Annotated in this window: 49 protein-coding genes and 1 pseudogene (1 of these 50 only partly in view); 32 read left to right on the top strand and 18 right to left on the bottom strand. The window is 45.4% G+C overall.

The genetic code is table 11. The features are described from left to right. The 8 genes from thsB to ACYOR7_RS13480 all read left to right on the top strand — a co-directional run. Positions 1 to 687, top strand: the 3' portion of a protein-coding gene (gene thsB / locus ACYOR7_RS13445; RefSeq protein ID WP_479914236.1) for a thermosome subunit beta. The gene continues 975 nt to the left of window position 1, outside the view; 687 of the gene's 1,662 nt are visible here — the last part of the coding sequence; the start codon falls outside the window, past its left edge; the stop codon is at positions 685 to 687. Positions 688 to 753: 66 nt separating this feature from the next. After that, positions 754 to 1,440, top strand: a complete 687-nt coding sequence (locus ACYOR7_RS13450; protein ID WP_479914237.1) for an ArsR/SmtB family transcription factor — start codon at positions 754 to 756, stop codon at positions 1,438 to 1,440. 88 nt (positions 1,441 to 1,528) lie between these two features. Further along, positions 1,529 to 2,080: an archaeal heat shock protein Hsp20 gene (hsp20, locus tag ACYOR7_RS13455; protein WP_479914238.1), complete on the top strand. Its 552-nt coding sequence runs from the start codon at positions 1,529 to 1,531 to the stop codon at positions 2,078 to 2,080. A gap of 82 nt (positions 2,081 to 2,162) precedes the next feature. Next, the gene (locus ACYOR7_RS13460) at positions 2,163 to 4,328 is read left to right on the top strand and encodes a CDC48 family AAA ATPase (protein ID WP_479914239.1); all 2,166 of its coding nucleotides are present in this window, start codon (positions 2,163 to 2,165) and stop codon (positions 4,326 to 4,328) included. A 905-nt stretch (positions 4,329 to 5,233) separates the two neighbouring features. Continuing rightward, positions 5,234 to 7,051, top strand: coding sequence for a sensor histidine kinase (locus tag ACYOR7_RS13465; protein WP_479914240.1), 1,818 nt, complete (start codon positions 5,234 to 5,236; stop codon positions 7,049 to 7,051). 130 nt (positions 7,052 to 7,181) lie between these two features. Further along, a complete protein-coding gene (locus ACYOR7_RS13470) occupies positions 7,182 to 8,783 on the top strand; it encodes an MFS transporter (RefSeq protein ID WP_479914241.1) in 1,602 nt (533 codons plus the stop codon). A 4-nt stretch (positions 8,784 to 8,787) separates the two neighbouring features. Next, entirely contained in the window at positions 8,788 to 9,033 is a 246-nt protein-coding gene (locus ACYOR7_RS13475) for a hypothetical protein (protein ID WP_479914242.1), read from the top strand. Between the two features lie 9 nt (positions 9,034 to 9,042). After that, positions 9,043 to 10,020 carry a hypothetical protein gene (locus ACYOR7_RS13480; RefSeq protein ID WP_479914243.1) on the top strand — a complete coding sequence of 326 codons (978 nt, stop codon included), beginning with the start codon at positions 9,043 to 9,045 and terminating at the stop codon, positions 10,018 to 10,020. A 108-nt stretch (positions 10,021 to 10,128) separates the two neighbouring features. Here ACYOR7_RS13480 and ACYOR7_RS13485 read toward each other — a convergent pair whose 3' ends face one another. Further along, positions 10,129 to 10,803, bottom strand: a complete 675-nt coding sequence (locus ACYOR7_RS13485) for a hypothetical protein (protein WP_479914244.1) — start codon at positions 10,801 to 10,803, stop codon at positions 10,129 to 10,131. Positions 10,804 to 11,121: 318 nt separating this feature from the next. Between ACYOR7_RS13485 and ACYOR7_RS13490 the strand changes: the two genes are divergently transcribed. Then, positions 11,122 to 11,370, top strand: a complete 249-nt coding sequence (locus ACYOR7_RS13490; RefSeq protein WP_479914245.1) for a hypothetical protein — start codon at positions 11,122 to 11,124, stop codon at positions 11,368 to 11,370. 219 nt (positions 11,371 to 11,589) lie between these two features. Here ACYOR7_RS13490 and sso10a read toward each other — a convergent pair whose 3' ends face one another. Then, entirely contained in the window at positions 11,590 to 11,880 is a 291-nt protein-coding gene (gene sso10a / locus ACYOR7_RS13495) for an Sso10a family chromatin protein (RefSeq protein ID WP_479914246.1), read from the bottom strand. An 800-nt stretch (positions 11,881 to 12,680) separates the two neighbouring features. Between sso10a and ACYOR7_RS13500 the strand changes: the two genes are divergently transcribed. The 4 genes and pseudogenes from ACYOR7_RS13500 to ACYOR7_RS13515 form a co-directional block, all read left to right on the top strand. Further along, the gene (locus tag ACYOR7_RS13500; RefSeq protein WP_479914247.1) at positions 12,681 to 13,163 is read left to right on the top strand and encodes a hypothetical protein; all 483 of its coding nucleotides are present in this window, start codon (positions 12,681 to 12,683) and stop codon (positions 13,161 to 13,163) included. A 226-nt stretch (positions 13,164 to 13,389) separates the two neighbouring features. Next, positions 13,390 to 14,085, top strand: coding sequence for a hypothetical protein (locus ACYOR7_RS13505; protein WP_479914248.1), 696 nt, complete (start codon positions 13,390 to 13,392; stop codon positions 14,083 to 14,085). 79 nt (positions 14,086 to 14,164) lie between these two features. Beyond that, complete coding sequence (locus tag ACYOR7_RS13510; RefSeq protein ID WP_479914249.1) at positions 14,165 to 14,332, top strand: hypothetical protein; 168 nt, start codon at positions 14,165 to 14,167, stop codon at positions 14,330 to 14,332. A gap of 189 nt (positions 14,333 to 14,521) precedes the next feature. After that, positions 14,522 to 14,593: pseudogene (locus tag ACYOR7_RS13515) on the top strand (cupredoxin domain-containing protein); the annotation flags it as partial. A gap of 254 nt (positions 14,594 to 14,847) precedes the next feature. Here ACYOR7_RS13515 and ACYOR7_RS13520 read toward each other — a convergent pair. Further along, positions 14,848 to 16,380, bottom strand: a complete 1,533-nt coding sequence (locus tag ACYOR7_RS13520) for a hypothetical protein (protein ID WP_479914250.1) — start codon at positions 16,378 to 16,380, stop codon at positions 14,848 to 14,850. Between the two features lie 708 nt (positions 16,381 to 17,088). Here ACYOR7_RS13520 and ACYOR7_RS13525 point away from each other — a divergent pair. Beyond that, on the top strand, positions 17,089 to 17,805 hold the full coding sequence (locus ACYOR7_RS13525) for a hypothetical protein (protein ID WP_479914251.1): 717 nt from the start codon (positions 17,089 to 17,091) through the stop codon (positions 17,803 to 17,805). Positions 17,806 to 17,948: 143 nt separating this feature from the next. Here ACYOR7_RS13525 and ACYOR7_RS13530 read toward each other — a convergent pair whose 3' ends face one another. Together ACYOR7_RS13530 and ACYOR7_RS13535 are read right to left on the bottom strand one after the other, a co-directional pair. Further along, positions 17,949 to 18,515 carry a hypothetical protein gene (locus ACYOR7_RS13530; RefSeq protein WP_479914252.1) on the bottom strand — a complete coding sequence of 189 codons (567 nt, stop codon included), beginning with the start codon at positions 18,513 to 18,515 and terminating at the stop codon, positions 17,949 to 17,951. Positions 18,516 to 19,148: 633 nt separating this feature from the next. After that, positions 19,149 to 19,811 (bottom strand): VRR-NUC domain-containing protein, encoded by a 663-nt coding sequence (locus tag ACYOR7_RS13535; RefSeq protein WP_479914253.1) that lies wholly within the window; start codon positions 19,809 to 19,811, stop codon positions 19,149 to 19,151. A 222-nt stretch (positions 19,812 to 20,033) separates the two neighbouring features. On the opposite strand from ACYOR7_RS13535, the gene ACYOR7_RS13540 reads away from it, so the two are divergent. Continuing rightward, positions 20,034 to 20,861, top strand: a complete 828-nt coding sequence (locus ACYOR7_RS13540; RefSeq protein WP_479914254.1) for a metal-dependent hydrolase — start codon at positions 20,034 to 20,036, stop codon at positions 20,859 to 20,861. A gap of 422 nt (positions 20,862 to 21,283) precedes the next feature. Here the strand turns inward: ACYOR7_RS13540 and ACYOR7_RS13545 are convergent, their stop codons facing one another. Then, positions 21,284 to 21,637 (bottom strand): phosphomannose isomerase type II C-terminal cupin domain, encoded by a 354-nt coding sequence (locus ACYOR7_RS13545; protein WP_479914255.1) that lies wholly within the window; start codon positions 21,635 to 21,637, stop codon positions 21,284 to 21,286. Positions 21,638 to 22,013: 376 nt separating this feature from the next. Between ACYOR7_RS13545 and ACYOR7_RS13550 the strand changes: the two genes are divergently transcribed. The 5 genes from ACYOR7_RS13550 to ACYOR7_RS13570 all read left to right on the top strand — a co-directional run bounded on the left by ACYOR7_RS13550 (position 22,014) and on the right by ACYOR7_RS13570 (position 28,054). Next, positions 22,014 to 22,751: an Lrp/AsnC family transcriptional regulator gene (locus tag ACYOR7_RS13550; RefSeq protein ID WP_479914256.1), complete on the top strand. Its 738-nt coding sequence runs from the start codon at positions 22,014 to 22,016 to the stop codon at positions 22,749 to 22,751. Positions 22,752 to 23,172: 421 nt separating this feature from the next. After that, positions 23,173 to 23,511 carry a winged helix-turn-helix domain-containing protein gene (locus tag ACYOR7_RS13555; protein ID WP_479914257.1) on the top strand — a complete coding sequence of 113 codons (339 nt, stop codon included), beginning with the start codon at positions 23,173 to 23,175 and terminating at the stop codon, positions 23,509 to 23,511. A gap of 221 nt (positions 23,512 to 23,732) precedes the next feature. Continuing rightward, positions 23,733 to 25,085: a Cdc6/Cdc18 family protein gene (locus ACYOR7_RS13560; protein WP_479914258.1), complete on the top strand. Its 1,353-nt coding sequence runs from the start codon at positions 23,733 to 23,735 to the stop codon at positions 25,083 to 25,085. Positions 25,086 to 25,340: 255 nt separating this feature from the next. After that, positions 25,341 to 25,916, top strand: a complete 576-nt coding sequence (locus ACYOR7_RS13565) for a hypothetical protein (protein ID WP_479914259.1) — start codon at positions 25,341 to 25,343, stop codon at positions 25,914 to 25,916. 257 nt (positions 25,917 to 26,173) lie between these two features. Then, a complete protein-coding gene (locus tag ACYOR7_RS13570) occupies positions 26,174 to 28,054 on the top strand; it encodes a hypothetical protein (protein WP_479914260.1) in 1,881 nt (626 codons plus the stop codon). Here the strand turns inward: ACYOR7_RS13570 and ACYOR7_RS13575 are convergent. Next, positions 28,030 to 29,139, bottom strand: a complete 1,110-nt coding sequence (locus tag ACYOR7_RS13575; protein WP_479914261.1) for a glycosyltransferase family 4 protein — start codon at positions 29,137 to 29,139, stop codon at positions 28,030 to 28,032. The two genes, ACYOR7_RS13570 and ACYOR7_RS13575, sit on opposite strands and share 25 nt — an antisense overlap. A 162-nt stretch (positions 29,140 to 29,301) precedes the next feature. On the opposite strand from ACYOR7_RS13575, the gene ACYOR7_RS13580 reads away from it, so the two are divergent. The 3 genes from ACYOR7_RS13580 (at position 29,302) to ACYOR7_RS13590 (ending at position 33,872) form a co-directional block, all read left to right on the top strand. After that, positions 29,302 to 31,941: a hypothetical protein gene (locus ACYOR7_RS13580; RefSeq protein WP_479914262.1), complete on the top strand. Its 2,640-nt coding sequence runs from the start codon at positions 29,302 to 29,304 to the stop codon at positions 31,939 to 31,941. A gap of 55 nt (positions 31,942 to 31,996) precedes the next feature. Next, positions 31,997 to 32,653 carry a class I SAM-dependent methyltransferase gene (locus tag ACYOR7_RS13585; protein WP_479914263.1) on the top strand — a complete coding sequence of 219 codons (657 nt, stop codon included), beginning with the start codon at positions 31,997 to 31,999 and terminating at the stop codon, positions 32,651 to 32,653. 91 nt (positions 32,654 to 32,744) lie between these two features. After that, positions 32,745 to 33,872, top strand: coding sequence for a glycosyltransferase (locus ACYOR7_RS13590; protein ID WP_479914264.1), 1,128 nt, complete (start codon positions 32,745 to 32,747; stop codon positions 33,870 to 33,872). A 96-nt stretch (positions 33,873 to 33,968) separates the two neighbouring features. Here ACYOR7_RS13590 and ACYOR7_RS13595 read toward each other — a convergent pair whose 3' ends face one another. After that, a complete protein-coding gene (locus ACYOR7_RS13595; RefSeq protein WP_479914265.1) occupies positions 33,969 to 35,381 on the bottom strand; it encodes an MATE family efflux transporter in 1,413 nt (470 codons plus the stop codon). A gap of 10 nt (positions 35,382 to 35,391) precedes the next feature. Then, positions 35,392 to 36,171 carry a glycosyltransferase gene (locus tag ACYOR7_RS13600; protein ID WP_479914266.1) on the bottom strand — a complete coding sequence of 260 codons (780 nt, stop codon included), beginning with the start codon at positions 36,169 to 36,171 and terminating at the stop codon, positions 35,392 to 35,394. 263 nt (positions 36,172 to 36,434) lie between these two features. On the opposite strand from ACYOR7_RS13600, the gene ACYOR7_RS13605 reads away from it, so the two are divergent. From ACYOR7_RS13605 to ACYOR7_RS13630, 6 genes are all read left to right on the top strand, one after another. Continuing rightward, positions 36,435 to 38,009, top strand: a complete 1,575-nt coding sequence (locus tag ACYOR7_RS13605) for a hypothetical protein (RefSeq protein WP_479914267.1) — start codon at positions 36,435 to 36,437, stop codon at positions 38,007 to 38,009. Positions 38,010 to 38,439: 430 nt separating this feature from the next. Further along, positions 38,440 to 38,625 carry a hypothetical protein gene (locus ACYOR7_RS13610; protein ID WP_479914268.1) on the top strand — a complete coding sequence of 62 codons (186 nt, stop codon included), beginning with the start codon at positions 38,440 to 38,442 and terminating at the stop codon, positions 38,623 to 38,625. 119 nt (positions 38,626 to 38,744) lie between these two features. Beyond that, on the top strand, positions 38,745 to 39,620 hold the full coding sequence (locus ACYOR7_RS13615) for a hypothetical protein (protein ID WP_479914269.1): 876 nt from the start codon (positions 38,745 to 38,747) through the stop codon (positions 39,618 to 39,620). Between the two features lie 26 nt (positions 39,621 to 39,646). Continuing rightward, positions 39,647 to 40,405 carry a hypothetical protein gene (locus ACYOR7_RS13620; RefSeq protein WP_479914270.1) on the top strand — a complete coding sequence of 253 codons (759 nt, stop codon included), beginning with the start codon at positions 39,647 to 39,649 and terminating at the stop codon, positions 40,403 to 40,405. A gap of 797 nt (positions 40,406 to 41,202) precedes the next feature. Further along, positions 41,203 to 42,159: a hypothetical protein gene (locus ACYOR7_RS13625; RefSeq protein ID WP_479914271.1), complete on the top strand. Its 957-nt coding sequence runs from the start codon at positions 41,203 to 41,205 to the stop codon at positions 42,157 to 42,159. Positions 42,160 to 42,951: 792 nt separating this feature from the next. After that, positions 42,952 to 45,366, top strand: a complete 2,415-nt coding sequence (locus ACYOR7_RS13630) for a chitobiase/beta-hexosaminidase C-terminal domain-containing protein (RefSeq protein ID WP_479914272.1) — start codon at positions 42,952 to 42,954, stop codon at positions 45,364 to 45,366. Positions 45,367 to 45,695: 329 nt separating this feature from the next. Here the strand turns inward: ACYOR7_RS13630 and ACYOR7_RS13635 are convergent, their stop codons facing one another. Next, the gene (locus ACYOR7_RS13635) at positions 45,696 to 46,121 is read right to left on the bottom strand and encodes a PIN domain-containing protein (RefSeq protein WP_479914273.1); all 426 of its coding nucleotides are present in this window, start codon (positions 46,119 to 46,121) and stop codon (positions 45,696 to 45,698) included. Continuing rightward, positions 46,118 to 46,327 (bottom strand): AbrB/MazE/SpoVT family DNA-binding domain-containing protein, encoded by a 210-nt coding sequence (locus ACYOR7_RS13640; RefSeq protein WP_479914274.1) that lies wholly within the window; start codon positions 46,325 to 46,327, stop codon positions 46,118 to 46,120. Before ACYOR7_RS13640 ends, ACYOR7_RS13635 begins: the two co-directional genes overlap by 4 nt. A 355-nt stretch (positions 46,328 to 46,682) precedes the next feature. Between ACYOR7_RS13640 and ACYOR7_RS13645 the strand changes: the two genes are divergently transcribed. Both ACYOR7_RS13645 and ACYOR7_RS13650 read left to right on the top strand, forming a co-directional pair. Then, positions 46,683 to 47,144: a universal stress protein gene (locus ACYOR7_RS13645; protein WP_479914275.1), complete on the top strand. Its 462-nt coding sequence runs from the start codon at positions 46,683 to 46,685 to the stop codon at positions 47,142 to 47,144. Between the two features lie 180 nt (positions 47,145 to 47,324). Beyond that, the gene (locus ACYOR7_RS13650) at positions 47,325 to 47,582 is read left to right on the top strand and encodes a hypothetical protein (RefSeq protein WP_479914276.1); all 258 of its coding nucleotides are present in this window, start codon (positions 47,325 to 47,327) and stop codon (positions 47,580 to 47,582) included. A 630-nt stretch (positions 47,583 to 48,212) separates the two neighbouring features. On the opposite strand, the gene ACYOR7_RS13655 is transcribed toward ACYOR7_RS13650, so the two are convergent. The 6 genes from ACYOR7_RS13655 to ACYOR7_RS13680 all read right to left on the bottom strand — a co-directional run bounded on the left by ACYOR7_RS13655 (position 48,213) and on the right by ACYOR7_RS13680 (position 56,236). Beyond that, on the bottom strand, positions 48,213 to 49,718 hold the full coding sequence (locus tag ACYOR7_RS13655) for a glycosyltransferase family 2 protein (protein ID WP_479914277.1): 1,506 nt from the start codon (positions 49,716 to 49,718) through the stop codon (positions 48,213 to 48,215). Positions 49,719 to 49,720: 2 nt separating this feature from the next. Continuing rightward, entirely contained in the window at positions 49,721 to 50,461 is a 741-nt protein-coding gene (locus tag ACYOR7_RS13660; protein WP_479914278.1) for a polysaccharide deacetylase family protein, read from the bottom strand. Between the two features lie 58 nt (positions 50,462 to 50,519). Continuing rightward, the gene (locus ACYOR7_RS13665) at positions 50,520 to 51,440 is read right to left on the bottom strand and encodes a nucleotide sugar dehydrogenase (RefSeq protein ID WP_479914279.1); all 921 of its coding nucleotides are present in this window, start codon (positions 51,438 to 51,440) and stop codon (positions 50,520 to 50,522) included. Between the two features lie 380 nt (positions 51,441 to 51,820). Further along, complete coding sequence (locus ACYOR7_RS13670; RefSeq protein WP_479914280.1) at positions 51,821 to 52,897, bottom strand: site-2 protease family protein; 1,077 nt, start codon at positions 52,895 to 52,897, stop codon at positions 51,821 to 51,823. A gap of 692 nt (positions 52,898 to 53,589) precedes the next feature. Further along, on the bottom strand, positions 53,590 to 54,477 hold the full coding sequence (locus ACYOR7_RS13675) for an SIMPL domain-containing protein (RefSeq protein ID WP_479914281.1): 888 nt from the start codon (positions 54,475 to 54,477) through the stop codon (positions 53,590 to 53,592). Between the two features lie 1,486 nt (positions 54,478 to 55,963). Next, positions 55,964 to 56,236, bottom strand: coding sequence for a DUF3892 domain-containing protein (locus ACYOR7_RS13680; protein WP_479914282.1), 273 nt, complete (start codon positions 56,234 to 56,236; stop codon positions 55,964 to 55,966). Between the two features lie 741 nt (positions 56,237 to 56,977). Here ACYOR7_RS13680 and ACYOR7_RS13685 point away from each other — a divergent pair. Further along, positions 56,978 to 57,139: a hypothetical protein gene (locus tag ACYOR7_RS13685; RefSeq protein ID WP_479914283.1), complete on the top strand. Its 162-nt coding sequence runs from the start codon at positions 56,978 to 56,980 to the stop codon at positions 57,137 to 57,139. 253 nt (positions 57,140 to 57,392) lie between these two features. Here the strand turns inward: ACYOR7_RS13685 and ACYOR7_RS13690 are convergent, their stop codons facing one another. Next, positions 57,393 to 57,593 (bottom strand): hypothetical protein, encoded by a 201-nt coding sequence (locus ACYOR7_RS13690; protein WP_479914284.1) that lies wholly within the window; start codon positions 57,591 to 57,593, stop codon positions 57,393 to 57,395. Between the last annotated feature and the right edge of the window lie 78 nt (positions 57,594 to 57,671).

Consider the following 57,671-nt stretch of genomic DNA (forward strand, 5'->3'; position numbering starts at 1 on the left):
CTGTCCAAGGCAACGGGCGCCCGAATTATCAACAATCTCGACGAGCTTGCGGCAAGTGACCTCGGCTTTGCAAAGGTAGTCGAAGAGCGCAAGGTAGAGACTGACAAGTGGGTATTTGTCGAAGAATGCAAGAACCCCAAATCGGTGTCTATCCTAGTCCGGGGCGGCTCACAGAGAGTAGTTGACGAAGCAGAAAGATCGGTCCATGACGCAATAATGGCTGTCAAAGACGTAGTTGAATATCCACATGTACTGGTTGGAGGCGGAGCCCCTGAAGCACTGGCCTCGCTGAAGCTACGAGAATGGGCCGCAACTCTATCTGGAAGGGAGCAATTGGCTGCTGAAAAATTTGCAGATGCCATCGAAACTATACCAATAGTTCTGGCAGAAAATGCCGGAATGGACCCACTCGATACGCAGGTACATCTCCGGTCAAAGAGCAGCACAGGAAAAGCACGCTTTGGAATCGATGTCATAAACGGCAAAGTGGCTGACCTGGCAGCAAAGGAGATCTACGAACCGTTGGCAGTCAAGGAGCAGGTCATAAATGCCGCTACAGAGGCAGCGTGCATGATCTTGCGCATAGATGATGTGATAGCTGCGTCAAAGACAAAAAATGACATGCCCAAGCCCGGAGGCATGGGCGGCGGAATGGGTGGCGGCGGCATGGGCGACATGGACATGTAGGATAATAATGATATGGCTACATGCTGCCCAACTCTTCCTTTTTATTCTGGCAAGGTGACTTGATATTTGGCCGAGCGAGCGCGCATGGACCCTGACATAATATTAGACATTTTGGGAAATGATACTAGGCGAAAGATACTCTCTATACTGTCCCAAGAGCCAATGTATTTCAACCAGCTAGCAAGGGAAATAGATATCGGCCAACAGGCAGTATTGCGGCACCTGCAGGCCCTTGAAGAAAGTGGACTAATTGAAACATATGCTGAAAAGAGCAAGCTTGGTGCACCGGACAGAAAATACTACCGTCTCAATAATTCGTTCATTTTGACCATCTCGCTATCCGAAGATGACTTTACGGTAAAAAAGCAAGAGATTGTAGAGTCACGGCACAAGGAGTCAAAGAAATACTACAAGGCGCTTGATTTAATGCCTAAAGATGCAGCGGACGCACTAGCCTCACTACAGTCAAGTCTGTCCGATATAGAAGCAGAAATGTCCGCTTTGGAATCGCGCCTGAACGACCTACGCGCACTAAAACAGCTCATACTCAATAAACTCCACAAGATTGGGATGGAGGACTTTGAAGAAGACGAGAGAAAGATCCTCTACATGATAGTGAAAGAATCGCCAAGTTCTATTGCAGAACTGTCAGACCTGATAGATGAAAAAGAGTCTGACCTGAGGACCATCATAAGTGGAATGAGAAAAAAGATGAACGACGACAGTGCAAAGGTCTTGCTCGACTTGCAATAGCCCTGTGAAACCGTGCCAGTCTCTCCCTGCCTGTTACTAACAGGATGTGAGTAACAAATAAATCCCTGTGTGTGTATTTGTAATGCAGGTGAAACTTGCACAGATGTGGAGAGATAGAGAATTTGGTTTCGGAAGACAACTGTTTGAAGACATCGACAGAGAGTTCGCCGAAGCTGAAGAAATGCTGAACAGGATGTTCAGAACCGTCAGAGACATGAGACCTGAGGAAATAGCCACGAACTTTCCGTACTACTACGGGTACCAGGTCACTGTAGGCCCTGACGGCAAACCACACATGAGAGAATTTGGCAACATACGGCCCAGCACAAAAGGCTTGGTAGCGCCGAGCGAAATCCGCGAGCCCCTGGTGGATACCACCTTGGATGAAAAAGAAAACACATTGACCATCACGGCAGAGATGCCCGGTGTGACAAAGCAGGACATCAAGGTCAGCGTAGCAGAGGAGGAGGTCACCCTGCACGCAGAAAAAGGCGACAAAAAGTACCACACAGAGATACCTGTTAACGTAGCGCTGGATGACAAGTCTGCAAAAGCGACATACGCAAATGGCATACTGGAGCTGAAGATAAAGCTGAAAGAGGCTCCGAAGCCAAAGGCGACAGACGTGAAGGTGGAGTAATAACGGGCCAAAAAATGCTCCCCTCCCATAATTTATTGTCGTTGTAAAAAAAGAGAGAGAAAAAAAGAGGTGAAAAAATTAGATGGCAAAAAATGGTAGCAAGAACGCTAATAGAATTACGCTAAAAGTGGCTGAGACAAACCCCAAGTTTGTCGGCAGGGGGATGGCTCTAGTTGATCCTAGAATCATGGAGGAGCTCAGCCTGTCCGCGGGAGACGTCTTGGAAATTAGTTTCAAGGGCAAGAAAAGCTACGCGCTTCTCTGGTCGAGTCAGCGGGAAGATTATGACAAGAAGCTTATCAGGATAGACGGGTACACCCGCAATAACATAGGAGTTGGAATCGACGATAGCGTTACTGTCCAAAAAGTTAACGTGAAAAAGGCAGAGCAAGTAATTCTAGCTCCGACAGAAGAACTCAACATCGTAGGCCTTGAGGAACACTTGCCAGAGCTGCTGGAAGGTCGCGTTGTCGGAAAAGGTGACGTGATTCCGCTTAACATAATGGGAAGAAGGATTGGCTTTGCCGTCACAGGTACTTCGCCGTCAGATGTGGCATCGCTAATTGACGCCAACACCGAATTTGTAATTGGCTCTGTACCAAAATCTGCAGGCAAAGGAGTCCCAAGAGTAGCTTACGAGGACATTGGCGGCTTGAAAAACGAAGTGCAAAAAGTCAGGGAGATGATAGAGCTGCCTTTGAGGCATCCCGAAATATTTGAGCGCATTGGAATTGAGGCTCCTAAAGGTGTACTTCTTCACGGTCCGCCGGGGACCGGCAAGACGCTCCTTGCCAAGGCAGTTGCAAATGAAACAAACGCCAACTTTTACTCGATAGGCGGCCCGGAGATAATGAGCAAATTCTACGGGGAGAGCGAAGAAAGGCTAAGAGAAATTTTCAAGGAAGCTGAAGAAAATGCGCCGTCGATAATATTCATCGACGAAATCGACTCGATAGCTCCAAAGAGAGAAGAGGTCAGCGGTGACGTTGAGAAAAGAGTGGTATCGCAACTTTTGACCCTGATGGATGGCATAAAGTCCAGGGGCAAGCTCGTGGTGATTGGAGCAACTAACCGGCCTAATGCCATTGATCCTGCCCTGAGACGCCCCGGCAGGTTTGACAGGGAAATAGAGATAGGGATTCCTGATGAACAGGGCCGGCTTGACATACTCTTGATCCATACGAGGGGCATGCCCCTGACACAAGATGTTGACCTTGCGTCGATAGCCAAGGTCACTCACGGGTTTGTCGGCGCTGACTTGGAGGCGTTGAGCAAAGAAGCCGCCATGCGCTCACTCAGAAGGATACTGCCAGAGATTAACCTAGAACAGTCAAACATACCTGCTGAAATATTGAACAAGATCAAAGTTACAAAACAGGACTTTGACGAGGCACTGAGAGATATTCAGCCTTCTGCGATGCGTGAGGTGCTGGTGCAAAAGCCTAATGTAAAGTGGGAAGACATTGGAGGCCTGCAACAAGTAAAGGAGGAATTGGCAGAAGCGATAGAATGGCCCCTCAAGCACGGCGACTTGTTCGTTCAAGCAGACGTCAGTCCACCCAAAGGCTTGCTGCTCTATGGTCCGCCTGGCACGGGCAAGACAATGATAGCCAAGGCAGTAGCAGCAACATCAGAAGCAAACTTCATCAGCATAAAAGGGCCGGAATTGATAAGCAAGTGGGTCGGCGAGTCGGAAAAAGGTGTAAGGGAAGTCTTTAGAAAGGCCCGTCAGGCAGCCCCATGTGTAGTGTTCTTTGACGAGCTGGATGCAATAGCACCGCACAGGGGCTCTGAAGGCGATGGGCATGTAACAGAGCGGGTGATTAGCCAGATGCTGACGGAGATGGACGGCTTGGAAGACTTGAAAGGAGTGGTGGTGATTGGCGCGACAAATAGGCCGGATATCATTGACGAGGCCCTTCTTCGCCCCGGAAGGTTTGACAGGATACTTGAAGTGCCAGTGCCGGACAAGGAGGCAAGGAAGCAGATACTACAGATCCATACAAGGAAAAAACCACTTGCTTCAGACGTTGACCTAGACAAGGTGGTTGAAATGACGGATGGCATGACTGGTGCGGATATTGCAGCTCTGGTAAACGCAGCGGCCATGACTGCTATCAAGGAGCATGTCACCAAGAAGAAAGATAATGGTGAACTAAAGGTCTCGATGAGACACTTTGAGGCTGCATTGGACAAGATCAAGCCAAAAAGGTCCGGGCAGAAAGACAGAGACTCCAAGGTTTCCTGAAAGCAAGAGAGAGGGGATAGTTGAAACAAAAATGACGACAACTACAACTACGCCGATGCCGATGACGCCCTTCCTCCTCCTTCTTGGTCCTTACGAGTATAGGTTACACTCGCTATCGAGAAAAAAGAAGGAAAATGCCGAGACTCGACTGAAGAGTCATTGTGAAGAAGAGGTGGTCATGCAGAGTATATGAGCTGCAAAGGAATATGCGTCCGATACAAGGCCCCAAAGCCTCCATCGCACGTTGGAGGACGTTACGGTGTTGGACAGAAACGGTGCCAGGTATGCAGCTTGTTCATCGAATGGAACGATTTTCGGTGTCCTTGTTGCCACTACCAGCTAAGAATCAAGCCTCATAATCCTAAATCAAAACAAAGGATCATGAAGTTTCTGGCGAATAAGAGCAAGGCCAATAAAGTGTTAGACTGAGAGAGATAGATATACTGGGCAATGTGCTGGTGAAAACAAAAATAATCGCTGCCGTAAAAGCCCATTCATCACAATGCAACAAGGAAAAAGATAGAGATAACCGCCAAGTCATTTACATATATGTTCAGCCAAGAGTCATGAATCTGCATACATTATTCTCCTCCCTTTCCTCTCCCCTCTATCATGAAATAGATTGGAAGCAGTCTGGTGTTACTGCCATAGAGAGAGACACACGCGCAATCACACTCGTATTCTATTTCTTATTTGGGGCTGAATCACACGGCCTGTGCTATTAGTAATAGTAGAAACAAAGGCAAGCTTGTTCGTATAGGCTTGGTACCACTTTTCCCATGTACCCAAGTTTTATCACCGCATATTATGTAATTCTTTCATAATGCCTTGTTAAAGAAAGCAAGATTATCCCAAGGACAACTTAATTATTACAGCAGCGACGATCGAATTTGCGATAGCTGGCAATGTTGCGAACGAAGAGCCTAGCTCTCATAATTTTGATTGCAGCCGCAGCAATATCGCTCTCAGTCGCATCCTATGAGTATCATAATTCTACCAGCCGCCACATATCCAACCTCGCAATGAGTGATACGCATGATAATGCAGTCATTGAGGCAAATGCCATATCCAAGTCTCTCTCCGCCAAGATAGCAGACATCGCTGGTAACCTGAGGCTGCTTACCAATGCACCTAGCGTGCAAAATCGTGATGTGCATGCTCAAAACCTGTTTGACTCCTCCCAAGCCATTACATCCGAACTAACAGATGGATACTACTGGATCGATAAGGACGGCAAGGTTGTTACATACAGCGAAATAAACATGGGCAAATTCCCTGATTACCGCGGAAATGATCTCAGCTTTAGGGAATATTTCACAATTCCCAAGCAGACGCTAAAGCCTTTCATAAGTACGGTCATCGATTCCCGAGACGGGGTTCCAAGGCTGTATATGTCCAGTCCCATAATCCGCCCCGCCGGTGATTTCGGTGGTGTCGTTGTTGCATCTATCAGTACAAAAAATGCAGGCGATTTTGTGGAAAGGCAGCTGCTTCCGGAGTTCCGGAGCACTGTGGGTTTAATGGACCGTGATGGGGTGATCCTCTACAGCAACAATAAAACGCTATTTGGCACACATTACTATGATAGTGCCTTCCAGTCCACCATTCCCAACTCTGTAAAAGCGCAATTCAATTCTTTTGTGGAGCGGTCTAAAATCAATTCGGCTGAAGTTGAAGATATCTCAAATGGACCAAACGCGGTCACCATCGCGTCAAAGGAGATCCTAATAAACGGCGAGCACTCTTGGACGGCGTACATTATTTATCCCCATATTTTGAGTGCCGAAACTGCATTTTTGCTGAACCAACAAGCTACGTTTAACATCGCAATAATTATTGCAATAGGAATAGCCGCGATCCTCATTGCAGCGATGGTTTTGATGTGGAACAGGCGGCTAGAGATGGTAGTTGAGAAAAAGACTCTGGAGTTAAAGCACGCAGCCGAGTCGCTGGCTCTGGCTAACGAACAGCTGAGAGAGCACGACAAGATGCAGACGGAATTTGTCAACATTGCCGCGCACGAGCTGAGGACGCCCGTACAGCCCATTCTAGGAATGGTTGATATTCTAAAAGGTTACATCAGCGGCCAGACCAAAACGGAGATTACTGACAGACAGCTTGCAATTCTGGATAGAAACGCTAGGCGGCTTCAGAAGCTGTCTACCGAGATTCTGGATGCAACAAGAATTGAAAGCGGCACCCTTAGGCTTGACCTAGAGGTAGTTGACATAAATGAAAAAGTAAAAAACGTGATTGAGGACGCCCCGAGTCTAATTCCAAAGGGCCAAAGCATAGACATACAGTTCAAGCCTGCCACGGACGAATCAGGCAATCCCATTTCCTTGCTCGTCGTGGCCGACAAACTGAGGATATTTGAAGTCATTTCAAATCTTGTCAGAAACGCAATACAGTTTTCATCGAAAATCGGAAAAGAGGGAGGAAGAACCATCACAATTACAACTGGGAAGAAGGCAGACAGCAACCAAGCAATCGTTTCAGTTAGAGACCAAGGAGTAGGAATAAGTCCGGATATGCTCCCTCGGTTATTCACAAGGTTTTCCACAGACAAAGAAAGTGGAGGAACGGGCCTTGGCCTTTTCATTGCCAAAAACATTGTCGAAGCTCATGGTGGCAGGATATGGGCAGAGAACAACAAAGACGGAAAAGGCGCGACTTTTACTTTTACGTTACCACTCGCCGTTACAGCAAAAAGTGATAGTTAGCTAGCTAATCCGGGGTCTGCCTTCTCCTCTTCTCTCCAAAATAACAACAGTTCAGGTTATACGGCCGTTATGCATCCTCTTATTCACTGTCTTACATGCACACAAGAAATAATCCGGCGACACCGAGAAAATGAGTCATCATCGACATTCTCCATCTACTACTAGTCGGCTTCTTCCTTCTAATGATCTCTCGGCATCCATTTCCATTCTTGCCGCAAGAGTCTTCTACGCTGTAAACTGGTTCAACGTGGCGGCGATCTTTCCACTTCTCATACTTGACTTTGAAAAGCATGATATCGGTCTACTAGGCTCCATATCCGCTGCTTTTTTCATAGGCGTGGGATTACTTCAGGTACCTGCCGGCATCCTTGCCGCCAGGTACTCTGCCCGGACTGCGGCAATATTTGGGATGGCGCTTTCGTCAAGTGCCGCCCTTCTCTGTGGCTTTATCACAGATGAATCACAGCTGATTTTGCTGCGCTTCGTCGTCGGAGCAGGCATGGCATTTTTTTTCAGCTCTGGAATAGTGCTTATCGCAAAACATGCAGTGGCAATCGGTAATAGCGGCGTTAGTAGTAGTGGGACACGGGACAATAAGAAAAACAAGTCCTCCGGCTTTGCAATAGGCCTGATGAACGCTGCGCACTCTGGCGGGGGAATCTTGGGCCTTTTTGGGTGGATAGTCATAGCCCAGATGTTCGGGTGGAGAACAAGCCTCGTACTAGGCGGAGCAATCGGCATCGCAACAGCGATGCTTATGGTAATATCTATTCCGCTGTTGTCATCGTCTTCATCTTCATCCTCAAGGCCATCTCGCAGCGGGCCACAAGATACAACAGAAGAAAAAACAAGATCAGCTGATGCAAAAGATAATGCTACTGCTGAGCCCAAGAACGACAGCAACGGCAGCAGTGACGATAACAAGAACAATAACAATAATGATAGTTATTCCGAAAGCCAGCGAGTAGAAGACCCTGATGTTTTTAATTATTCGCCCTCATCATCTGCGGCCGAGGGTCAGCCTGGACACACTGATGGTAGTAGAAGATGGCCTCCTGTCTCTGAAGTCTGGGCAGTGCTGTCAAACCCGCGACTAGTTGCGCTCGGCTTGGTACTTACTGGAGTTCAGGCCTCCTGGGCTCTTTTGCTGACCTTTGCCGTGGTTTACCTCCAAAGCCTCAATGTTCAACTCGAAGGCACAGGCATAATCGCCAGCATGACATTGGTGTCTGCCATTGTATCTGCACCGCTGATCGGTGGGTTTTACGATAGGATGAAAGTTAAGGATTCAAGAAAGATTCTGCTACTCTGCGGTGTCGGCATAAGCGTTGCCCTTGCTGCAATGTCTATTCAAATTCTTCCGGTAATTATCATCGCCATAATTGCTATTGGATTCTTTTCCGGCGGCGCGTTTACCGTTGTCTATGCCAAGGCGCGCGCAATAAGAGTGCCTATTCGCAGCATAGATCATGGTGAAGCTGAGAACAATGACAATGATAATGCTAATGACAATGACGACGACAAGGGCGCTTTCTACAATAGCAGTGCGTTAAACGTGGCCTGGGTAAACGGTCTGTCGCTTATCGGAGTATTATGGATGCCACTTGCGTTCTCTCTTGCAGTCCGGTATGACGGCGGAGTCGGGGGTGGCGGATATCCTAACGCGTGGCTCTTGTCTGCCGTACTGGCTGCGCTGTTTGTGTTCATTCCCCTAAAAAGGGTAGGGAAGTAGAGCGGTGGAGAAAGTAGATGCTGTATATGGTTCGCTGGCTCTGCTTGTTTTTTCAATCTCGTTGCTGCCAGCAGCAGATTATCGTCGGATGAACTTCAAATTATGGACTGAAAGTAAGGCACTGTTAATTTGGCGGGTGGCGACGGACTACTACGATAAAAAAATTCCTGCCACTCCTCCCGCCTATAACTTGACGGTACCCCTACTCCTACTGCGGGAGGAACAAAAAGACGGCACTCTTGATGGTTAGCTGGAATACTTGCCATCAGCCATTATAGCTATAATAGCACTCCAGTCACGACTTTTCGTTTATATATTTGCGGCATTCGAAATACGTCGTTCGTTGTTTGTTACCCAACCGGTTGCAATAGGAGCCGCCCTTGATGTTTTATGCTACCGTTCGATTACTGACGAAATTACGGCCAAGATAATTTCAGATGCCGCCAGAAGGGGACTTCTTGATAAATTCGGAGAGCGCATTACCGAGTCGGTGATTTCCAGCCTATGCAAGAAAAATAATCAGACCGAGCAGCAATTGTTTTGCCAGTGCGGCCTAATTGAAAAGTCTATCGGTGCGATGTTTGGCCAAGCAGCCACCTTTGTCATGGACACTATAAAGGATGAGCTATCGCCTTACTCGACAAGCAAAAAGCCGGACCCCTCTTTGCAAGAGATTGGAGAGATGATCAGAGAGAATGAAGTGATGTCATTTGTCCGCAACATGGCCGGCCACGAGCATGTTGCCTTTCTCTACAGCAAAAAAACGATAAAGGATAACGTACTCTCGCAGTTCTTTTATCAATTGGCTGTGCCTGACAACAATAACAACAGCAGCCGCAAAGCTCTCATCAGCCTTGATAATGATGATGATGCCAGGCCGAAAAGGTTTGGCGACGTGCAAAAGATCTACTATGATGACTTTCTAAAGATAGAGGGGAAATCGGAAGTAATGGATAGGATGTTTGATTGGATTGGTGAAATACACAAGTTAAACCCGTCTGGAAGAGAGACCCGAATAGCAGGTGAGGATGCATCATGGTTTCTGCGAAATGGTTTTGAACAAGAGTTCGTCGATGCCGAGAGGAAAATCGGCAGGCAAGTGCAGGACAAGATAGCGATACTGTGCTCTTATGATGTTGATGGGATAGCTCTTGAAAACCAGCTGAAAAGCGTTATTGAAGCGCACAAATACGTAATAACTGACCAACCAATGGCTGTGTATGTGGCGCCGGAATAATAACAACAACAACTCTATTTTCATGACAAGAATCAAAGACCCTTTTTAGAAAAGCAGCAAGTCAAATCCGGGGCTCCCCTTTGGTAGAAGGGGCAGACGGTAACCACCTCATCTTATTTTCAGAGATTCATTTTGAAAGATCATGTACCTGTTTTCAAAGTCTTCCCCATATAGCTCCAAGTACGCTGTAATATCCGCAGGCTGACAAATTATTGCCAACAAAGTCAACAGTTCTCTTACTTCGCCATCCTCTGTCAGTGGAGTAGATACTATTGCTGAAAGTAAAAGGTTGAATTGGCTTGACAGCCCGAGAATCTCAAAACCGTGGGCAAGATACAACTTTGCATCAAGGTGGTCACCCTCCAGCGCTGCCAGACAAAAGTCGAACAACAGATATTGTGCAGGATAAGTAATCCCAATCTTGCGCAATTCTTCTAGGCGTCCACCAAGCGCTATCTTGGCCTCCTTGATGTCTGCACCCTTGAGGAACTTGATGAGCAACCTTACGATGTCACGGAAGCTAATTGTTGCTCTGTTTTTGTTGTTGTTCTTCTTTTTGTTATGACCATCAGGTGACTCATTGAACAGTCTTTTCAGAGTCTTGTCATCTATTATCTTAGTCTGGCTGCTGCCCCTGCTACTCTTATGCTTGCCGTTACGGATAACTTTCAAAGAAATCCTTGCATCTATGCTTTTCGTGAGCATCCCATTGTCAATCGGAATAATTTCGACCAGCTTCAGAATATCAGTAAGTTCAGATGTATGCTCGATTTTGCTTTTCATAGGTGGCTATACTCACTCAAAAGCAAGAGAAAGATGTCCTATACATGTTTGTTACTATTGAAATGCTGCGGAAACGGTTAGCGCTTTTTAGCGCATTTGAGGTTGACTAGTGCAACATGCTATCAGAACATAAGAGCAAGTATTCGCATTGCGGATGCTATGGGTACTGATAGGTTTGGATTATGCTATAGTATACATCCTACATACCTATAGTAGAAATAGAAAAAAACCCAGAAAAATTAATCTAGAAGAACAAGTATTAACATTAATGTCTTTAACTTGCTGTTCATTGGGCAGGTGCTAGGTGAGTAGTGAACCATGGTTGAAGATACTGAGGAAGAGAAAATTTTCCGCGATAGATACGCAAACGAACTAAAAAAGAAAAAACAAGACGGTTATAAAATTGACGAGTTGGAAGATGAAAGAAGAAATGTAAAGCAACAGGGCATGAAGACGCCTGGCAGAAGAGGAGAGCAGATAAAGCATGAAGAGCTTGATAAGGAGATCGGCAGACGTTATAGACAAAGACAAGAAGAAGGAAGAAGGAAAAAAGAAAAGGACCAATAAAAGCAGAAAAAGCATGCTGTTGGGAAATAGTAAGTTGATGCTACAGTTTCTCAATGGTTGTAAAGCATAAACGAACAAGAAAAAATGGTGCTGCGTGAAGAGATTTATCTTCACAAGATCCGCAATTTCACCTCCTTTGCCGTTCAATATCTCGCCATCATATGGTGTGGAGCTCAGAGTCGTCAGGTCAAAGAAGACAGAGCAGAAGCAGCTCCTCTGCTATCGAAGCCTGCCGACATATCTGGATGCGGCCTTCCCCTCCACGGTGAACATAGCGTGCCAAAACTCTTGGTAGCTTTGAAGGAACAGTTTACCTTTCTGCGTAGTGCGATAAATGCCCTCCTTTGGCAGATGTTCCAATAGCTCGTGCTGAAGGAGCAATTCTAGGTACTTTGTCAGCTGAGCAAAGGACAAATGCGCTCCAAAAATCAAATGTGTCTTTTTCTTTCCATTAAGAGCATGTTTTAGTATTTCTGCGGCTATATCCTCTCTGCTTCTATTCTTAGTCATAGAGCATCCAACACACACACTAGATTCAATCTTCGTTCATCAGGCGCTCAATTCTCTGGCAGAGTTCATCGATTTGGCTATGGGATAAGTTTAGTTTTTTTACTGCGTTGACATTAACACCTAGTCTTTCTAGTCTGTAGTAAATTTGGTCAATTGTTGTCTGCATCATGCGAAAGTGCACATAAGTTGCCAATTATAGCATATAAATGCACAGTTGATAGATTATATGGTCTATCACATCACAAATACGTTAATTGTCTGTCATTTAGTTCACGTTTTTTGGCTGATGCCAGTCCTTTTCTCTCCAAAATGCTAGCTATCTTTTATCCCTACATTTGAGTTCGCAACAGCCGCATCCTGTCCGGAAAAAATGTGAGGAGCTGCCACAAATCAGGGGTGGAAACCGGAAATTGTATGATGGTGGCTTGGTATTTTTCACGCGCTGCGAAATTTTGATGAAGACTAAAAGGACCAGATGTCGATGCTGCGGTCAGAGTCTTGGGCTAAAGATAGGCAGATAGATCAGTTTCAAGGCAACAAAATGAGCTCAGTGCATGCTTAACTGTTTTAACCTATTTCCCGGGAGCTAATACGAAGATAGATCCACACCTACCTTCGTTCAAATGGGTCAGGGATATAGTCTCCATCTTGACTGCTTGGGAATTACCGTCAAGTTCCCTGACCTTTTCATTATCATCCTCAGCTTCCTAAAAAATGACTTTTGCAAACGTAGAGTGAATAAGTATTCCAACATTGCCTTGTTATTAATGACATTAATACTAGATTGACGTAAGTTATGTATGTCTTCATCAAGCGAAGAGAGGGATGTGGGCAAAACCAATTACTCGGACCCTGCAGAAAGGACAGGCGAACGTTTGAGCGCTACCCGGACAAAAGAGCTCTCTGCACAAGCACTGCAGCAAGTCGAAACAGTAAGAGAAGTTGCCTCAACAATCAAAGAGTATGCCATTACGGCCAGAGAGACGTCGAGGGCTCTCAGAGAAAGTGGAGCGATTCCAGAGCTTGTGGTAGCTATTCGCGAGATTGCAGCCGTCGTGCGTGATATTACAGCAGAAGTCAGAGATACCGCAAGTGAACTTAAGGAAAGCGGAGTAACGGACGAGATCGCTGGCACTGTAAGAGAAACGGTTGATACGGCTAAGGATACTGTTCAGATGGCAAAGGATACAGCCGCCTCTGCAAAGGAAAAATTCCGATCAGGAGCACCACCGTCATCTCCTTCTAGCAGAAAACAGGGATCGAATCCAGCTGGAGTAAAATAAGCAAGACAAAAATGAAAGCTTGGTATATGTCTACGAAGAGATAGAAGGCGTAAGCAGATAGGACGAAGCGGGCCTATTTGAGACATTCGAGAAACTGTTTTCGGTTGGGATGCACGTCAGATGTCGTCCGTTATCCATTGAGAGCAACAATGAATTCATTTTTGTCTACTACTATGACGGATCAACTTAACTAGTCATTGCTCTAATAATTGGACGTTAGATGCATATGCCCCGGCTTACCAAAGGACTTGGTGTAGGCCTAGGAGGCGGCATACTAGCTATCATGATTTTGGTGCTCTTCATTTTCTATCCTCATCCAAGCAAGCATTATCATATGCACAATGTAATGGCAGTCATCAAGCCAACTTTTACTATCTCTGCCTACCAGCCTCGAGGGTTTTATGATTACTATCGCAAACAATGCAAAGAAGAATGTCTGACAGTAGCTCTAAATCCTAAGAGTGAGACTAGCATAATGAGCTACGCGGGAAGTAATAACGGCTTGAACGCGATTTTGTCAAATGCGTCGGTAGATGTACTGACAGATGAGCAAGTTAGCAACGACCCTTCGATTCTGGAAGAGTATCAGAGAGTAATCGTTCTACATAACGAATATGTAACTCAAGCCGAATTCGATGCGATAATAAATCATCCAAACGTGTTTTATCTTTATCCTAATTCCCTTTATGCCCTTGTCTCATACAATACTACGAACCAGACAATCACATTGGAAGAGGGTCACGGATATAACGGCGTAAACAATGCCTTTGGATGGGGGCCTTCAATGACCACCAAGAATGAATACAACACGAAGTGTAACAATTGGCAACTCGATGACGTGGAAAACGGTGTCATGCTTAATTGTTATCCGGAGAATCGCATTTTGGAGGACGCGGACATGGTATACGAGACAGGGAGGTAGAGGGCCCTTTGCACCAACTGTCAGCGTCTACGTTCAGAATTAACCTCGGCTTAAAACAAAAAATCAGGTTACCCCTGCCATGGTCAAGAAAAATGCCGTAGTGGCTGCATCGGTTGTAATAGCTGGTGCTATCGGGGCTACGTACGTTCTATCAGGCAACATGAGTATGGGCGTGTTGAGGGATCTGGAAATTCTTCCATGCAACAACAGCCTACAGCTATATCTATCCCAAGCAATTCAACAGTAGTGAGAATAGTCGCTAACGCTGGAAGCAGTTCGTTTGGTCCGAACCCTGTAGAGGTCAAGGTTGGCGAAACTGTGACTTGGATAAATGATGACTCTGGCAGGCATATACCGTAACTTCAAAGGATGGCAGTTTTGATTCCGGAATAAGGGGAAGGGACAGTCATTTAGCTACACCTTTGACAATGCGGGAGAGTATCCGTATTCTTGCAGCCTCCACCCGGGAATGGCGGGAACAGTGGTGGTAGTGGTGACAGAAAGCTAATGCAAAGTGCAACTAAATCCAACCCGCGTGAATTAACAATTCCCAGCATAATTGATGGACTTGCCGCGCTCCTCTTCTTTTCGACTGGGACATGCTGCATTCTCCTAACTCTCCCTAATGTCTCTACACATACCACAAATATCAGCCAGATTATGCGTCTGGAAACTACCTTTATCGGCCACATGTCAAAGCGTATCTTGGTAAAGGAAGCGAGATGACCGGAATATGACCGGTCAAATCCCGCTAGGGACTTGTCATTCTGAATAGGGATCTTTTTGTTGAGCAGAAGCTTGCCTTTCTGATTCTTGACAAGCGTTGCTGCTACCTGTACTGTAGCAAGAACACCCGCTGCTCGTTCCTCTTATTATTGTCGTTTCTTCTACTTCAACAATTTCTCCAGGGCTTGGCTGCAGCCCTGTGCTGTAAGGATTATCGGTTGGCCTGCCAACGTCCATAATAGCGGTTGGCTCGTCATCGAGCTTGACGTGCTGCTGGTCGCCATTTGTGTTAGTGAAAAACTTTATAGTGGATGTGTTTGTGGTGGTGTCTGCATTCGCTGTCATCATCGATGTGGGCTCTTGTTGTTCGACTCTTTCTCCTTTTGCCACTGTGACAGATCCAGCCGCCCTTTCCGTCACCGCCGCTGCTTCTCCGGCCGGAGGTGGTGTGATTGGAAGGAGACTACTCTCTACGGTAGTTTCTTTGTTATCACGCCCTCTTCGATTCTCCGCTGTATCTGTGGATATGTTGACGCCTCTCTTCACCTCAGTGGTCCGGTCGACGAATTCTCCCAAAGCTGCCGAAAGGCTACCCACGACAGAAGCTGGTGGGCAGCCATTCACCGTTGCAGCCTTCTCGAGATTGTCGAGCAACTTGTTTCCTGCCGTGGAATCTATTCCAAGAAACTCCAACCTCCTTACAAAAGCTACCTCCTCTCCTTTGGCGTCCAGAAAGGCTTGGTGCATGCTTTCCAGACGTTTTCTCATTTCAAATCGTTCCATATGTTCTTCCTGTTCCCGCTTCTCGTCTTCCAGCATCTGTTCCCTGCGCTTTAACATCGGGATTGTTGCGCTCAAGTCGAGTCCTGCAGCTTTCATGCTCTCAATAATCTCTGCAATATTGAGAAAGTACTTGTCAGGGTCACCGCCCTTGACGTTCTCCGCGATCCTCGCCCTTGTCGTCGCGTAGGGTTCGAGATTCTCATAGACGACGCCGCTCTTGCGGAGCTCTTCGTCTCTTGCCCGTGCAATCTTTGCTGTATCTTGCTTGATTTTTTCAATTTCCGATCTGCCAGACGTGATCTTATCGGTAAGCGCATGCGCCTCGTCGCGCAAGTCCTCCACCGCAGTCCGAAGATCCTTTGGCGATGCTAGCCCTAAGCTGGCGCAGACATCCTGGAGCTCGTTGATGATGTGAAGAGCCTCCTGCGGGTTGATGAGACCGGAACTGCACATAATCAGCCACTTCTCAAAAAGGGTCGTAGCCTTCTGGAGTCTGGAAGCATCTGGAGGCTCGCCTAGTTCATCGACCTCTACAAATTTGAGGAGTAGGTGGAGAAGCCTTTCCGCCACTGCATGATGCGCGACCGAGAGCTTACTCCTCTTCATGGCCTCGACGAGGAGCCTAATTTTTGTCGATCCTCTGCCGAAGGTCGTGCGGTAGAAGTCGTCCATTATAGTATATACTGTAGACTCTCCTATCTTTTCCTCCGAGGCTATTTGTGGGATCGGTGTGGCAACTAGATACTTCAGTATTACTCGTTCTCTTGTTGCATCTGATAGTGTCATTACGTCGCCAGAAGTCGAACGGCCCGCGTATTTAATCATGACTTTGTTCTATCGATAGAGCGGTGTTGACATCTGATGGTTATATACGGTAAATAATGCCATCTATTTCTACTCCAGATCTAACTCAGAAATACCTCAAATATGCTCTATTTTTCCTCCAGAAATACTCTAGAATTCCTTCAGAAATGCCCTAAACGTTGATATCCATTTTGCTCATCTCATCAGCACAAACGTTTTCAAGTGGACCGTCTGAACCTTTTTCAAAGGATTATTTTGAGGGTTTTAGGTTGCAAAAGCGTTGCAATCATGGAAAAAAAGCCCGTTCGATGTGTCTTTCCAGAGGTTTCTAATGGGTTCAATTACTTCATTCCCTAGCGATTTCCATGGCATTACTCGAGCGCCTTCTATCCAATCCTCGGCAGTTGACGATATACGATATAGCTATTTGCCAGAGATAGACTCAGGATGTTTCATGACGTAGAACTGTGAGTTGTCTTGATGTCTTTCATGCTTGCACCACCGCCCTCAAAACCGTAATGAAATAATGCGTAATGGGCAATTGACACTTTGACAAGTGTATCGACTCGCGTCTGTCGGATCATTCTTCGAAATTGGTGCTTTGCATTACATCTTACTATGTATATAGGATGAATTCCTAATGCATAATCCCTATATAGTTATGAACATCATTCCCATTTTGAGGGATAGTTGCAGCGAACAGCTGATTCTTTCCAAGATGGCAAGAAAGAATACGATCACCTCTTGGCCGAGGCTGTAAAGCTGGGCAGGCAACATGAGACTAAAGCGAAGTACTTTATCCCAAAAATGTACGATGTTCTCGTACGAAAAGAGGGGCTGACGCCTTTTGATGCAGCTGACAGGATATACAGAGACGTACTGGGAATATGGCAAAAAGATACCATACGCAGGCTCTTGCCGCCGGAAGCAAAGGACCAGGCTGCTAGAGAGAGGCAGGCGTTGAGTCGTCTGTATATGTCGGCAGGTGGCGCAGGATTAATCCTGCGGAAAGAGGCAGAGGCCGGCGCTTTGGAAGCGGCGACTGGCCATCAACATCATGAGGTGAACGGGGATAATGACAGCAGGACTGAACAGAAACTGGAACAAGAAAACGCGATGCTGAAGAAAGAATTACAGGAGACAAAGAACGCCAAGAGTTTGCTGCTTGAAAGGATGTTGAGAATGGAAAGGTCTCTAGCAGAGCAGCAAGAGCTGGAAAGAGAGAAACAGCAAAGTCATCAACCAGGAGTTCAGGGCGCAAAAGACGAGGGAGTAGTGACCATTCTGCTTCCGCCGTCTCTGTTCATGAAGACTTATGCGCTTGTGAGAAGTTCAAGCAAGCCGCTCCTTCTGAGGGTCAAGGCTGGAGAGGCGATTGATATCGACAAGACCAGTAAGCCAAGTTAGCATAAGGAAGATATTGTAGCAGAGCAGATGTTGGAAGGTGCCTCGTGCTTTCTTGACATGACCATTGCATATGTATACGATAAGGAAATTTTGAAAAAGTAAGAAAGGAAAAGGCGACGACGGTAGCAGAAGAGAACGATGCCTTAGGAAGACGTCGTCGATGACGAGGCTGCTGGTGCTTCAACCTCTGCTGACTTGGCTTCCGTATCCGCCGGCGCTGTCTTGGCCTTTGCCCGCTTTGTCTTTGCTGTTGCTGCTAACATCTTCTTTTTGAGGTACAATGTTCTCTTGCCCTTCGTTTTTGCTCTAACACCTTGCTGACTTTCAATTATGCTTCTAATCGCCGGAAGCTGGCTTGCAGAGTATGATATGCCCTTTAGGAGGTTTGTAAGAGTTCTGGGAGTCGCTGATATCTCTCTGTTAAGATGTGAAAGGATCTCCTGCCTCTTGGCATCACTCAGGGAAATGACTTTGCCGGATGAGGATGATAACGATGATGACTTGGTTGATGTAGCCTTGGATCTTTTACCTGCAATTCTGCTCTTTTTCTTTCTTGTGGGATTTGCCTTGCTCGTCCTTTTTCTTTCTCCTCCCCTGGCGTCTGTCAGCATTTTCCCAAGCTTGCTGTAAAGCTCCCTTGTCTCCTTCAAGGAGAGGCTTAGCCTCTGGCCATCACGCAGTTCAATAGAAATTGCCTTGCCTATCTTCACTTCTTTGCATTAGACGATTGCCTGTTTATATAAGTTTCACGAGATTCGAACGCAAATAACGCAATAATTCACTGATAATGGATGGCTTTCTGTCTTGTTGGCTTTATTGCGCCCATGAATACTACTTTCCCCTTCTTAGATAGGCGTCTTTTTTGTCTTAGTGTGGAATGATAGGACCAGCAGATAATGCATTTCAGCTGGTATTCTACTTCAGGGATCCTTGATTGCTAAAAGAGGAAAAAGTCCTTTCATCTTGACTGCCGCCTAATGAATGAATATTGAATATATATTCAATCTAACTAATTTGGAGGATCACGAAAACGTTTACATAAAAAGGAGTAAAAATATCTGAAAAGGCCCGAAGACAACTGAAAAGACCGCGATTCAGTGCATGAGATTCAAATAGATAAAAGGACGTAAATTTACAAGAATTCCCGTAAAAAGGCCCAACTTCGCCTTCTTTTCGGGAAAACAGTGTGATTGAATATATATGATATATAATTAAATATATCAAAAAAATATATTTTGAATATATATTCAGTTCTTTATTATATATCCGCGTAATCTACCACTTCAACTCATTATCCAGTTACGGAAATTGGCCTCTTAGAGTCTTTAGCGATCCTATGTAGTCTATTCTTTTCTCGAGTCGTCAAACCGCCACTGGACGACGAGGAAATTCTCTCTTTTCTTCAGACCTGCAGACAGGCAGGCAGAGAACCAGCGCGCTTGGCTGTCGCGAATGCTGTCCTTCTTGGACTGCTTTGATTCAATGTAGAGAGTCCTTTTTCCTTCTCCATTCCAGGCAATGATATCCCAGCATCCGCGAAAAGAATTGCTGTTGTACCTTGCAATTCTTGCCTGCAGATCCTGATGGTACGGACTATCTAGTGAGCTTTTTGTAATCTGATCCTTGCGAACTCTGTCTTCCCTCCAGTCTGCATAATAATACGGACCATCCTGCCTGAGGGGGTATGCCTGTTGCCAGAATGCCGACCATCCTGCCTTGACTGCCATTCGCACTATTGCAATTTCGGCAAACACTGGCCTTCCTTCATAATCCACTACAGGCTTGCCTCCAAAGTCGTCCTTGATTGGCTTGCCCTTCCAGCGCTTGAATACTAGGTTGATGCTTGGAACTGCTACCTCGAGTCCGGGAATTATCTCTTCGCGGTCTGGCTCTAGGTCCCTTGGATACAAATATTGAGCATCGACAAATGTAGTAGCAGCAGTGCCATTGGGAATGAGAGGAGTGGATGGTTCTGCCATGTTAAGTTCGGAAGATGCAGAGTCCATTACAGGACTATTCTTTCATAATTCTGTAATATAATTATAATCGGTAATGACCGACCTAGAATCTAGCCAAACAAGGCCGTTCCTAGTCTCGCGGATAAAGTCAAGATGATGATAATGATATCTGCATAACCATCGGCATGCTATATCATTTCAAGAAAGGCAAGTCATATTTGGCAGTCTTGGTTGATACACGCAGCCAGATGGAGGGTAGTCGGTAGCACAATGTTTCTGGTGGGACATGCTATGGTTGCCTTTCTCATTGCATATGTTATCTCTATAACGCTCGGTAGTGCTGCTGATAAAAAAAGAAAGGAAGGTGCGGCAACAAGAATCTCATTTGCGCTTGTCATGCTCTTAGGCGTCTTGCCAGACATTGACATAGTATTTCAGGCAATGGGGATAATGCCTCACAAGACGTTTACGCATAGCGTTATTCTTTCTGCGATGGTGGTGGCCCCTGCGATATTTGTAATAGCAAGGTGGCCTTTGAAGCAGGCTTTGGCGGCCTCTATGGCATATGCGCTTGCCTACGCACAGCACCTGTTTGACGACATTATCGTTGGAACCCTCAATGTTGCATACCCATTTGGGAACCTTCCCGTCGGCATTGGAATCGCTTACGGGTCGGTCTATCATTTGGCGTTAGAAATCGTGCTTGTGGCGGTGGTGGCTGCTATTGTCATAAGCAGGTCGTTTGGCAAAGCAAGACTGCAATCACCACAACCGAGTTTGCTGCTGCAGCAGAAGAAGAAGAAGTATGAGTTGAACTGCGAGTTTTCTAATTCTTCTCTGTCATCCTTGTTTGGTTTTGGCAAAATCGACAAGGTTTGTTACACATTGCTGATGCTGTCTTTTTTGGTATCATTTGCATACCTGCTACATGAGATGAAAGCGCTCTCTCAGTTGTTCATTGAATCCGAGCTTGAAGTCGCGCTCTTTGTCATCCTGCATCTTTCTGCACTGGCGATCGTATCATTCATGGTGCTCGTCTCTAGAGAACACGCAAGGTTCAAGTCGTATTCAAGGCAAGATAACATCAGAGATGTGTAGCAGATTGGACATACGATTATTATATGATAATTTTCTGCATTATTTTGGAGAGAGAAGAGCAGAATGCCAGAGGAGATTGCATGTCGATATTGCGATGTACGCCTCGACAGCGAGGAGCAGTTCTTTGGTCATTACATTGTTGGCCACGAACTAACCCTGGAATCGGCACGGCTGATATGGAATTCTCAGTATGCACCGTGGAAAAATGAGGAGCGAGTGTGAGAGGATAAATCTTGTACTGCTTGCAGTGTAAGGAAAAAGTTGAAGTAGTCTTGAACGAGCTGTGCGAAAAATGCTATGATAGCCAAGTTTCAAGCCAGCCGCCAACTTTGATGGACTCGAGAGGCGTCAGGAGCCAAACGGTACAGAGAAAATCTCATTAGTAGTGTTGCGGTCGTCTAGCTAACTCACAAATTCATGAACTATTTTGCCTTATGCAGTTCTCTCTTGTAATCGTCTTCTATTCTGACTATGTCATTTTCGTCAAAGTCTCCTTTGGAGATCTCTAGTATTATGCCATCAGTACCAGCGCCTTCCAGCCTGTGCCTTGCTCCCTTTGGAATTGTGATAGATTCGCCTGTCTGCAGCAACTTCTTTTCATCGCCTACCTGTACCCTTACCGGCCCCTTGATAACCTTCCAGAACTCGGAGCGGTTGTTGTGGTATTGCAGGCTGAGGCGCTTGTCGCCATCAACATATACCAGCTTGACTGTGCAAAGCTCGTTAAGCGTAAAACGCTCGAAGTGACCCCATGGGCGCTTTTCAACAGAGCTCAATTACTAGATGTACGTTCAATTGCAGTCTATTTTAAGAATACGTGTCTGGGGACCGATGGCCGTGGTCGCACACACATACATACACACGCATCTCTCTCTCCTCTTCCCTCCAAAATAACAACAACAGTTCAGGTTATACGACCCTTATGCACTCTTATTCTCTCTTGCTGCTGGCTGCGGCAGATTATTATCATCAGCATTATCATCACCTGTCCGTAGCATTTTCACTCTGGCACCTAACGAGAGCAAGACCTACCGAGCTGACGGTTACTCGAGAAGTGGAGGAAAGAGAAGCGGGTATGAGACGAAACCGGTAAAAGCTTTAAAGACAGATTTAAAGATATATTTAAATAAAGGCACTATTATACCGAAGTAAATGTTAGACGTGAAAACTGCTTCAGCTGTCAAATCCGAGGTTCAGTCTTTTTCTTCCTCCTCACCAGCAGCACTGGGGTCGTCACCATCATCATCAACTGCAAGAAACGTTTCGCGACAGGCATTAGAACAAGAACTGACAAAAGTAGAAGTGGATCCAGAATTTTTCAAAACGTTGACAGTAGACCAACTCTCTGATTTGCTCTTTGGCCTTAACAGGGCTATTAATGCGAATCCTGGCTCAGCTGCAGCCAAACAAATAGCACGTAAAGTCAGCAGCGTTCTATCTCCAATTGACAAGAAGATAATGAAGGCATTGCTAGAATCCAAAGGAAATCCATCTTCACTGCAATTATCCAGAGAGTTGGATATACCAATCTCAACTGTTCAGCGAAGGCGAAAACGACTTGAGGAAGAATTCATCAGCGAATCGTACAGTTTAAAGTACGAGAAGTTCGGCAAGAGGCATATTACGTTTGTCGTTTCGCTTGGTGCAGTAAACAAGATTGCAACTGCAAATGAAATCCTTGGCATTGAAAAAGTCATTGCTGTAGCCCAAACATTTGGAGACATTGCAGACTTGAAAGTTGAAGTTATACTGGAAAGTAATGAGGAGTTTGTAAAGATCTGTGACACAATCAAGGCTGTCCCGGGCATTCAAAAATTATCATGGTTTGAATCGCTTGAAGTCCTGGGAAGGAAGAAGAAGTTAGATCACGATATAGTGGAAAACTCCTAATTCTGTCGTACAACAATACTGATAATAATAATAACAAAAGTAAAGACAGTCTGAATAGGCCGATACCCACGCACCTACGCATTCTCTCTTTTGCTATTATTGTGATTTTTATTTTCGTTTCTTCGTTGCTAGTAATAACTTCATGCGCGATCTGAGCCTGCGCCAAGAGAGGCATATGTCTAGTCCTACACAAGGGCTATTCTGACTTGTGCGAGACCGCATGCGTGCATGTATGAATGCATGTATGTATGTTATTATGATTTTCTCTTATGCAGTATGTAGATAGGTAAGTGCATATACGAATAAGATGGAAAGCTCTTCCAGCAGCTATAACTAGTACCCGCTTATCTATTGAGATTCCATGCTAAGGGAATTGCCGCCTTCGTTTGTCCGTATAAAGAGTGTTGCAAAGCCAAGAAGCATGCATAGAATAATAGCTACACTTCTTGAAGTTTGCGAACAAAGAACAAAGAGAACGCACGTCATATACAAGGTCAATCTGTCGCATTCAATGCTGCTAGAGTACGTTGAGCTGGCCATAAAGAACGGGTTGATTGAAGAGATGCCAGACGACAGGTCTCTGCTGACTACTGAAAAGGGAAGAGCATATCTGGAGCACTTTTCTATAGTCGAAAGGCTGCTGACTGCAGGTCTGAACTCCAATGATAATAGTAATAGTAGAGATGACGACCATTCAAAAAAAGAGCAAGAAGAAACCGACTATTATAGCCGCAAGATATTCCTGCGAATGACGCCATAAGTTGATCCGGTAAAGAGACGTTGGCTGCGCCCTTTGCATTCACTCCACTGCAAAAGGTGGGAAAGTAGTAGGTAGATGAAGTAGATGGGTGTGTGGTATGTCCTACTTGTTCTCTGCCACCGTAGGAGCTGAGGCAACAACCACGGGTCGGAGCGTCATCTTTTAACTCATATATGTATATTTATATTATATGTGTTTCCAGTGGAAAGGCAGTAAAAAAGTTGGGCCTTGACAAGAAGGACCTTGAAAAGATGCTATCTGAAGTCGAAAAGGAAGATCTGCTCTTTGCAAGAAAGGACCTTCTTGACACCCTTGCCTTTCCTGCATCAATAGTTGGCCGCGAAGAGAAGGCAAAGGAGCTTGTGCGCCTGATTGCTGGCTACAAAAAAGGCCACGTGGTACCGTTCATTTCTGTGTACGGGAGAAGCGGCGCTGGCAAGTCGACAATAGTGAGGTTTGTCTGCGAGAACCTAGACGATACGTCCTGCTGCTTTGTCAACCTCCGCAGGGCAAAAACGGTTTTTGGCTGCGCAAACCTAATCCTTGGTGAAATGGGTGAGCCTGGCCTAAAGAGCGCGCAGGGAATCAATGTTGCGATAGCGAAAATCCAGGACGCGATTGAATCCTCTTTATCATTGTCTAAGGACAAGAAGAAGCTCTTTGTGCTTGTGTTGGATGAATTTGACGTGCTCTTTAATGACAAGCGCGGCAAGCCGTCTGACTTTATCTACAAACTTTTGGTGATGGAAGAAAAGTTGCGCGAAAAAGGAATACTTTCCTGCATAATAGCCATCTCTAACAACGTGATGGCAGATTATGAAGTGGACGACAGGGTGAGGTCTAGGATGGGCTCAACAGAGGTATTCTTTCCAGCATACACAAAGAAGGATGTTCTTGGGATACTGAAGGAAAGGTCTGCTGCGGCATTCTCTGCATCCGTTGATCCTGCTGTCCTAGAGTATTGCGCAGAAAAGAGTTCTGAGGAGCATGGAGATGCAAGACGAGCCATCAATCTTCTCAGGGTAGCTGGGGAGATTGCTAGCTTTAAAGAAGAGAAATTGGCTAATATGCATGTTGATGCAGCCACAGATCAGCTGCAGAAAGACAGGGTAAACTTGGCACTTTCAAGCGCATCCTACCATCTAAAACTTGCATGCGCAGCGCTTGCGCGGATAACGTACCTGACAGGCAATCCATGGCATTCGACATCTGTCATCTATGTACAGTATTGCAAGATTATTAGGAAAGGTACTAGGCCGTTGACGTACCGAAGAGTTTCAGAACTACTTACGGAGCTAGACAACATCGGACTTGTTGTATCACAGACCAGCTCACGTGGAAGACATGGATATGGAACGCAGTACAAACTCAACATATTGCCAGAGATAGTTGGAAATGCATGCTTTCCTGACTGGTGGAAAAATGTTGTGCAGAAAAAGAAAGAACATGAAAGGAAGGAAGAAGAGAAAAGTATCTTCTTGCCAGCTGGCAAGTCCCATTTCGGAGGCCTAGGCAAGCTTTTAGGCACATTAGAAGACGAGAAATGGAAGGACTTTGTCGGACTTTATGCATAATGACGAGGATGCAAAATTGCACAGTGAGAGTAGTCGCATCATTTTTTATGGTTATCTTGCGGTAGGATTTTTCACTATAGTAAGAGTTTTCTGAAGATAGTGAATATCTATTTTTGTTTTTGTTACTATTATTACTGTCGTCCTCCCCTCCCTCCCACTCTCCCCTGAGTACTCTATTTCTTTTAAGATACCTCCTAAAGCTCCTTACGCGTGGCACCCAAAAGTCGTTCCGATCAAGAGCCGCAGCAACCAGATGTGTTTGACATAAGCCCAGAGTTCATAGAGGAAGAGAAGAACAAGAAGTTTGGTCTGGGCAGACGTAGGAAGAGAAACTCAAAATATACAAAGTCTGAAAGGTCGAGGAGAAGAAATCATGTTTACCGATTATTTTTTGAACAGGGAATGCCTGCAACAACCATTGCAGAGATGCTGCATGTTGAAAAGAATATCATAGACAACGACGTACAGCTACTATACCGCGAGCTTGGCAAAGAATGGAAGCATATCGACTTTGAAGAATTTATCTTCAGGCAGATAATCAAGCTAGACACACAACGCAGCAGGCTGGCGTCATATTTGGACAAGACAGATGATGTGGATAAGAAGCTGGCCATAGAGCGGATGATGGCTGACATAGACTTCAAGATAGTAACTATGGTGGCAAAGGCGCAGGAGCTGCCTTCTGCTTTCTGGGATGCAGTCTACAGCGAGATGAACAAGGTGGCCAAGGAAAAGAAGCTTGACTGGCGGTTTGCAACTTTCTGGGAAGGAGTAAGGGTGTCAAAAAATACTAGGGATAGGATGGATGAAGTGCTTAGGGCTGAATCTTGAACATAAATGCTGTTTTGAAAGGATGGTAAATGGAAAAACCAAAAAATCAATTGTGCTGCTCTGAAGCAGCAGAGAGAGGAAAAGGGATCGTTAATAGGAAAACAATGTTATAGTTATACTCGATGGTAATTTTCAGAACTAGTCGCAATTCCAAAGTTCTGCATATATATGCCCATCATTTAGATTTTCTTAGTGCACTTGTGTAAGCGACTAGGCGTGATAATGCTTAAAGATATGATAAAGTGCTATCATTTTGCTTGGCTCAGGGCATTATTGGAGAAAATATAGTAAAAGCCTTTGGCCGCGGCTTTCCTTTATCATCAATAATCTCCTCCGCTTCTCTGGTGGTTCTTTGTCTTTTCTATGTCTATTCTGCCGCTACTTATGCCCACTTGATTGTGTATCCTCTCATAGATCGTGTTACGTACTATACTGTCTTTGGTGTATACATTACAAATGAGTACGTTGATCACGTGATTCTTGGATCACTTTTAGTTGTCTGGCTAGCAGCCTCATTGCAAAAGTCCAACAAGACAGTATACTATATTGCAGTTGGGATATCCGCCGCATTTCTTATTGCAACAGCGGTGGCCAACAGTGCTCTCTTGCTTGAAGATGTTGCCCTTGCTTCTCTTCCTGCAATAGTTGCTCTTTTACTCTGCAACAAATATTCTGCCAAAAAAATCTTGAAAAATCATCAACAACAAGATCTAACTCTGAATTATTTTGGCATTCTTGGAATAATACTCGGTCTCATTGGATTTGCCTTTGCAATCGCTTCGGTTGCCTCTTCAAATGTAGCAGCGCCCATACAGCCTGTGCGTAATTATGCTTATGATGTGTTTGTAGTACTCTCTAGCTTTTCTCCTGTCCTTATCCTATTACTAATAGCATGCATTCCGATCAAATTGATCGTAGATTTCGCATTGAGAACCCTGAAAATAAGGCCGATGGCCGCAGCTGCTATGGGGAATGATAGGATTTGCAAGAAGCATCTGACTGTCTTCCTCTCGCTAATAGTATCGTTATCGATTATCTTTACAATTATTCCACATCTTCCAACCATAAATCCGGATGGCCAATCTGTTGGAGTAGATACGTCGTATTACTTGAAGTGGGTTACAAACATGGCAAATTCTTCAAATGTTGGAGAATTTTTGCATCAAGCATTTGTGCAGCAAAATGGAGGAGATCGACCCATTTTGCTTATCTTTCTCTACGCCCTGCAAAAGCTGACCTCTGCACCACTTTTTTATGTAATCGAATATTTGCCCGTAATATTAGGGCCTGCACTGATACTTGCAGTATTTTTCTTTACGCGTGAACTTGTGGAAAATGATACTGTTTCAATTCTTGCATCATTTTTGACTGCAGTTTCCTTTCATACTTTGATTGGAATTTACGCGGCATTTTATGCTAATTGGTTCGCTCTTGTGTTTGGATATCTGTCGTTTTTGTTTCTCTTCCGGTTCCTGAAGAATGGAAATAACAAAAATCTGGTTCTTTATGGCGCCCTTCTCGTTACGACTCTCCTCACCCATGTGTACACCTGGAGCATTCTGGTAATAGTTGGAGGCATATTTCTTGCAGGCGTGTTGATTAAAGGAGGCTATCGATTTAACAATGGCAAGAAAAGTGCAACAGTTCTGCTAATGGTATTGATTGCGACAGTTGTCATCGACTTGGGAAGATCAACCGTTGGGTCTACGGGAGGAATAGAGCGAGATTTGCAGTTAGCTGGCAATTTGGCGGGACCCGAGCAATTTGTAGCACGTTGGAATAACCTTACTTATACTGTGACTGCATTTGTTGGCGGTCAGTTCTCCAATTTCATTATTCTTGCTTTTGGCTTATACTGGCTAATTAGCACAGCTGCCATTCGTAATACATCTACTATTTTCTTGCTGATCTTTATGTCGATAGGCATACTGCCTTTTCTATTTGGCGACTGGATAATTCAAACCAGAGTTTTTTACGATATTCCGTTTCAAATCCCTGCGGCAATTGCTCTAGCTAATATAGCAAGTAGGGTGGATAAGAAAGAGGGACAACTGCGAGCAATTCCAATCTATATCTGGCTAATTATGATATCAATTCTGGCTGTATCTAATTACTATCTGAAGCTGCCATCTGGCTGAAGGGTCTCTGCAGTAAGAGTTCTGATAATCTTTTCAAAGGCATCCGTTGTATTGTCCCAAGTGAATTGTCTTGAGAATTCAAGCGCATTGTGGCTAAGTTTTGATAGTTGTTCCTTATCTTCCAACAATTTTATTGCAGCTTCTGCGAGGGCTTCTGGAGTATTGTCTTGTGCTAGTACGCCTGTTTCATTATCTTTTACAGAATCTCTTAAACCATTGACGTTATACGCTACTGCTGGGGTACCCATCGCATTTGCCTCCGTAACGACCAGACCCCATCCTTCTCTAACTGCAGGTACTAGCGCAATGTGAGCTCTCTTCATGAGGTCATACTTCTCTTGCTCGGAAAGTCGACCATAAAATGTGATGTCTTGAGAATTCATCCTTTCTAATTTCTCTTTCATATATCCGCTGCCTACAATCCACATTCTTGCTTCTGGAATTGCTTTTTTGATTAGCTCAAATGCCCTGACCGCATGATGTGGAAGCTTGGCTTTTTTCAATCTTCCAGTAAATATTACCGTAGGATATGTCTCCTTGTTGGGAGGATGGGCAAGAGGTGACACATTAAGACCCTCCGGAACGATGTGAATTTTTTTGAACCCTAATTCTAACAGATCCATTCTTGACGATTCTGATACAGTCATAGTAGGAATATTCACATAATATGAAAGCCATTTTTTCTCAAGATAGTGGTATCCAATGTAATTCAATGGAAAAGATGTTTCATAGAACCAGAACTCTTTGGCAAGCTGATGTATGATAGCTAGTATAGGCTTGCCCAGAACAAACTTGGGCGTAAGGAATGGTCTTGTGTTGACTTCATCAATAACCAGATCAAATGCATGACCATTTTTCTTGTAGTATTCGACGGCTTTGCGATATACGGTATATTTATTTCCTCTTCTCAGAATGTTGGTGCCGTCAATTGTTTCTTCGGAAAGACAACCTGGAAATTCGGAAGTGAAAAGAGTCAAGCTGTGACCTCTATCTGCAAGGCGGCGCATAACTTCGTGGGTAAAAACCTCTGCTCCGCCTGCGTCCTTATTTTTTATATCTCGCCAGTTAAACCAAAGTATATGCAAATTATACTTTTCACTAGTAGTCTTGCTAATATTAAACTCTTAGATGATCTATAACCATTGATAGCATCGTCAGAAGTGATTTCCGTGATCTGTGTGTATGATAGTCTATTTTGTGGTATATGATTATGCTTTAATAGAAGCTTGGTCTCTACGTGAATACCTGTGAGACTGGGGTTATCGAGAAAATTACTGCTCGAATTAGTGGTTATTAATTTTACGGTATGGGCTATTCTTTCAATACTTACATCCAGTCTGGACTTTGGCAGGATGTGGATTTTTGCAGACCTTCTTCCTTTCTCTTCTAATCTCGATCAAAGAATTAACGAAGCATCCTACATGTGGTCTTCAGGAGGAATGGGCGCTCAAGTTACTCCTATGCAAAATGTCGTCCGATTTACACTTCTCGTTCAATTTCTGTTGGGTCCTGTAGTATCGCAAAAGGTCGTTTTCTTTATTCCGTTCTTTATAGGTTCATCATCGATGATCTTAGTTCTTCAGAGATTCAAGATTGCATTGCCTGTTCGGTTTGTCAGTTCCCTATTCTTTGTTCTTAATCCTTTTTTTCTTTCTATCTTCATAGTCGGAAATGTCGGTGTAATGATGACTGTTGCCGTTTTTCCATTGGTATTCTATCTGTTGCTACAATTCTTTGTATCCGAAAAATTCCAATTCAAATACCTCGTAATAAATGGAGTTATTCTTTTCGCATTTGCTTGGAATCTTTATTATCTATTATGGTTACTAATTGCTACTGCTATATTCTACGCTATTCTTCAGAGAAGAGCGTTGATTCAGCGTTGTCACCTGCAGCCTATTGCTATTAAAATAGGACTTATCTTAGGGCTATTTGCACTTATCTTCTTACCAAACATAATCCTCTTTACAAGCATAGAAGCATCTTCAGCCATCGAAGAAAATGTAAAATCTGAAGTCGGCAAGAATTACAAAGACGCAGAACTCCTAAATTTAATCCGCTTAGCTGGAAATAGTGGTTCTCCTCAAGTACATGGATATCTGAGTTATAATGAACTGAACGGCTATACGATATGGGGGCTTCTACTCTTTGTAGTCATAATTTTAGGCCTGCTCTTAGCAAGAGAATTCCCAGAAAAAAAGGTCTTTCTTGCGGCCACATCTACTTTTGCTCTATTCATAGCGCTGATCCTGATAATACGAGCATTCCCAGATCTTACAAGCACTTCACCAATTCTTTACACCCTTCGTAACCCTAGTAAGCTCTTCTCCGTTTTGGATTTCTTTTATTTCATCTCCTTTGCATTTTCATCAAATATCCTTTATTCCTATATGCTGCGACTAAGGATACTCCCATATCTTAAAAATTCACTTGCTCCTTTATTTTGCATTTTTCTTTTAGTCATGATGTTTTTGTATAATACACCATTTCTCGATTCCGCGCTAGCAGTTAAGAGGATGCAAGGAACGTATTATGTGTCTAATCCGTATTATGTCGAAGAACGATATTATCAGCTAACATCCATTCTTAAGAATGAAGACCCTAATCTTGACAAATATAGGATACTTTATCTTCCACAAGATAGATTCGTTAATCATATAGTCTCGAGACTGGATTTGAATTATCTCGGCGCGGGTTACGGTACATCCAATCTGCTAAACAGCGACCAATTGTTGGAGTTATATCGAAATATTTTGTATGCTCCTGATAATATGGATACAGTCCTTGCGCAATTTAATGTTAAGTTTGTTGTAATAGATAAACATTTGAAATCGTCTTCCTTAGGAGCTACTCAAGATAATCTTGGCGCAGTATTTCTAACGGGCGATAAGGATTCCTTCTCTACTATATTTGGTGGAATACTTACCAAGACATTTGAGAACGGTGATTATATCATTTTTTCAAATCCTAAGTTGACTGAGCCCAATCTTTTATCGGCTTGTGATGTATTAGCTAATGGAGACACTAGCGGAATTATGGCTGTATCGAGCAAGATAATTAGTTTGGGCGAAGATTCTGTTTCTGGGATACATAGTGTCGGAAAGAGCGATATTATTGACAATCGCACATTCAGAGTATATGGCCTAAAAGAGAGTGAATGGCCACATATCTATGGGATTTTTCCGACAAATGGCTTCAAGCAATTTCAGCTTGACTTTTCTGCAGAGGGTCAAAATGTAACAAATGCTCATGTCAAACTTTTATGGTATGAAAACCTTCCGAGTCAATATAAAGATGATTCTGGCGCTCTCCGGGTCGATTATGTTAATCTCTATAGAGACGCTACCTTTGCAGGAGGGAATCCGACTCATGTTCAAAGAAACTTCATTGCTCCCCAAAACGCAACTGCATTTATTGCCGTACTCCTTGGAAGCCAAGTAAAAAATAATAGTCTAACGCTGACCACATTCAGCGATTTTCTTATCACCGCTAAACAATACGTAATGAAACCAATCTGTTCTAATAGTAATTCCTTGTCGTATGACGAGGTAAATCCTACTCTATACGAAACCAGAATAAATGCAACCACTCCATTTCGACTCGCGTTCGCATCTTCTTTTGACCCGCTTTGGACCGCAAGTATTTATAAAAATGGAAAGCTAGTAGAAGAATCTTCGAGCATTCCGTTATCGTATAGAATCAATAGTTTTGCGGTTAAAACTACTGGTGATGATATCCAAATTCTATTGAAGTATAGGAGCCAAGATTGGTTTACTGTAGGCTCAATATTGACACTGACAGGACTCTTATCTATAATAATACTATACCAGGCGCGGCATAGGATACTTGGCCTGATGCCTCGAAAGAACTATTCTCCAAATCTGTAATCCTTTCTAATATATATAGAACTTCCTTTTCTAATCTTGTTAAAGGTACTATGAAATGGTAAAGCTAGTTGAAAATAGAGCAAATCCAATTTTGGAATACGTTAGAGATAAGAACGTGCTCGAAATAGGTTGTGTGGGGATGGGTAAGCACGACATACTAGGGGGAGCAAATTTCATTGCAGGTTATGTCAAACCTATATCTAAAAAGTGGCTAGGGCTTGATATAAATGAAGAGGGCATAAAGAAAATGCTCTCAAATGGATTCAATGTGAGAAAAATAAACGCCGAAGAACCCTTCAATTTGCAAGAAAAGTTCGATGTAATTTTAGCAGAAGAGGTCATGGAACACATGAGCAATCTGCCTATTTTTCTACGTAACGTATACGAGCACCTCTCGGATGATGGTGTTTTCATTATAACTACTCCTAACCCTATATCCCCTTCCTTTTTCTATCAAAGGCTATTTGGAAATAAGATTAAGGATGTGTCCATTTGGAATCATACACACTGGCAAACTCATGAAACTTTGTTAGAATTGTTAAGTAGATATGGATTGCATATATTTCATTATGAATATATCCACCCAAAACCAGGCGATCGATCCTTTGCTTATAATTTCTACACAATATTTTGGAAACTTACTCCCAATCAATTTGGAAGAAATCTAATAGTCCTTGCGAAAAAAGGTATTGTAAACAAAGAGAGGTCCTGATGGTGGCTGCACAGAAAATACTCCTAGGCAACTCCAATAATGATCAGTGACTTGACCACAAATCTTCAAAAACATCAGTGGTTCTGGTAAAATGGACAAGGAACCGATACTGAAAATATTGGGAAAATCAAGCATAATAATCATACACCCATACCTGCAAGAAGATATTGTATGCCCTGAATTTGGGGGAACTCGTCTAATACGAGAACAAATATTGTACCTCGAAAGTAAACAATATCAAGTTAGAGCTGTTTCACTTGTTGAAATTAGCTCTCTTCTTTCCTTAATCTTAAAGTTATCTAGCAGGATAAGAAAGAAGCGAGTAAAAAGAGAAGATGCTGCTTCCTCAGAACAAATGAGATGGTGGCTAAATGCTGCCCAAATTATCTTAATAGAGCTCTTAAGTCGAATAGATCCTTTATTCATTTATAATGCCACCAAATTAATGCGATCGCTAACATCTTCTTCTGTCATCATACATCAATATCCTTACTTTGGAGCAGCCGCCTTACTTACTATGTCGAAGAAGCATGGTCATAAAACCATTCTTTCAGAACATAATATTGAATGGAAGTTCTTCAAAGACAAACTTGGAAGAAACTTCCTTGCTCAGTTAGTTGTTAATCTAATTATGGCTATTGAAATTTCTGCAGTGCGCAAATCTGACTTCATTATTTGTGTTTCAGATTTAGACATAAGAACATTGCGTGAAACCCTCTATTCAGCCACATATCTTCAATGGATTCCATTTCTGAGCCATGGTAGAAGTACAAAATACTCTGATATCCCCAAAGAAATCTTGAAAAACATCCAGAACAGGCCTGTGGTTGGATTTTTAGGGTCTAATTTTGCTCCGAATATATCCTCTGTCGAATATATTATTACTATTGCAAAAGAGCTAAGCTCGATATCGTTTCTTATTATTGGTAATGTCTCAAATGCATTCTCGAATAAACACATACCTAACAATGTTATTTTTGCTGGGTTTGTAAAGAATATAGATGATTACTTGGGGCTGTGTAGTGCTTTTATTAACCCAAAATTTAGCTCAGATACAGGAACCGAGATAAAAATGATGGATTATTTGAGGTTCGATAAACCCATCATCTCCACCGAAGTGGGTGCAAGAGGATTCGAGGAATACCCGAATGTCCAGATATGCACTTTGTCCGAAATTAAAGTACGACTCAAATCAATGTTTGGCCGGTCCAATCTATAAAAGGAGAGATACTGTCTACCAATTCAGTGTCCGCTCCACATTAGAGATTGAAAATGGTGTGTTCCTAAACTCGAATTGTATTACAAAGCTAATTTGTTAAATTTTGCCTTTTACAACAATCTGTATCAACGCATTAACTTCTCGAATAGAAGTACCTTTAAGAATAATAACTATTGCCAGCGAAGTGATTACGGATACCCCAACCGCAAGAGTCTGGTCCGTATAATATAATCTGATTGTAAAGCCCATTACTATACCTGCTATGATAGAGAGTAATGATATTATGATGTATTTTGTGAAGGATCTTCCAGACCATATAGTTGATAACATTGCCGCACTAGTAGCTGATAATAGGATTGAATAAGCCGCTCCTTCAGAACCGAGTGAAGGAACAAGAAGGAAAAAAGCTAAAACAAATACAACTATCCTTATGAATCCTATGGCTAAAAGCCGTCTGGGTTTGTTCAAATTATTGAACTTTGACATTGCATTTGTAACTATTATGGATGGTAAGATGCTGGCTGCAAGTATGACAAGCAGGTTTGACGCCTTAGTATATTCTGTACCTATTATCGAAAGAAAAGGTGAGGGTCCTACAATAAGCGCTACAATAATAGGTATTGTAAAGATCATTCCTAACCTTAGACTACCAGATGATAAGTCTGAATTCATAGATGATGATGCTGGTATGGACATGAACGCCAAACTGGATGCGAAACTTCCTGCTACTAGGCTTATCATCACGGCTATGTAGAATATTCCAACATCCGAGTTGTTGATACCAAATGATGAAAGTAATACTATGCTGAGGCTAACTATTAACATGCTTGAGAGTTTAGATGGTGTATTGGCAAGTCCGTCCCTCAGGATTTCTCTTAAAGTGCCGACTGTTGGAAGCTTAATCCTAAACAGCTTTGCGCCAAAAATAATTGTACCCGTAGTTGTAGCAGCTATTTGAAACAGAAACGAAAGCAGAATTCCGAAGGCTCCAAATTCTAATGCTCCAACAAGAAATATTCCAGTTGCGAATCTGGCGCCAGTTCCAATGAGGTCAAAGATAAGAACCGTTCTAGTATTTGAGATAGCCAGCAACCCAAATCGGGCAATAAAACTACCAGATGACAGGACAAGAATTCCTATCGCTATTGGAATAAGTTGTGATTCCTGATAGATTGAATTAGCTATGTATATTATGAAAGGAATAGTTGCCAGAGTAATGCCCATCTCTAGAATGAAAGCGGTACCAAATACATCGTGCCTCTGAGCGGCCTTTCTGAGAAGAGGATATTCAAGTCCAAGCTGAATTGCAGTACCTGCAAGCAAAACAAGATTGTATACACTGGTTGCATGTCCTACTTCCGATGTAGTTGTAAGTTTTGATATTACGAGCCAAAAAATCCAATTTCCTGCAGCTACTAATAGCTGGTCAATAAACAGAAGAATACTTGGGCTTACAAATTTGCCGATATGTGATGCATTAACGGGATTAGAATCATTCGAACTGTCCACTCCTTCCCACTTACCTGCTCATGTTTGCGGCTTCCGTTTGTAGACGATGTTGATACCATCTAATTATTCTGTATCGATACGATATTGCCAGCACATCTATAAACATCCTTGCTATGTCTTTAATCTTGAACTTTCTATCCAAGTTTATCTCAACCGGCATTTCCTTGATCTGCATTTTTAACAAGGATGCGATGGTCAGCAGTTCTACATCGAATGCATATCTCTTTACAAGCATCAGCTTGAAAATGGCTCTTAATGCAGGACCGCTGCCCGCCTTAAGGCCCGACTGAGTGTCTTTAATCGAAATTCCTGTAAGAATCCTTACAACAAAATTAAACGCCCTGCTAAGGAGCTTTCTTGATATTGGCGCGACTACTTTTGATTGTGGATGTCTCTTTGATGCAATGACCAAATCGCACAGGGCTAGTTGTCCTATGTATTCTGTTAGTGTATCTGGAGAAATATCCAAGTCGCCATCAGTGAAAATAACTAAATGACCTTTAGATTCCAGAATCCCCTTTCTTACCGCGTATCCTTTGCCCATGTTTTTGTCATAGCTGACAACTTTTAACAGCTGGTTGGATGCCTGTTCCCCAAGAAGTATCTTAAGTGTATTATCGCGACTACCATCATTAACAACTATTAGCTCGTAGCTTGTCGACAAGGAATCTAAAATCTTGCTGATTCTGGCCAGTGATGCAGAGATCCTCTTTTCCTGATTGTAAACCGGAATTACTACGGAAATTACGCAGGCAGAACTATATTCAGGTTCTGCCTCTAATGTAAGCATATAATTCATTTACCTAAGAGAGTTCACGCATTTAAACATTAGAATAGATTTCTATAAGTTGCTACCCTGGAAGAGTCTTCTAGATGCATACTATATTGAAGAATAGTTCATCTTTCTATGACTTAATGCCGGAGTAGAGTGGTTCAATTGACGAAGTATTATTTAGGCTACAATCTACAGTATAATATATGCTAACAAGCTTTGCGAATATTTTTATAGTAGGTTATACCTGCTGAAATCAAACAATGGCTATCAGGGAGGCTATGATGAAGTATAAACAGCTTATTGGCATTGCAATAGCTGGAGTTATACTCGCAGGAATCTTTGTTCCGTTCCAAAAGGCAAATGCATTTACGGTTGACGTAAGCTTGCCCAATGCTAATCCAAACAGTGTACCGACCTCCGCGGTAGGCAGCCAATTCAAGGTTGACATCAATATTTCTCCGGGAGAATTTATCTCCGTTTCTCAAATCGAGCTAATTATCGACAACAATAGTCCGGACGTAAAGAGATCTATCTTTGATGCTACTGGCCATAGAGTTTCTGGTAATACCACGCTGACTAGGGGCAATCTTGATGTTACAATCCCGCCAACTAGTTCTGCTTATGGCTACGGTTATGGCTATGTGTCTACAGGCACGACCTTTTCACCCCCTAATTCCTTTACTAACACTACCGAGCAGACCCTTATTAGCGGAAACAACGGTGGACCAAACAACGGCGTGCCAAATGCAAATGTCGTAGTGGGCGTTGCCGGTCCTAATACTATAACTATTGAAGGCAAGCTCAACACGGCACAGCTTTTGCCTGGAACTCACACGCTTGAAGTCTTTATTCACACAGGCTCTGGAGGCAACGGCAAGGACCAGCTTACAAGCAGCCTCACATTTACAACCGTTGGCAACAGCTCGATAAAGCACGAATCAGTAACTACTACTGGGAACGTTACAGTAGAGTCGAACTTGGGAAGTGACGGCAAGGTCAATATACACTTCAACAACGTCACCCAGGGAGGAACCATAAACATCGAGCCCATGACTCCTGACACTGCAAAATTGCTTATCGAGGGACTCTTTACCGGCAACAACGAACGGATCGGCAAGTTGAACTCTAACAATGGCGCCGCATTCACCAGTGGAACAATCTATGAGATTGATATCTCTTCGCTGACTCTAGGCACGAATTCGACAATAGATGTTACGATTCCATATGATCCCGACCTGTTGCCCAAAGGCTTCAAGGAGTCCAACCTTAAGGTCTTCCATTGGACCGGAACAGGATGGGAAGACGTTACAGTTAGCGTAGATACTGCTCACAACACTGTTACAGCTAGGTTAAGCTCTCTCTCGCCAGTCGTTACCGGCTACTATGAAAGCGATGCAACGACTACGACTACGACAACAACAAGCGTTGGCGGTGGTGGCGGAGGAGGCGGCAGCGTGATCCTCAACCCGTCGTTCCCGGCAGACTACTTTAACACCAACCCGCTGGCCAAGCTCCAGATACAGGACAGCTCGTTCAAGAACCTAGACGGCAGCACTGCATTTGGCGCCCACGTCGGACAGCAGGTCAGCATCAACGCCAGCTTCAAGAACTACCAGCAGACGCCACAGGACTATGCGATGATCATCCAGGTGGTTGACCAGAACGGCTTTACAACCGACATTGGATGGGTGACAGGCACGGTCGATGCCGGCAAGACCGCAGACAGCGCCAGGTCATGGACAGCGGATGCAACAGGCAACTACACGATCAAGATATTCGTGTGGGACAACGTAAGCACCAACCCGGTACCGCTGTCAGAGACAACGACCAAGTACTTTACGGCGTCGGAGTAAAAGGAACTAAAAACGGACGGACGGGGGCAACATACCATCCCCCTTCTGTCTTCTTTTCTTCATTTTACTTTTTTTCAAATTCAAATCGCATACTAGCAAGACCATATAGGATGATGAATACAAGTTGAAGTCTGTCCGTATGGCAGCAGTAATAATAATCACAGGCGCGGTGGCAATAGCCGCAATAATAGCAATCTTTGCACTGACAGGCGCAACTGCAACGACAATACCGGCACAGTGAAGCCTCGCCGCAAGACATTCTCCGCAGGCAACTTTAGTCGGTAACCGTTGTACAAAATAGCGGCAGCTGATTTCTTGCAAATGTAGAAAACAAAGGTCCGACGCCAGAGCACGCCGCGGCGTTTGCAGTGAAAAACCGGCTGAATCAAAACTGCGAGCCGCAGGGAATATAGTAGTTGCAAACTTTCAGGTGTCCCAGAAAGAAGACGGCAAGATCCAGTTGATCTTCTTTGCAAAGAACAGCATCAACCTGAACAAGGACACATCGTTTAGCATGACAAACGGAAACCACAACCTACTGCTGAAGTACAACAGCATAAGCGACAAGTTCTTTGCAAGTGGCAAGAACGTGCAAGCAAGAATCGACTTCTCCTAAAGGGGGGTCTGCACACCCTTTTTTTCGTCGCAAGCCGACGTTCTAGATCTTATATCTGATTTTAGACTCTAAAATTTCCCATCACATTACTTAAATCTTAAAAATATAACGCTGATCTGATGCAAAACATCACTTCAACAAAAGTTCTCCTGACGGCAGTTCTCCTAATAACTGTCGTAGGAATGATTTCGGCTTCTGCAATGCAGCCCGGCTTTGCGGCTGCCAAGAAGTCAAAGAAAAGCAGCAACAGCATAGACCTTGGAAACGGCGACGGCAACCACCGCAGCGTAAAGAGCGGCAACAACAGCATCAAGAGCGGCGGCACCGGTGGCGAGATAAACGCCTCCAAGAGCAAGGGCAATACAGACGATAAGGGCAACCACATTCGCGCGGGCAACGGCGACGGCGACAACCGCAGCGTTGAAACAGGCAACAACAGCATAGACGCAACCAAGAGCAACGGCCACGGAAAGAACAACATCAACCTTGGAAACGGTGACGGTGACAACAGGAGCGTAAAGAGCGGCAACAACGCTGTCAACGCAGGCTCAGGCAATGGCGACAATGAGATAAACGTTGGCAACGGTGATGGCGACAACCGCGGTGTACAGACCGGCGACAACACCATTAACGGTGGCGGAAGTCACGGCGACAATGAGATAAACGTTGGCAACGGTGACGGCGACAACCGCGGTGTAAAGACAGGTGACAACACAATCAACGGCGCTGCAAGCGGCCACGGCGACAACAAGATTAGCATCGGAAACGGTGACGGCGACAACCGCGGTGTACAGACCGGCGACAACACCATTAACGGCGGCGGCCACGGCGACAACAAGATTAGCATCGGAAACGGTGATGGCGACGGCAGAAGCGTGCAGACCGGGAGCAACAAAATCAACGGTGGCGGAAGTCACGGTGACAATGAGATAAACATTGGCAACGGCGACGGCGACCAGAGAAGCGTGCAGACCGGCGACAATAGCATCAACTAAAAAGTGACTGCAGGATGAAAAATAACGTGAAATCCAATGTCACGAGACTTGGTATCGGCTTGGCCGTGTTCTCCATAATGTGCGGAGCAATTGTTGGCATAAGCGGATCGTATGCTGCGTCAGCATACAACTGTCCACCTGCGGCTCCCTCGACTCCCCTGAACCTGCTGTCCTCTCACGGAACTGATGGCAAGAGCGCGCCAGACGGCACCCCGGGCGGCAACGGCGCTCCCGGAGGCAACCTGTCGATACACGGCAGCGGCGGCTCAAACCTGACCATTGGTAACATAGACAAGAGCGGCGGAAACGGAGGCGACGGCGTAAACGGCTCTCCGGGCGGAAACGGCGGCAAGGGCGGAGAGATTGTAATAGGCGGCGGCAACATCACCACCGGCAACACAGATGTTAGCGGAGGCGACGGCGGCAAGGGTGGCGGAAAAGGCGGAAACGGCGGTAGTGTGTCAATAGGCAACGGATGCGAAGGCGGAAACAACCACATCAAAACAGGCCACAACAACGCCAGCGGAGGTAAAGGTGGCGGAAACGGCGGCAGCATTGCAATTGGAAACAACAGCGGAAGCAACAACAGCATAGTAACAGGCGACAACGATGCAAGCGGCAAAGACGGCGGAAACGGCGGCAGCATCTCAATAGGCAACTCTAGCGGAAGCAACAACAGCATAGTAACAGGCGACAACAATGCAGGCGAAAACGGTAGCATCTCTATAGGCGGAAACGACAGCAGCGATAACAGCGTAGAAACAGGAAGCAACAGCATAAGCTGACAGACACACATATACACACACAAAAAAAGAAACTCTGATTCAGCATCGTGGTCCAAAATACCACGAGCTGAATCTTTTTACTCGATAGCTAGAAGTTTTAAAATTAGCATGTTTCGTGGCCTGACGGCATATTTCAACTCCAAGGGGAGAGGGAAGAGCAGACAACACGGACCAGCAGCAGGTCTCTCGCATTGATGGGTCTTGCAGAACTTACAGCAGACCTCACAGAATTACGCAATGATAGTCTAGGTAGTAATTGATCTAAATGGTTTTACAACCGACATTGGCTGGGTGCAGGCACAGTCGACACGGGCAAGACTGTAGACAACTCCAAGTCATGGACAGCAGAAGCAGCAGCAGACAACTACACGGTCAAGATATTCGTGTGGGACAACGTCAGCAGTACACTCCAATACCGCTGTCTGAAGTAACGTCCAGGACGTTCAGTGCAACGACGTAGCAAACAAAAAAAAGCATTGGGGAGACTACGTCCCTCCATTTTTCCCTTTTCCTTTTCATCTTTGTGTAAAGCCCAGCTCTTTTTGCACAAGTCGTAATGATCTCTCTCTCTCTCTCTCTCTTTCGACTGCGACGGATGCTGATCCCGTGCAGTAATATGCTGATAGACACTTACCTACAGAGTCTTCCATTTTCCTACATAGATACTAAATTTTTTAGATCTCCCTAATGTGGGATTAATAAGAATCAGGTCAGTACTACCTGAAATTTTCAAGATGATAATCTTACAGGCAGATCCTGCTCAAGGCTTTAAAAACATAATCGCATGTCAGCGCATAATGTCAAGTACTACAGCAGGAACAAGAAGAAAGTTGATCATCTTTTCCGTGCTAGCGCTAGGCGTTGCACTTGCATCGTCGACCATCGTGAGGCCGACAGCTGCATTTGCAAGCTCTAGCTACGGATACGGCGACGACAACAAGGATGGTCACGATCACAAATACACCAAGGACGATGTACGCCAATGGCTAAAAGACCACGAGGATGATTGCTCGGACAACCACATTTACCAATGGATATCCAAGCACTTCGACAAATGGGATGACGACCACAAGTCAAAATGGATCGTCAAGCACTTTCAATGGGTAGTCGACCACGTAAACTGCTCGGACGACAACGAGGACAACCATGACTACAAGTACTATGGCGACGACGACAGCAAGTACTACGGCGACAAGGAATACAGTAACTACGGCGACGACAACAACGACAACAACTACAGCTGCGACTGCAGCAACGATGATGAGAAGAGCAACTACAACCACAACAGCTACTACAACAGCAACAATGATGACAACAAGGACCACAAGTCATACGACGATAGCAGCAGCCACAAGGACTACAAGAACTACGACAAGTACAACAGCAATGATGATCACAACAAGGACAACAAATCATACGATGATCATGGCAAGGACTATAACAAGTCCAGCAAGAGTGACGATGACCACAAGAAGTACGACGACAACAAGGATTACAAGAAGTATAGTAAGGACAGCAGCAATGACGATGAGAAAGATCACAAATCCTATGATGATCACAAAGGAGACTACAAGGACAAGTACAGCAATGACGAGCACAAGGACAAGTCATACAACAACAATAACTATGATGACAACAACGGCAAGGACCACAAGGATTACAACAAGGACAACAAGAATGAAGAATATAACAAGGACAGCAATGTTGATGTCGCGGTCAACCTTCCACTGGCCAACATCGCAATCAGCAGCTGATCCAACAGCAAAAACGGGATCTCTCTCTCATAACTCGTCCAAAGAAACACGCGACATGTGTGTAGAAGAAGTAGGAGGATAGGCCAGAACGACGAAAGCCTTCCTGTCACTTTCTTTTTTCATTTTTTTCAATATTTTCTTCTCTGCTATCGACTCGTCACCTTGGGAATACAACGCACATATGCCTCCGGCATTACATTATGTAGGGCTATTTTTTCTTGCGCGGACGAGCGGCATAGCGGCTCGAAATCTCTTCCACACTTTTTCTACTTCTTCCATTTGGCGAAAGCAAGCAAAAGCTGCTCTGGTCAACCTCAGTCTAGTACTATACTACGATGCATGCAGTAAAATTATTCATGATTCCACTTAAGGTACAACAAGCGGTAACATACATCGATCCGGCTTGAATCAAAGACATGGCAATTATGGCGTGGATTCTGCATCTTTTCGCAATTCTTTTGGTATGCTCTGCTCGTTGCTTAGCATATTTTTGTATATAGAAGTATCATGTAACATGGAAACAGTTGTGCGTTATGTTGATGGTGCAAAAGTGTTCACTATGCAAACCCAATTATGCGCTTCCCTCGGCGGTCTACTTCTCTGATAAATCCCTGTCTGGACCAACTTTGTCTCTCCTTTCTCCTTCTCGTTGTACTTTCTACCCGCCTTTCCCTCTGATGCACATGTCGTCATGTACTTCTTCAACGGGGGATGATGAAAAGCCACACGAGCCCCCAAGTTATTCTGGCTTTCTTGATCAAAAAGAAGTAGTCGGGAGTGTTTTGTAATAGCATGACGATGATGATGGCGACGAGATTTATTTCGAACAAGCCTGCCCGGCGGCGCGACGCCTCTGCAGCTATAGTACTTGCAGCCATGCTCCTGGCTTCAACAACTGTGTTGCTTGCCGGCAACAGTTACCCGCAACAGGCTTTTGCCGCTCCCTGCAACTGCGTCGCCTTTAGGATCGACGACATTCAAGATTCCTGGATAAACAACGTCCAAGTCGCCGTGATGGACAAGTTCATCGCTCACAACCAAAAAGCCACCTTGGGTGAGATAATGAACTTCTTTGGCAATGACCAGCTTGTGGTTGACAAGACAAAGCAAGGAGGAAATGCAGGTCTCTTTGAGTATGCCCTGCACGGCTGGAATCACGATGATTATACTACTTTATCGCTGAGCCGGCAGCAGTCCGACTTGCAAATGGCAAACGACAAGATGCAGGCAATATACGGCAAAAAGACAAACATCTTCATCGCCCCCTACAACGTTTTCAATTCAAACACCCTGACTGCGATGAAGAATCTAAATCTACAGATCATAAGCGCAGATACGTTTGCCAGCTATTATGACAGTCACCCTTCAACTCCATTTATTACCAGCCCTGACAGCAACGGGATTTACCATGCTCCTGAAATAACTGCGTTTAGTGAGTGGACAAACAATCAGAACGTTCAGCAATCGGCCTCCAAAATCCTCTCTGACATTGACTCTAGCATATCCCAAAGGGGATGGGTGGTAGTTACAGTGCATCCGCAGGATTTTGCCAATTTTTCATCCAGCGGGGAAGCATTGAATTCTGTCAACCAGAATTCCATATCGCGCATCGATACAGTGCTGAATGGAATCAATTCGCGGGGCTATTCAATAAAGTCCTTCAATGAACTTGTGGGGCTGGCTTCTTCAGGAGGCGGTGGTGATACTACCCCGCCAGTAGTTACGGCATCGCCTCTCGGCGGCTCTTACTCTTCAGCGCAATCTGTCACCCTGAGTGCAAACGAGCCGGCAACAATATACTACACTACCAATGACAGCACACCCACAACGTCAAGCCCCGTCTACACTTCCCCGCTCTCCATTTCTTCTACAACTAATCTCAAATTCTTTGGTGTTGATAATGCCGGCAATGCAAGCCCCGTCACAACTGAAACCTACACAATTTCTAGCTCGTCATTTCCAGTAACTCACATGTCAGATACCACTCAGACGTTTGGTCTTGCGATGTACTCTGCGCAGCAAGCGCACATCGAGTTTGTGTCTTCCACATCGCAGCTTGTGGGAAAGAGCATTGACCAGCTCACAATACAGATGAGAAAGAATGGCTCCCCAACAGGCACGATACAGGTAGGGGTGTTCAATGCCGATTTGACTGTGAAAAAACTGTTTGGCACAAAGGATGCATCAACTCTGACCTCAACATACGCGGACTATACCTTCTTGCTTTCGAATAATGAGCTCTATACAATCCAGTCTGGCGACAGGATAGGAGTCAGATACGCTGGAGGCAGTTCGTCAAACTTTGTAGCAGTCATGCTTGATCACAATTCCGCAGACCCGTTTGACGGCGCAAACAGCTACAGGCAGCAATACTCCACATCGTCATCATCATGGACAAGCTTCACCACCGACGATATGTACATGATACTAAAGCAGACGCATGGTGCAGCGGACACTACGCCCCCAACGGTAACCGCCATGCCTGCAGGTGGAACATATACAACTGCTGTATCCGTCACACTTGCCGCCAACGAACCGGCCACGATATATTACACCACGGACGGCTCTACGCCAACTACTCAAAGCACCGTCTACACGTCACCGATACAAATCACCGCTGCAACCACCACTCTCAAATTCTTTGCAAAAGACACTGCCGGCAATGCAAGCCCCGTAAAGACCGAAACCTACACTATCAATTCCTCTCAATCCTTCCCAGTAACTCACATGTATGACACAACACAAACCTACGGCCTAGCCATGTACTCTTCTAGTACGCCCTCACACGTCGAGTTTGTGTCTTCTGCGTCGCAGATTGTGGGAAAGAGCATCGACCAGATAACGCTAAAGCTCAGAAAGACTGGCAGTCCCATGGGGACAGTACAGATAGGAATAATCAATTCTGACCTTTCGATGAAAAAGCTGTTTGGCACAAAGGACACCACAACCATCGCGTCAACGTACGCGGACTATGCCTTCAAGCTATCAAACAACGAGCTGTATACGATACAGCCTGGCGACATGATCGGCATCAAATACACTGGCGGAGATTCGTCCAACTTTATTGCCGTGATGGTTGACCGGGACCCTACCGATCCGTTCGACGGTACAAACTCGTACAGACAGCAGTTCAGCGCCTCTGCCAACTCGTGGGCTAGCTTTACACCCGATGATATGTACATGATACTGGTACAGACGCATGGATGATAACGACGACGGTGGTGGTGACGATGAAACCGGCAGACCAGAATCCATGAGGTCTCTCTTTATCTGCCTCTATCTGCCTCATGCACAACGTGATTAGCTTGCTCCTTCGAGTTGTGTAAGCTTTTTGCAGTTCTTCGCCCCAGCCCCCACCTTTCTCTCTCACACACACTCTCTCTCACACTCTCTCTCACACTCTCTCTCACACTCTCTCTCACACTCTCTCTCACACTCTCTCTCACACTCTCACACACACACTCTCTCACACACACTCTCTCACACACACTCTCACTCACACTCTCTCTCACACTCTCACATTCTATTTCGAGATGCTAGGGCAGAAAAACGACGTCTTTGCCAAAATCCTTGAAATGCGGATCGCCGGTCACAAAGTAGCAGCCAAGCGCTTTGGCGACGGCGTAGTTTAGCGAATCCAGCATACCCCAGCCCTTTACCTTCTTTTTCTGCTCAAAGTTCAATTCGCCGGCCAGGTATGCTACCTGTTCGTCGCATGGGTAAATTTCGGTTTTGTTTCTGATGAATCTGATTACATGCTGTATCTTGGACTGATCGGTTCCCTCCCTCAGGAGCCTTTCTGTCAGCTCTGCGACCGCCGTCGCTGGCGTCACAAGCCGGCCGGATGTCTTGTCTAGGAGTCCGGCTACTCTCTCTGCACCTGTGCCTCCGGCCAAATAGTCTATCCAAGCATAGGTGTCAAAGACGTGGCCTGCAGAGCCAGTCTTGCCTCTGGAGCTCAAACCCTGTCGGTCCCATGCTCGCGTTCAAAGGTCAGCCCTGGAAACATACCCCTTATGTCCTTGGCTTGTCTTGCCGCCGGCTCGATGTCCTTTATTATCAAGGTGTCACCTTCTCTCACCTGCATGCTGTCCAGAACTTTTTTGGAGATTATCACGCCATAGCTCGTGCCTATCTTCCTCACTCTTACCTCCAGTGGTTTTTTCATTATATTGCTATTATAATTTAACATTATAATAAACTTGATCGATAGTTCACTTGACAAGGACACACGCTGCTTGCTCGATTATCTTTCGGTCCTGTTGCATACCAAGCTGCTCCATGCTGTCCATCCAGGTATCCGCCTCATGATGTCGAATCTCACATATGGGTGCATTTTGCTATCTGAGCTTTAACGTACTGCAGTATTCTACCGATATCTCTGCCTTTGTATTGGTGACTTTGTTGTCATCACGACCTTCAATTTCCTTCTAAAAAAATGACATTTCTTTTACACGGTAGGACTGCAAGGCAATACACTGCAACCGCCCTACTTAAAAGAGCCAGCACCGGGAGCTACCTCCGTGTCAACCCAAAATTTCTCGAGAATACTCGTGCCAGTAGACGGATCTAGAGAATCCATGGAAGCAGCTGACTTGGCCATAGGCGTCGCAAAAAAATATGGTGCTCAAATCACGACAATTCACATCATAAACATTGATCAGTACATCCAAGCCTTGGGGTTTTACAGGGTAAATTATCCTGATACCATAAAAAAGAAGGTTGAAGAAGCAAAGCAGGAAGCATCAAGATGGCTCGCAGAAATACAGAAGAAAGGAGAGCATGAACAAGTCAAAATAGGCACAGACATAATTGACACGTCCCTCTCTGTAGTGGGTTCAATAGTAAATTATGCAGAGCGGGAGCATGTGGACCTAATCGTCATAGGCACTAGAGGGAGGTCCGGTTTTGCAAAACTGCTGCTGGGTAGCGTGGCATCAGGTGTAGCCACTTATGCTCCTTGTCCTGTAATGGTGGCAAAATGAACGGAAAAGAAAGAAAAAGAAGACTCTCTTGCTTTCTCTCTCTGTGCTGTCTGCAGGCAGGGTACGTATCTCTCTTCTCCTGTTTGGATGAGAAAGGAAGTTACATGTTTTTCTGAGAACTATGTTACCAGTGATTTTTAAGTAGGGAGCGTGCATGTATGCTCAGAGGTTTTTAGGTATATGAGGCTATTTGGCTGGAAACCAAAAGGCAAGATGTATAGCCTGAGATGCGGCCAGTGCGGGGAAGGCTTTCTTTCAAGCTACCAGCTTGAAGCGCCAATCTGCGGCAAGTGCTTGCAAAAGGCAAAGTCGCTCAACTCGACCATAGAGCATGAGAAGAAGTGTCTAGGTTGCGGCTCTCAGGGCGTGATCTACGGAAAGCAATATTGCTATTCCTGCTATTTTGGATTCAGAAACAAGGATCAGCTGCAGCAGTAGTAGTACTGTGGTAGCGACAGCAGTTATAAGAGAAACTGCTTGGCCCAATCAAACGCAATTAGAATAACAGCGACAAAAATAATACAATATCTTGTAGCAGGCCCTGCTTATTCAAGAATTTGAATCAAAACTCATTTTAGCAATTGATTCTTAATTCGATAGCATGTTGCATACTTTTGGAATAGCTCACATCCGTACGGCGTTAGCTCGTGTTATGGCCAACAGAGAGAACAAGGAGAGAAAGCTGTGCGATGTTTGCAACCAGCGTTTTACCACATTTGAGGCCACCGAAGAACATAGGAGAAAAGCGCACCCCGAAGTGGCAGTGTAGCCCGGCGCCAGATAGGAAAATCAGATTCTTCTTGTTTTTGATTTTCTCAACAGCCGTGTGCGTTGGTGCGCGTGTGTGTGCGCTTGCTTGCTTGGTTGCTTGCAAACTAACATGATTTGGTCAATGTAGCGTAGTAGTGTTAGAGTTAGCACTTATGCGGATTGATTCCCACATAGCTTTGGCCCGCTCGAAAGGTATATCATGGCTGTGGATTGTGTGCCCCATGAACTGCTCTCTCCCTTCAAGCGTAATGTCGCAATAGTGGCATTTTGTTGGAAGCAGAGTCTGCATATCTTTCTTCAGCGGGTCCCCCATTCGTTTTTGCGCAGGCTCCAGAGAGCAGGGAAGATTAGCCAGCTCAGAACGAATGCCGCAAGCATATTCTCAAGAGTCTTGTAGTACCAGTTCCTTGAGCTTGGGTCGCGGAACTTGTAGTCGGCGCCCTGCGCAAGGCCCATCAACACCAGGCTGAGAAACAGCAGAAACGGCACCCAATAGTTGCCTAGCACGAGTGGCTCGTAAATGAATGCCACTGTTATCAGCAACGGGCTGATAAAGGTGTGCATGAATTCCATGTAAAAGATGAGAAACGCCATGACGGGGTTTCTGCGCCAGAAAAAGGCGCTGACGAAAAAGTTTACGCGCAAAGTCCCTTTCTTCCAGCGCTTTTGCTGCTTTACAAAAACCTTCATCTTTTCCGGCACTTCGGTATATACGATGGCGGTGGGGACATAAACTGCCTTCCATTCCAAAAGCGCTTGCCCCGTGAGGCCCCGGTCCTCAGCGTCGTCATAGCGGGCCACCCACTTCATGATTCTTGCTGCCGCCGCTCCTGGCGGTGGATGAGGGGCCATGATATCCCTTATCTTGTTTGGCGAAATGACGTACGATGTCATCTCCCTGTCGTCGGCTATCGGCGTCTTGGCTGAACTCCAGTACGGCAAATAGTTGGCAATCGCCTCGCGCCTGTAGCCGGAGAGGCAGCCAGAGCAGCACATGACGCTTCCAAAATAGCTCTCGGCGGACTTGCGGACGTTGAACGAGTTGTCGTACCAAACGTCCTGGCATTTTGTAAGCGCGTTCTTGTCGGCGTTCCACACCTTGGCGTGTCCCACCACTGCTCCAACTTGCGAGTCGCCCTTGAACGCCTTCAATAGTTCTACTATGGCGTTTCTGTCCACTATGCTATCAGAGTCTATGAATATCAAGAATTTCCCCTTGGAATTATAAAACGCGGAAGCGATCGCCTTGCGCTTGCCCTCGTTCTTCTTGTGGATAACCTTTAGCGTAGGGTATTTTGATGCAAGCCTGTTTAGGATCTCTCTTGTAGCGTCCTTGCTGCCATCGTCAATGGCAACTACTTCGAGGTTCTTGTACGTGGACTGGAACACGGCGTCCACCACCGACTCTATCATGGCCTGCTGATTATAGACGGGTATGATGACTGTAACTAGGTCGTCTCCAATTTTGCCACTGGCAGGCAACTTGAAGAATATCCATCCTACGGCAAGCGCAGTGAGCGAATGGAGAGGAAATATCACACTTGCAAGGATGAACCAGTCGTTCATCTGCAGACTAATCTGGATGGTATACGCGATGGTGGCCAGCATGGCGAGGATTGTTACCAATCTGACCGCCCAAGCTTTCTTGCTGACGTGGATTCGGCCGCTTTTTCCTATCTTTTGCTGCGGCGGCGTTGGTTTTGGAGCCGGAGAAACTGATGGTGACGACGAGGACGAAGAGGATGACGACGACGACGATGGTGATTGGATTTGAGGCCCGCGCGGGTCTGGCTCTCCGATCATGGCTACGCGTTCCTCACAGTAAGGTCAAGGCCCGTCAGTTCAGAGGCATTTACAAGGTTGATGCTGCTGTTCTTAAGAGCGACCACCAAGCTTTCTATCTCGTTTATCTGTGTCCTGCTGTCGATGTCTATCATAACCGGCGAGCGCGTGTTCAAGAGCTGGTGCACTTTGTCTGGCGACTCTTCACAACTGCCGCATGACGCAAGGTCGTACTTGACGAACTGGCCGCCCTCGAACTTGTTATATTGCGAAGAGTAGGAAAAGTCGGCTGCGATGCCAGAGTTTGTAAGGAGAGAGTAGATGTTCTGGTCCGTCGCGCCATAGGGTGCCTTGAATATCTTGGAGTTTATGTTGCCGGCTGTGTCGACTGCATCCTTGCCGTGCTTGACCTCGTCGAGGGCCTGTGTATAGTCTTTCAGAGAGGGCAATGCGACGTAGCTGTAGGTCTGGCTCCCGATGTCTATTCCAGAATAGGCCGCAAGCGCAGTCACGCAGCTTGGGTTTTGCTCTGCAACCTTGCCCGTGACAAACACGGTCGCCTTGACGTTGTGTCTGGCAAGTATGGAGGAAAGGTCCTTGCACCACTGCGGCACGTTCTGGCCGTCTACTACCGAAAATGACAGCATGACGGGCGGTGGCTTGTCCCGCTCTAGCGTGTGCATATAAGCTGGACCTATGGCCAAAATCACGCCTATCGCTATTGTGAGAGTAGTCGCGATAGCCCCGAGATGCGCCAGTTTCATGTATGGTGCTTTCTCCCTTTCCCTTTTCCTTTCTCACTCTATGTTTTTCGTATCACTTTTAATGCAACTGTTGTCGCTGTTGTTGCTGCAGAGATGGGACTATGCCCGGAGGTACTGGGTAGCCGATGTGCGACCTATATTCGTCGTCCACCTTTTTCGCCGCGTCGATTATGCTTGTCTCAAGTAGGTTCTTTGACAAGTTGAGGAACATCTGACTATCCTTTGGCAGGCAGTGGCCGCCGATTCCTTCTCGGGGCTCCAGCACCTCGATGTTCCACTTTGTGTTGATGGCACTTCTCAACTCTTGAAACTCTATGCCGGACCTGTCGCAGAACATCTTTAGCTCCTCTGCAAAGGCTATCTCCATGAAGCGGTAGCTGTTTTCTACAATCTTGCACATCTCGGCTACATCGACTGACTCGACAGGGTGGAGCGGGATGTCCAGCATGTCGCCATAGAACTGGCGTGCCTTGTCGATGCAGCACGGCTCGCATCCGCCGATAACTCTGGTTTGGTTAACCCCATGGTCGTGCTTTTCAGGGCCGTAGAACCTGTGTGGTACATGTACGACGTGTAGCCGGTGACCGAGAATCTTCTTGACCTTTTCCGATGTACCTCTTGTAATGGTGCTGTCAATCCCGACCAAAGCGCCCTGCTTGCCCTCGTACGAAAGCTGCCTTGCTATCTCAAACAATCCATCAAGGTACGGCTGGAACATGTCTTCCGGCCTATGAGTGGAGATGCAGATGATGTAATAGTCATAGCCGGCAAAGTTGGTTGCCTTCTTTCTGATGACCTGGTCGTCCAGCGCGCGCTGGATGGCCTTTTCGCTAATGTCATAGCCGTCAACTGTCAATCCCTTCATTGTCATGTACTCTGCGTTGCTGTATCCTATCTGGCCAAGGCCTACGATCAGAACCTTGCTTTTGTTCTTTGAGAGGGCGGTGGAGGTTGAGGTGGTGGTGTTTCTGTTGCTCATATAGATGCAAGCTAGCAACAGAATAAAATTTAGTAAAAAGAATTGTGGATTAACATTACGGGGAAATATTATAGAGACAGGCTCCTTATTTGGGAACAAATGATAAAGATTGCGATTTATGTGTGCAAAAGTTCTCTATATTATCTATGGATTTTGCAAAACTCACAATAATAGCTGCCATCCTGCTGGGACGCGATATGTGGATGCATTAAATGGCTGTTTTGGATTCGAAGGCAAAAAGATCCGAGAGGCCCAATAACATACGTTGCGCACACACATATATCATACATCATTGATCTCTTGTAGCGGGAAAGAAAGTGTGCATGTGTGCGTATGTTTGCATCTAGATCGTTAAACTGACTTTTGTTTATTTCCCGTCTTTACTCTGTAGCAGCACCGGCAGTCTTTGAATATTCCTGCCTTTCACTTGCGACGTTTAGCAGGTCCGTCTTGGTGACTATGCCAAGCAGCCTGCCTTTCATGTCGCATACAAAGATCTTGCCGCTGCGGCTTTTGGTCATCTTTCGGACTGCTTCGTCTCCCCTGACGTCCGGGCCAATGACGTTGAGTTCCTCAAGGGGAATCATTGCCTCTCCGACGGTCAACTCTTGTCTTTTATGCTCATCAATTTCCATTACCCTTTTCAGAGTTATCATGCCAAGAAGCTTGCCATCGACACTGTCCGTGACGGGAAACGCACTTTTCATATAGACAGAAAAGTATCTCTGCAGCGATTCTTGCAGGGTGGTTTCTGGCGGGATGGCGATAAACCCCGCATTCATGATGTCTCTTATCCTCACCTTTGAAAGAATCGCAGTCAGCTCGTACTGGTACCGATAAGACTGCGCCCCACTTTGAAGAAACCAGCCAAGAAGTATCAGCCACATACCGCTGATAAAACTGCTAGTCAGAATCGTGAGAAAACCTATTCCCATGAGGGCATAGGATATTGCAACACCCACCTTGACGGCAGTATCCGTAGCCTTGTCAAAGTTCCGCCCCGTTCTCCTTACAAGGGCGGCGCGCAGTATTCTGCCTCCATCCAGAGGAAAGGCTGGCAGCAAGTTGAACGCACCCAAGAGCGCATTGATGATTGCACCGTACAGCATTATCCCTTCAAAAACAGGTACCGTACCGATTGCTGCAGATGCCGCCCACAAGCCTGCAAAGACTGCGGAGAGAATGAAACTTGTAGCAGGGCCTGCAAAAGCTATCATGAATTCTTTGCGAGGGTTTTGGGGCTCTTCCTCAATGTCTGAAACGCCTCCAAAAATAAAGAGCATTATCTGCCTGACCTTCATGCCAAATTTTGCTGCTAAAATTGAATGCGACAGCTCGTGCAAGAGTACAGATACAAACAGCAGTATTGCACCTGCCATACCCATGGCCCAGTACTCCGAGGTGGTTAGGCTCGGAAAGAATTGTGGCATAAAGCTGGTCGCCAGCGACCACGTCACTAGCAAGAACACGATAAGCAGTGTAAAATGTAGGCGGATGGGAATGCCATTGATGCGACCGATTTGAACAGACATGTCTCTCGAGAAGTATTCTTTCCTCCTTTTCTCCCTCTCTTTCTCTTTCGATCATATATTGACAAAAATATCTTAAATTAGTTTCAGAGGCTTATTTCACTTGCCAAATTGGTAAATAAGATAATAATTGATTCTTCTCGTGAAAGAGTAAGATTCTGAACATAATATTCAAGTCCGGTCCGCGTCGCGAGCTATCCCACGAGTGCCTCGTAGCTCATCGTCAGAGCGTGGTAGAAGCGAGATTAATTTTTACACTCCCAGCTGGTCAGCTAAATTCGGGGATTCTTGAAACTAGCAATCAAAATACAAAAGCACGTTAGAACACAATTCTTGCGCTTCAAGCTGACCCCGGAAGGAATAAACCATTATCATAACTAACCCGATAACAACCTGTCAGCCTAGTGTTTTACCTCAATATTTTATGAGTAAGCCATTGTTGCTTAAGCTCACTTTGTAGGGCGTGCCGCGTAGTAGCCTAACTGACAGCGAGAAAAGGAGAAGCAATGATTTGCTTCAAAGCTACGCACTACTAAAGCAGCATTGTGGACTGTGGGGTCAGGGATCGCAGGGAAGTCAAGACCCAAAAAAAGAAGAGGGAGGGGCGAAAAAGCATATTCCTATGCCTTTTCGATGACGAACGTAACGAACACGGTTGCCTTTACTGTCAGACCCGAGGGTGCCTGTATGGAAGCATTGTTGCCGCCCGCCCCACCGAACGAGAACTCAGCCGAGCGTCTTGCGCCCGGTGACTGCGGCTGTTGCTGGTCCGTTGTCGAGCTTACCTGAGAGGTCATGGTCTGGACGTCTACCACCTTTACTCCAAGATCGTGCGCAAGCGAGTTTGCCTGCTTTGTCGCAGTTTGTATTGCGTTGTGGACCAACGCGTTTTCCGTCTGCGAGCGCACCGAGTCAGAGATTCCAAAATCGACGCTTGTTACCCGATTGGCCCCTGCTGCAACTGCCCTGTCGATTACCTGGCTTATGTTTTCAATCCTGGGAGTCTTAACCTGGATGCTGTTGTCCACACTGAACCCCGTCAATAAGGGTGGACTTATTTGATAGTTGTAATCTGGAGATATGCTGAAGTCAGTGGTTTGCGTCTGGTTCTCAGGAATGCCAGCCTTGAGGATTGCTGTGCGCACCTGGTTCGTGACGGCGGTGTTGTTTCCAAGCGCATCGTGCGCCTTTTGCGCCTCGGTGTGCACCACAAAGACTGCGGTGACTTCGTCCGGCTTGACCGTTGTAGACGCGGTGCTAGTGAGCGTTAGGATGTGCTCGCCTCTTGCAAACACTGTAGAGTTGCTGGTAATTGCCTGCTGCTGCGCACTCGCGCTCGGGGGCGTGCTGAGCGTGGCGCACTGGATAAGCGTGCCGATTGTATTTGCAGGCTGACTCGGAGGTGCACTTGACTGGGCGCTGCAGCTTGGCAACGAACTAATAGAGGGAAGAACCGCTGCGGCAAACGCGGCGAGGATGATAGCGTACTTTACACTACTTGACATCATGTCAAATAGTAACCCGGTCGTCAGATGTTGAAAAGGGTATTGAACAAAAAGAAGGGAGAGAGGTTAGATGGCAGTCTTACGTGTTGACCGTCACTCCTAGAAGGTAGTGCAGGTTTAGGGTGGGAAATGCGCCCGCTACAAGCCATAAATGCACATTCAACGCAGAGTTCTGCGCCTCAAAATTATCTAGTTAGTACTTTTTCCGAATTTCCACCCACTCTAGCACTTCGCTAGCTGAAGTTAGGGCCAGTTAACCATTTTCAAGATTCAATAACTCTGATACATCCTGCAGGCTCTAGGGAGTCATTGCATGAATCTTAAGTACAATTTCTCTGAATAAGAATTGCCGAAAAATCGAATACTCTTGGACCCTGCGCCCTCTGCCCCCCAAGTGCGTCTGACACCGTTCTACTTTCCCGCATGAGGGCGCAGGATTTACAGTCGCTGCTACTATTTACCGGTGTCACCAAACCTAAACACCTCAATAAGGTAACAATCGGTAGTGGTACGAGCTCAGCGAATAGGATGAGCTTCTAAAGTTTGTCTACTCAGCGAATATCTAGTTTCATCCTCAATTGAATGTAGTGCACGCGCGCACACATTCGCCGAACGTCCGTACTCGCGCCCTCCCTACATGCACACCTGATAGACATGGCATGACTACTTGCGTCTAATTGGAGGGCGCGGGCATATTCTATTTCTTTCTGACGCTTTAAAATTAAAAGGCCAGGAGCCCGATAACTGGATCACCACCACGCGAACCATCTTGTCGGGCTTGCCTGACCCTGTGACATTGTTCGGAGTTGTCGAATCTTAAAACTATTTCCGTCGCGGCGGGTAGATAAATTCTTGGAGTACAACTGAGTTTTCATAATACAATTGCATAAAATTATTGCGGTACACTAAATGCTAATCTAAATATATAAGAATTATATATTTATGAGCGAGAGCCCTCTTGCATCTATGATATTAGTCTCTTGAAGAATAGTTCGAATACCACGAAAGGATCACCACCATCCGGCCCGCGCTTCTCTTTGACGGTACAAGAGCCTTCATGCGGGGGCGCGGGCACTTGATGCAAAAATAAAGAGAACAAGAAAGGCCAGGGATGGCTGGCACAAATTGCAAGTCTTTACCTGCCGCAAGCCAGCCCGAGCCTGACCCCAGAGAGAATTTGGCATTCTCAATTTTGCATTCACACATTTAAGGAAAGGATGTGAAAGAATTGAGACAGTCGCGACAACATATCTACACACTTGTAGCTTTTCCTAAATGATTAAAGCTGTAGATAGTAACTCTTCCTAGGATGTCGCAGAACATTCAGGCTGCCTCTTCTTTTCCTAATCATACATCGCCTCAAGCTTGCGCAGCTACTCGCCGCTAATCGTGACCGTCATCGTCAACGTCTCCTTTATTCATACCAAGGTTTCGACGAGAAATCTTACAAGCATTTCGTCGATAGAGGCTTAGAGGTTTACACGTTTCTTTACCTGCTGTCCATATGCACTTTGCAGCTTTGAAGCTCTGCCAGATTGTTTTCTTCTATTCCATCAGCCGCCGTCGTGATGTATTTGCGTCGTCCCTTTTGCACATGTCTCACTGGGACTTTTACGCCATTCTCTTCAGTGTAGAATGCGTACTTGTTGGTTGCAATCCAGTTCCAGATCTGCTCCACTGTAAATTGGTCGACTCCTATCGCTACCTTTGAAAGGTGTCCCGACGCGTCAAGTACTTTGCAGCGAATTTGGAATTCTTCCATAACTAGATCAGGAATAAGCTTCTTTATAAGGATAAAAGATGCCACTCTCCCTAGTAAGAAAAGTGGTTTTCACGCAACTGCGTCATACTGTGCCTGTATCCGTGGTTATGCCCGCGCTTACAAAAGAATCCCTTTCTCAAAGGTCGTGTTCCGATCCTGCTATCGCAGGACAGACATGTTGGCGCAAAAGGTGCAATAACGGTAATTGGAATGCCTGTATGACCCTTGTGTCTAAGAATCCATCGCGCAGAAAAATCTTGCCAATGCAATTGTGTGCAGCAGTAATAGCAAATTCCTTGATAATAATCAAAAATCTCGGCGCGAGCAAAGGTATCCAGAAGAGGCTTCTTTTGTCTCTGGCTTTTGCGTTTTTTTGTTGCTTGTTTTAGACTGTTCTTTATCATGTGAGCTCGCCTTATTGTAGATGATCGCTACTGCTGTTGCAGCGGCCGCGCGCCCTGCAGGCAGGTCAAGAAGTTTTTCCTGCTGCCATATTGATAATGAAGATGTGTATTTTATGCTGCCAATGCGGAAAAAGATGTCAGTGATACGCCATTTAGGGTAATTCATCATCAGCTGTTGTTCATAGGATGAGGTGCACTGCGATGCATATATCTTGAGACTTCTTTATCTGTTCGAAATACGAGGGAGAAGAGCAAGTGAGGAGTAGAATGGAGGAAACGATAGATGATAGGAAAATCTGAACACGAAGGCTCGATATGTGAATGTGCGTGTGCATGTGTGAGCGCGCCGTCTTTCAGTTCTGACCCTCTACACTCGATGGAGGGAGTGGAGTTTGAACTCCCGGTCTCGTGCCCTCATGGCTCGTCGCCCCTGACGGGCGACTCGTCCTCAGAGCAGGACGATTATGGCATTCAATCATGGTTCATGTACGCCTACTAGAAGGTTATTATAGGGCATTCCATTCGACAAATGTTGCATATATCCACTGCGGGATTGTGCCCGAAAGTCATAAGGAATGTGGCTGGCTGGTAGGGCACAATCTTGCTCAATTCACGACTTGTCATTCTCGCATTCCAACGACCATTTGGCCCTCAATAGCTGCCGCAAGGCGTGGGCTCGCCATCAGCCATTGCCGCAACGGTAGGAAAAACTGACTGCCTATTAGACATAGTTAATCAGTAGTTTCTAACTACTATCCTTTGTCTTTCTCTCTCATTGATACATAATAGTCCTGAAAACTGACTAGTCCAATAGAAAAGATATAGAACTGCCCAAACTTTGTAAGAAGTTTATCTGAAAATGATAGCTTGTCTTCCTGCTTGTCACCCGCAGCGGTTGATATTCGGCGCAAGGCGATTAAAATACTTGGAAGCTGATTCCCGCCGATCCTCAATGCTCTTACCGGTTAATCGCAAGATTTAAACCAAGTCAAGTGGGTAATTTGGTCACCCGCACGCACATTTTGTACTCA

This window comes from Candidatus Nitrososphaera sp. 86-2 (assembly GCF_056726185.1).

Bases quoted from the DNA above. Each gene is read 5' to 3' on its own strand.
- ACYOR7_RS13460 (WP_479914239.1), top strand. From the start codon at position 2,163: ATGGCAAAAAATGGTAGCAAGAACGCTAATAGAATTACGCTAAAAGTG.
- ACYOR7_RS13465 (WP_479914240.1), top strand. From the start codon at position 5,234: ATGTTGCGAACGAAGAGCCTAGCTCTCATAATTTTGATTGCAGCCGCA.
- ACYOR7_RS13470 (WP_479914241.1), top strand. From the start codon at position 7,182: ATGAGTCATCATCGACATTCTCCATCTACTACTAGTCGGCTTCTTCCT.
- ACYOR7_RS13485 (WP_479914244.1), bottom strand. From the start codon at position 10,803: ATGAAAAGCAAAATCGAGCATACATCTGAACTTACTGATATTCTGAAG.
- ACYOR7_RS13490 (WP_479914245.1), top strand. From the start codon at position 11,122: ATGGTTGAAGATACTGAGGAAGAGAAAATTTTCCGCGATAGATACGCA.
- sso10a (WP_479914246.1), bottom strand. From the start codon at position 11,880: ATGACTAAGAATAGAAGCAGAGAGGATATAGCCGCAGAAATACTAAAA.
- ACYOR7_RS13500 (WP_479914247.1), top strand. From the start codon at position 12,681: ATGTCTTCATCAAGCGAAGAGAGGGATGTGGGCAAAACCAATTACTCG.
- ACYOR7_RS13505 (WP_479914248.1), top strand. From the start codon at position 13,390: ATGCCCCGGCTTACCAAAGGACTTGGTGTAGGCCTAGGAGGCGGCATA.
- ACYOR7_RS13510 (WP_479914249.1), top strand. From the start codon at position 14,165: ATGGTCAAGAAAAATGCCGTAGTGGCTGCATCGGTTGTAATAGCTGGT.
- ACYOR7_RS13520 (WP_479914250.1), bottom strand. From the start codon at position 16,380: ATGACACTATCAGATGCAACAAGAGAACGAGTAATACTGAAGTATCTA.
- ACYOR7_RS13535 (WP_479914253.1), bottom strand. From the start codon at position 19,811: ATGGACTCTGCATCTTCCGAACTTAACATGGCAGAACCATCCACTCCT.
- ACYOR7_RS13540 (WP_479914254.1), top strand. From the start codon at position 20,034: ATGTTTCTGGTGGGACATGCTATGGTTGCCTTTCTCATTGCATATGTT.
- ACYOR7_RS13550 (WP_479914256.1), top strand. From the start codon at position 22,014: ATGTTAGACGTGAAAACTGCTTCAGCTGTCAAATCCGAGGTTCAGTCT.
- ACYOR7_RS13555 (WP_479914257.1), top strand. From the start codon at position 23,173: ATGCATAGAATAATAGCTACACTTCTTGAAGTTTGCGAACAAAGAACA.
- ACYOR7_RS13585 (WP_479914263.1), top strand. From the start codon at position 31,997: ATGGTAAAGCTAGTTGAAAATAGAGCAAATCCAATTTTGGAATACGTT.
- ACYOR7_RS13590 (WP_479914264.1), top strand. From the start codon at position 32,745: ATGGACAAGGAACCGATACTGAAAATATTGGGAAAATCAAGCATAATA.
- ACYOR7_RS13600 (WP_479914266.1), bottom strand. From the start codon at position 36,171: ATGCTTACATTAGAGGCAGAACCTGAATATAGTTCTGCCTGCGTAATT.
- ACYOR7_RS13605 (WP_479914267.1), top strand. From the start codon at position 36,435: ATGATGAAGTATAAACAGCTTATTGGCATTGCAATAGCTGGAGTTATA.
- ACYOR7_RS13615 (WP_479914269.1), top strand. From the start codon at position 38,745: ATGCAAAACATCACTTCAACAAAAGTTCTCCTGACGGCAGTTCTCCTA.
- ACYOR7_RS13625 (WP_479914271.1), top strand. From the start codon at position 41,203: ATGTCAAGTACTACAGCAGGAACAAGAAGAAAGTTGATCATCTTTTCC.
- ACYOR7_RS13630 (WP_479914272.1), top strand. From the start codon at position 42,952: ATGACGATGATGATGGCGACGAGATTTATTTCGAACAAGCCTGCCCGG.
- ACYOR7_RS13640 (WP_479914274.1), bottom strand. From the start codon at position 46,327: ATGAAAAAACCACTGGAGGTAAGAGTGAGGAAGATAGGCACGAGCTAT.
- ACYOR7_RS13650 (WP_479914276.1), top strand. From the start codon at position 47,325: ATGAGGCTATTTGGCTGGAAACCAAAAGGCAAGATGTATAGCCTGAGA.
- ACYOR7_RS13655 (WP_479914277.1), bottom strand. From the start codon at position 49,718: ATGATCGGAGAGCCAGACCCGCGCGGGCCTCAAATCCAATCACCATCG.
- ACYOR7_RS13660 (WP_479914278.1), bottom strand. From the start codon at position 50,461: ATGAAACTGGCGCATCTCGGGGCTATCGCGACTACTCTCACAATAGCG.
- ACYOR7_RS13665 (WP_479914279.1), bottom strand. From the start codon at position 51,440: ATGAGCAACAGAAACACCACCACCTCAACCTCCACCGCCCTCTCAAAG.
- ACYOR7_RS13675 (WP_479914281.1), bottom strand. From the start codon at position 54,477: ATGATGTCAAGTAGTGTAAAGTACGCTATCATCCTCGCCGCGTTTGCC.
- ACYOR7_RS13680 (WP_479914282.1), bottom strand. From the start codon at position 56,236: ATGGAAGAATTCCAAATTCGCTGCAAAGTACTTGACGCGTCGGGACAC.